This window comes from Arcicella gelida (genome assembly GCF_034931025.1).
Classification (GTDB): domain Bacteria; phylum Bacteroidota; class Bacteroidia; order Cytophagales; family Spirosomataceae; genus Arcicella; species Arcicella gelida.
In genome coordinates this window covers 1-57,671 of the sequence record NZ_JAYGIL010000023.1, presented here as the reverse complement: position 1 = coordinate 57,671, position 57,671 = coordinate 1, and the positions used below count along the sequence as shown (strand labels likewise).

33 protein-coding genes (1 of these 33 running past the window's edge) are annotated in these 57,671 nt (G+C 35.8%); 6 read left to right on the top strand and 27 right to left on the bottom strand.

Going from position 1 to position 57,671, the window contains the following annotated elements; translation table 11 throughout:
- Window positions 1-1,238: the 3' portion of a M61 family metallopeptidase gene (locus VB776_RS17105; RefSeq protein WP_323698090.1), read on the top strand. Its footprint begins 331 nt before the window's first position; 1,238 of the gene's 1,569 nt are visible here — the last part of the coding sequence; its start codon lies off the left edge, out of view; it ends in the stop codon at window positions 1,236-1,238.
- A gap of 40 nt (window positions 1,239-1,278) precedes the next feature.
- Here the strand turns inward: VB776_RS17105 and VB776_RS17100 are convergent, their stop codons facing one another.
- From VB776_RS17100 to VB776_RS17075, 6 genes are all read right to left on the bottom strand, one after another.
- Window positions 1,279-2,676 carry a hypothetical protein gene (locus tag VB776_RS17100; RefSeq protein WP_323698089.1) on the bottom strand — a complete coding sequence of 466 codons (1,398 nt, stop codon included), beginning with the start codon at window positions 2,674-2,676 and terminating at the stop codon, window positions 1,279-1,281.
- Between the two features lie 80 nt (window positions 2,677-2,756).
- On the bottom strand, window positions 2,757-3,185 hold the full coding sequence (locus VB776_RS17095; RefSeq protein ID WP_323698088.1) for a DsrE family protein: 429 nt from the start codon (window positions 3,183-3,185) through the stop codon (window positions 2,757-2,759).
- Complete coding sequence (locus tag VB776_RS17090; protein ID WP_323698087.1) at window positions 3,182-4,282, bottom strand: c-type cytochrome; 1,101 nt, start codon at window positions 4,280-4,282, stop codon at window positions 3,182-3,184. The genes VB776_RS17095 and VB776_RS17090 overlap by 4 nt, the downstream gene beginning before the upstream one ends.
- Window positions 4,283-4,290: 8 nt before the next feature.
- The gene (locus VB776_RS17085) at window positions 4,291-4,701 is read right to left on the bottom strand and encodes a rhodanese-like domain-containing protein (RefSeq protein ID WP_323698086.1); all 411 of its coding nucleotides are present in this window, start codon (window positions 4,699-4,701) and stop codon (window positions 4,291-4,293) included.
- A 139-nt stretch (window positions 4,702-4,840) separates the two neighbouring features.
- On the bottom strand, window positions 4,841-6,262 hold the full coding sequence (locus tag VB776_RS17080; RefSeq protein WP_323698112.1) for an MBL fold metallo-hydrolase: 1,422 nt from the start codon (window positions 6,260-6,262) through the stop codon (window positions 4,841-4,843).
- Window positions 6,263-6,358: 96 nt separating this feature from the next.
- A complete protein-coding gene (locus tag VB776_RS17075) occupies window positions 6,359-7,363 on the bottom strand; it encodes an App1 family protein (protein WP_323698085.1) in 1,005 nt (334 codons plus the stop codon).
- A gap of 46 nt (window positions 7,364-7,409) precedes the next feature.
- Between VB776_RS17075 and VB776_RS17070 the strand changes: the two genes are divergently transcribed.
- From VB776_RS17070 to VB776_RS17060, 3 genes are all read left to right on the top strand, one after another.
- Window positions 7,410-8,309 carry a diacylglycerol/lipid kinase family protein gene (locus VB776_RS17070; RefSeq protein ID WP_323698084.1) on the top strand — a complete coding sequence of 300 codons (900 nt, stop codon included), beginning with the start codon at window positions 7,410-7,412 and terminating at the stop codon, window positions 8,307-8,309.
- A 195-nt stretch (window positions 8,310-8,504) separates the two neighbouring features.
- Window positions 8,505-9,596, top strand: coding sequence for an AI-2E family transporter (locus tag VB776_RS17065; protein ID WP_323698083.1), 1,092 nt, complete (start codon window positions 8,505-8,507; stop codon window positions 9,594-9,596).
- A gap of 18 nt (window positions 9,597-9,614) precedes the next feature.
- Entirely contained in the window at window positions 9,615-12,125 is a 2,511-nt protein-coding gene (locus VB776_RS17060; RefSeq protein ID WP_323698082.1) for a cation-translocating P-type ATPase, read from the top strand.
- A 52-nt stretch (window positions 12,126-12,177) separates the two neighbouring features.
- On the opposite strand, the gene VB776_RS17055 is transcribed toward VB776_RS17060, so the two are convergent.
- Window positions 12,178-13,227, bottom strand: coding sequence for a sugar phosphate isomerase/epimerase family protein (locus VB776_RS17055; RefSeq protein ID WP_323698081.1), 1,050 nt, complete (start codon window positions 13,225-13,227; stop codon window positions 12,178-12,180).
- Between the two features lie 933 nt (window positions 13,228-14,160).
- Between VB776_RS17055 and VB776_RS17050 the strand changes: the two genes are divergently transcribed.
- On the top strand, window positions 14,161-14,808 hold the full coding sequence (locus VB776_RS17050) for a hypothetical protein (protein WP_323698080.1): 648 nt from the start codon (window positions 14,161-14,163) through the stop codon (window positions 14,806-14,808).
- Window positions 14,809-14,912: 104 nt separating this feature from the next.
- On the opposite strand, the gene VB776_RS17045 is transcribed toward VB776_RS17050, so the two are convergent.
- The 20 genes from VB776_RS17045 to VB776_RS16950 form a co-directional block, all read right to left on the bottom strand.
- Window positions 14,913-17,702 (bottom strand): DUF7133 domain-containing protein, encoded by a 2,790-nt coding sequence (locus tag VB776_RS17045; RefSeq protein ID WP_323698079.1) that lies wholly within the window; start codon window positions 17,700-17,702, stop codon window positions 14,913-14,915.
- Between the two features lie 226 nt (window positions 17,703-17,928).
- A complete protein-coding gene (locus VB776_RS17040; protein ID WP_323698078.1) occupies window positions 17,929-22,020 on the bottom strand; it encodes a hybrid sensor histidine kinase/response regulator transcription factor in 4,092 nt (1,363 codons plus the stop codon).
- A gap of 259 nt (window positions 22,021-22,279) precedes the next feature.
- On the bottom strand, window positions 22,280-23,962 hold the full coding sequence (locus VB776_RS17035) for an endo-1,4-beta-xylanase (protein ID WP_323698077.1): 1,683 nt from the start codon (window positions 23,960-23,962) through the stop codon (window positions 22,280-22,282).
- Window positions 23,963-23,990: 28 nt separating this feature from the next.
- Entirely contained in the window at window positions 23,991-24,950 is a 960-nt protein-coding gene (locus tag VB776_RS17030; protein ID WP_323698076.1) for a DUF5627 domain-containing protein, read from the bottom strand.
- 40 nt (window positions 24,951-24,990) lie between these two features.
- A complete protein-coding gene (locus VB776_RS17025) occupies window positions 24,991-26,781 on the bottom strand; it encodes a RagB/SusD family nutrient uptake outer membrane protein (RefSeq protein ID WP_323698075.1) in 1,791 nt (596 codons plus the stop codon).
- 44 nt (window positions 26,782-26,825) lie between these two features.
- A complete protein-coding gene (locus tag VB776_RS17020; protein ID WP_323698074.1) occupies window positions 26,826-29,789 on the bottom strand; it encodes a SusC/RagA family TonB-linked outer membrane protein in 2,964 nt (987 codons plus the stop codon).
- A gap of 112 nt (window positions 29,790-29,901) precedes the next feature.
- Window positions 29,902-31,791: a RagB/SusD family nutrient uptake outer membrane protein gene (locus VB776_RS17015; protein WP_323698073.1), complete on the bottom strand. Its 1,890-nt coding sequence runs from the start codon at window positions 31,789-31,791 to the stop codon at window positions 29,902-29,904.
- Window positions 31,792-31,802: 11 nt separating this feature from the next.
- Entirely contained in the window at window positions 31,803-34,931 is a 3,129-nt protein-coding gene (locus VB776_RS17010) for a SusC/RagA family TonB-linked outer membrane protein (protein WP_323698072.1), read from the bottom strand.
- A 668-nt stretch (window positions 34,932-35,599) separates the two neighbouring features.
- Window positions 35,600-36,433 (bottom strand): sialate O-acetylesterase, encoded by an 834-nt coding sequence (locus tag VB776_RS17005; RefSeq protein ID WP_407653843.1) that lies wholly within the window; start codon window positions 36,431-36,433, stop codon window positions 35,600-35,602.
- A 7-nt stretch (window positions 36,434-36,440) separates the two neighbouring features.
- Window positions 36,441-38,399 carry a family 43 glycosylhydrolase gene (locus VB776_RS17000; protein WP_323698070.1) on the bottom strand — a complete coding sequence of 653 codons (1,959 nt, stop codon included), beginning with the start codon at window positions 38,397-38,399 and terminating at the stop codon, window positions 36,441-36,443.
- A 123-nt stretch (window positions 38,400-38,522) separates the two neighbouring features.
- Window positions 38,523-39,542, bottom strand: coding sequence for a glycoside hydrolase family 43 protein (locus VB776_RS16995; RefSeq protein WP_323698069.1), 1,020 nt, complete (start codon window positions 39,540-39,542; stop codon window positions 38,523-38,525).
- A gap of 12 nt (window positions 39,543-39,554) precedes the next feature.
- A complete protein-coding gene (locus VB776_RS16990; RefSeq protein ID WP_323698068.1) occupies window positions 39,555-41,027 on the bottom strand; it encodes an MFS transporter in 1,473 nt (490 codons plus the stop codon).
- A gap of 10 nt (window positions 41,028-41,037) precedes the next feature.
- On the bottom strand, window positions 41,038-42,159 hold the full coding sequence (locus tag VB776_RS16985) for an endo-1,4-beta-xylanase (protein WP_323698067.1): 1,122 nt from the start codon (window positions 42,157-42,159) through the stop codon (window positions 41,038-41,040).
- A 616-nt stretch (window positions 42,160-42,775) separates the two neighbouring features.
- Entirely contained in the window at window positions 42,776-44,302 is a 1,527-nt protein-coding gene (locus tag VB776_RS16980; protein ID WP_323698066.1) for a hypothetical protein, read from the bottom strand.
- A gap of 57 nt (window positions 44,303-44,359) precedes the next feature.
- Window positions 44,360-45,226, bottom strand: coding sequence for a hydroxypyruvate isomerase family protein (locus VB776_RS16975; protein WP_323698065.1), 867 nt, complete (start codon window positions 45,224-45,226; stop codon window positions 44,360-44,362).
- Between the two features lie 63 nt (window positions 45,227-45,289).
- Window positions 45,290-48,181, bottom strand: coding sequence for a TonB-dependent receptor domain-containing protein (locus tag VB776_RS16970; RefSeq protein WP_323698064.1), 2,892 nt, complete (start codon window positions 48,179-48,181; stop codon window positions 45,290-45,292).
- 157 nt (window positions 48,182-48,338) lie between these two features.
- Window positions 48,339-51,131, bottom strand: coding sequence for a beta-galactosidase GalA (gene galA, locus VB776_RS16965; protein WP_323698063.1), 2,793 nt, complete (start codon window positions 51,129-51,131; stop codon window positions 48,339-48,341).
- A 13-nt stretch (window positions 51,132-51,144) separates the two neighbouring features.
- The gene (locus tag VB776_RS16960) at window positions 51,145-51,963 is read right to left on the bottom strand and encodes an SDR family NAD(P)-dependent oxidoreductase (protein ID WP_323698062.1); all 819 of its coding nucleotides are present in this window, start codon (window positions 51,961-51,963) and stop codon (window positions 51,145-51,147) included.
- A 135-nt stretch (window positions 51,964-52,098) separates the two neighbouring features.
- On the bottom strand, window positions 52,099-52,479 hold the full coding sequence (locus tag VB776_RS16955) for a hypothetical protein (protein ID WP_323698060.1): 381 nt from the start codon (window positions 52,477-52,479) through the stop codon (window positions 52,099-52,101).
- 35 nt (window positions 52,480-52,514) lie between these two features.
- A complete protein-coding gene (locus VB776_RS16950; protein ID WP_323698059.1) occupies window positions 52,515-55,913 on the bottom strand; it encodes a ThuA domain-containing protein in 3,399 nt (1,132 codons plus the stop codon).
- Between the two features lie 448 nt (window positions 55,914-56,361).
- Between VB776_RS16950 and VB776_RS16945 the strand changes: the two genes are divergently transcribed.
- Complete coding sequence (locus VB776_RS16945) at window positions 56,362-57,180, top strand: NUDIX hydrolase (protein ID WP_323698058.1); 819 nt, start codon at window positions 56,362-56,364, stop codon at window positions 57,178-57,180.
- Window positions 57,181-57,671: the final 491 nt, after the last annotated feature.

Here is a 57,671-nt window from a genome sequence, read left to right as displayed (position 1 = left end):
GTGCTAAAAACAAAAATTTTACGGTTAGCTATGACATCAAAACGAAAAGACAATTTGTGGCAAATAGTTATTTAGACAGCGAACATGCTTATGTAATTTGTGCAAATACCTTTTTGTATGTTGATGGATTTTTAAATACTCCCGTTAGTGTAAAGGTTTTAACGAATCAGTCAAAGCATGTGATTGCTACTGGTTTAGATAAAGTAGCAGGGAAAAGTAATGAATTTACAGCACCTGATTTCGATATTTTGTATGATTGTCCTTTACTAATTGGCGAATTAGAATCCTTACCTAGCTTTAAAGTAAAGGGCATAAATCATCAATTTATTGCCTATAAAATGGGTACTTTTAACCGTGATTTATTCAATGAAAATCTTGAAAAAATTGTCGGTTCAGCGGTAAAAATCATGGGAGATATTCCTTATAATGAATATACTTTTATTGGAATTGGTCCAGGAAGGGGAGGGATTGAACATTTGAATAATACTACGGTGAGTTTTGACGGAACAGGACTGACAACCACGGCTTCAATGGGACAAGTAATGAATTTTTTGGCACACGAGTACTTTCATCATTATAATGTAAAACGCATTCGTCCTTTTGAATTAGGCCCTTTTGATTATGACAAAGGAAGCAGAAGTAATTTACTTTGGATAAGTGAAGGATTGACCGTTTACTACGAATATTTAGTCGTAAAAAGAGCTGGCTTGATGGATGAAAAAACGCTTTTCAATAATTTAGAACATAATATCAATGCCGTAGAAAATAACAATGGACGTTTTTACCAATCGTTAAGTCAGGCGAGTTATAACACTTGGAAAGATGGACCTTTTGGTACACAAGGCGAAGAAGTTGGCAAAACAATTTCATATTACGACAAAGGTCCTTTGGTTGGTTTATTACTAGATTTCGCTATCAGAAATGCTAGTCAGAATACGAAATCATTGGATGATGTGATGCGTTTATTGTATTGGCAATATTATAAAAAACTGAATCGTGGCTTTACCGATGCCGAATTCCAAACCGCTTGCGAACAAGCTGCCGGTGCGTCTTTAGCAAATGTTTTTGAATACATTAATACAACCAAAGAGTTGGATTATCGTAAATATTTAGCCTTCGCTGGACTAGGAATCAAAGAAGAAATAGAATTGAATGGAAAAAGAAAATTAAGTATTGGAAGGCTAGAAAAATCAACGCCATTACAAGAACAAATTTTAAAATCTTGGTTAGGAGAATAGTGATTTAAGAGGCTGTTTTCAATGAAAACAGCCTCTTAAATTAAAACTGATAGTTGAAAATCACATTCCATTGCGACATATTAACTTTGTTAATTACATAACGTTTATTGTTGTACGTTTCTCCTCGATTATCTTTTCTAACAAATAATACTTGTGCCGAAAGTCCTTTAAAAAAACCTGAAAACTGATAATTGATATTGCCAACAAACTGTGTATAATCTGCAAAACCGTATTTGTTAAGACGAGTATTTTTCACATCTGGATAACGATAATATCCATAGCCCAATTCTACTTTCAACGTTTTCTTGAAATATGATTTCCCTAATTTTGCTGAATAAGCCCAAACATCGCCCGCACCTTCATTTCTTTCTCTGGCTAAAAAGGTATAAAATTGTTCAACGCCCCATTCTCTAGGCATTAGAAAACGTCCTTCGCCCGTAATTCTTCCAAAGTTTAATGAGCTTTCCCAAGTATCAAAAGTATATCCTAAACGATTATTGATAATCAATGAACGATTATTGACTGGAAAATACGCTTTGGCAATATCAGTATTTCCACCATTTCCTGTAGCATTTTGTCGAACTAATAAAGTACCGAAAAACCAACGATGATTTACTTTTTGCAAGCTGTATTCTGTTTTCAGATAAGCTGTATTGAAAACATTTTCAACCAACATGTCGCCTAAAATTATCGTAATTTGTGGTTTGGGTTGATAATAAATTTCTAAAATGCCAAGACCAGCACTTTGTGTTTGATTGGCATATTGAGATTTACTCCCATCTGGATTTACACCAGAGGGATAATAACCTAAGGATTTTTCAACTGAATACCAATGAGTTGTAGAACGTGGGGAAATCTGCCAAATCAAATCGGACTTGATTTTCCATTGTTTATTTACTTTCCAGTCTATTCCAACACCTTGCACATAAGTTGGCGACATCCTGCCATCTTGTTGGTTAATAAATAAATTCTTAGGCAAATAATTTCCTAAGATAATTGTCCCTTTTTTGAATTGATACTTTAAGTGAAAATCTTGTAAACGAAACAATAAATCTTTTCGATTAACATCCGCAACATCATACAAGCCTATTTCATAACGATTGACTGCTTTCGTTAAAGAATCTATTTTGGTAAAATTTGGAGAATTAATATTTTGGTTTACAAAAGCACTTATCCCAAACTGAAAACCTTTATATACCAAAGTACGATAAGCCAAGCCAAAACCAATGGCTGTGGCAGCATAATCAGAAAGATGTTCTTCGTTGTCGGTAGCCATTGTCATTAATCGGCTTTGTCCACTCCACTTCCCTTTTATAAAAAAATCTTTAATGTTGATGGAATCTTTAGGATTCACAGTGAAAGCTAAAGAATTTTGCCCAAAACCTTGAAGCAAAATCATCAAGATAATGGGCAAAAAGACTCTCAATCGTTTGGTCATTAATGGTTTTGAATTGTTATTAATTCAAAATTATAAAAAGCCCCAACCAAGTTTTGTGACAAATGTTACACTGACCAAAATTAATACCCTGCTTTAATGTAAGACCAACCTTCTTCTTGTTTTAACGCTAATTCTATCAAACCAACAGGTACGTAAATGGCTTGTGGTAAAATTTGGTCTTTTGATAATTTCTGAGCTTTCATGGTATTTTCGCAAACGGCAAAAATTACGCCTTTATCTTTCAATGCTTGAATTTCTGATTCTAAAACACTTTTATCTTTCCGCATAAAATCAATGCCTTTGTTATGAATCACTACTTCTAATTTAGCGTCCGTCCAAACTGCCAAAACATTATTTAATTGTTTCGTTAAAGAACGATAAGCAGAAGTATCTGCTGTTGATAAATGAAATACGATTTTGTGTTCTTTCATACTTGTCTGTTTTTGTGCCATCAATGAACTTGAAGCCATTAATAATAAGGCAAAAATGCCCATAAATACATTTTTCATAAGGATGCTATTGGGGTTTTACTAAGTTGATTTTTCTTTTTATCATGGCTTTTATGCCAATCTTTGATGGCTTTATAAGGACCAAACTTATGTTGTTCTTCCGAAAAAGGGTCGGAATAAGGTCCAAAAGGATGATCAAAGGGTTTGCTGGCAATATCTGGCCAATCATTACTTAAATCCTTTTCAGGTCTTGGCATCGAATTAATAAAAGCCGCCACATCCCAAGCTTCTTCGTTGCTTAATTGCGGACTATCATAATTTACGCCCAAAGGCATATTATATTTTACGTAACCCGCTAAATTACTGATTCGGTACAAACCTGCACCTGTGTTATAGCTATGTTTTCCCCATAAAGGTGGATAGGTATAAGCTTTTGCATTTTCGGCTAGTACTCCTGCTCCATTGGCTTGGTGACAGGTTTGGCATTTTGCTTCATAAACCAATTTGCCTTTGGCGGGGTCGCTGGCACGACTCAACATTGGAATTTTAAAAATACCTGCTCCACGAGGTATTTTCTTTTTAGGAACATCCGACCCCAACCATTTAATATAAGCTAAAACACTTTGCATTTCTCGGCTGTTTGAATCTAAAGCTTTTCCGTTCAAACTTCTTTCAAAGCAGTCATTCACTCTTTTAATTTGATTTTCAATCTTACCAGAACGAGCTCTAAATTTAGGATAAGTAGCTTCAACTGCTCCATAGTTATTTCCCCAAGCTTTTTTGCCCGCATCCAAATGACAATTCTGACAATTCATTCCATTAGATATTGTTCTTACACTTCCATTTGGTCCTAAATACTCTGCGGTATGGGCAATCAATTGTTCGCCATATTGTATTTTTTTCTTCGTTTCAGGGTCAACTTGCATCAATCGCCAGTCGGCTGGAGCTTGCCATAAATGCGTAAAATTTGAATCAGGTATTACAAGAGTTGGCTTATTTTCTGTACTGGTTACAGTTTGATTAGGCATAACTTCGCTCAAAGTCATTTGAAATATAAAAACAACAAAAAGTAATGCTAATGCGACAATCGTACCCGACAACCACCGAAAAGAGGAAGACAAAGAACTAAGTGTTTTTTGTATTTCTGAAGATTTCATCACGACAATCAATTATTATTTTTTACAACCGAAAAACCTTTTTCCTTCCACGCTTCAATACCACCTTCAAGATTATAAACATGCTTAAACCCATTTCCTGCTAAAACACTGGCAGCCGCAGCACTTCTTCCTCCTGTAGCACAATATACAAATACCGTTTTATTTTTATCTAATTGTGCTATTTTTTGCTCAAAATTATCGTCAGTATAATCTATCTGCATAGCATCTGGAATAACTCCTGATGCTACTTCCATATCTGTTCTTACATCCAAAACAAGCGGAGCATTGCTACTTTCGATTATTTTTTTGAATTCGTCACTATCAATATTTTTAACGGATTGAGGATTTGAGCAACTTGATAAAACGAAAAATATAGCCACAAGCCAATAAGCAAATTTTGAGAACAATCTTTTTTTCATGATGAATAATTTTAAAATATGAGAGTGTAAAATAGCAAAATCTTCCTCTAGCTTGTCAGTGATAAATGTTACAGAAATAAAAAAGGGTCTAATATCCAGAAGATATTAAACCCTTTTAAAAAGTATAATGATAGATTTATTACAAAAGCGAAGTTGGACAAACGTAATCCGTCACTGCTAATTTGCCTACTTTTTTGATGGCTGAAAAACCACCACTTATATCTACCAAATTATCAAAACCACGAGCTTTCAAGATTGAAATGGCAATCATCGAACGATAGCCTCCTGCACAATGAATATAGTTAAGCTCTTCTTTTTTGAGCTGTGCCATATTGGCATTGAGCGTTTCCAAAGGTAAATTCTCAATACCAACAACGTGTTCAGACAAATACTCATTCTTCCTACGAACATCGAAATATGCCAATGTTGGGTTTTCTTTGAATAATTGACTAAACTCTTCAGCAGATAAGCTTTGTACTTGGTCTATTGGCTTTCCTGCTTTTTCCCAAGCTTCAAAACCGCCTTCTAAAAAGCCAATACAATTATCATAACCTACACGAGCTAAACGAATAATGGCTTCTTCTTGCTTTCCCTTTTCAGTGATTAACAAAATTGGGTGTTTTAAATCTGGAATTAAAGTGCCAACCCAAGTAGCGAATTGTCCCTCTAAACCAATATTAATGGCTTTTGGGATAAAACCTTTGGCAAAAATAGACGCATCACGAACATCTAAAACAAGAGCATCAACTTCATTGGCTACGGTTTCAAAAGTTTCAGGAGATAAAGCTTTGGTACTTCGGTCTATCACCGTATCCAAACTTTCATAACCTTTAATGTTCATCAACACATTTTTAGGAAAATAGGCTGGAGGCGGAGTCAAACCAGTTAAAATTTCCTTTATAAATTGTTCTTTCATCAATGCGGGGTTCAAAGCATAATTTACTTTCTTTTGATTCCCCAATGTATCAGTGGTTTCTTTACTCATATTTTTCCCGCAGGCACTGCCTGCTCCGTGGTTTGGATAGACAATTAAATCATCCGATAAAGGCATGATTTTATTGTGCAAAGAATTATACAAATAGCTTGCCAATTTTTCTTCCGTTAAGTCAGCTATCACATGTTGTGCCAAATCTGGACGACCAACATCGCCAATAAATAGCGTATCGCCTGAAAAAATGGCAACTTCTTTCTCCCTTTCATCCATCAATAAATAACAAGACGATTCCATCGTATGCCCTGGCGTATGCAATACTTTGATACTGATTTTGCCAAGTTTGAATACTTGTCCATCTTCCGCAACGATGGCTTCATAAGCTGGTTTAGCAGTGGGACCAAAAACAATTTTTGCACCTGTTTTTGCCGCTAAATCTAAATGTCCCGAAACAAAATCAGCATGAAAATGGGTTTCGAAGACATATTTAATCTGTGCTTTGTCACGCTCTGCACGGTCGATATAAGGTTTTGTTTCACGTAATGGATCGATAATAGCTACTTCTCCTTCCGACTCAATGTAATAAGCTGCTTCAGCCAAACATCCAGTATAAATTTGTTCTACTTTCATCATGGTTGTGGTTTATTTGCAAAATACTGAGAACAAATGTAGGCTGAGTAGCCACCATTTACTGTAACATTCCTCACATAAGCATTATGATTATTGTCAGTTTTTATAAAAACTATCTACAATTAATCCTATTGATTTTGCATGAGAAATGGCTTGGTCTGTATGCTCAAACTGACAAGTATGAATAGCTTTATTTTTTATAGTATTCATCAAGGATGAAGTGATTTCTACTTTTTTAGGACTAACATTTCTAATATAAATTGCCATTACTCTATCAGGATATTTATTGGCAATTGCTGCATAAATAGTGGGGTCTTTTTGCGAATTATCCCCCAACAATACAAAGCGTTGCTTCGGAAAGGCTTCAAATATTCTTACTACTCTAATCAACTTTCCTTGGTGTTTTGTTTTTCCTGTTTTTAATAATTGATACCAACGTTTTATCTCGTTCAATAAAAAAACACCTTTGGGTAATTGATTATGCTTAAAAAAGACGTTCAAATCGTCATACAAATTCCATTCGCTACTAGATACATAAAAGAAAGGATTCAATAAACTGGGTTCGGTATGAGCCAATGAAAGTAATTTATAGAACTTCACGACATCGGCAAAGGTTTTTCGGCTTAATGGATTTTTAGTAAACATTACTCTTAACTTTTTACCCGTCGAAGCCGAATGCGAAACCAGTACGGTATCGTCGATGTCAGAAATAAATCCATATTGAGTAGCTTCTGGTATAAAAATTTTACCTTCGCCAGTAGTTAATATTTTATTTTCAGGGTTTACTAAATCCACCGATACATCATGCCAACCCGCAGTAATCTTTTGGGTGGATTTCCATTCAAACTTAAAAAAACCATCTTTGGCTGTGGTGCTATAAAAAGACTGATTCTCCCATCTTAAGCGTACTCTAACACCAGCAATAGGTTTTACAGAAAATACTTTTATTAAATGATTGATATTTGATAGAACGCCATTACTTGTGGAAACTCTTGGCGGTTTTCCTGCTAAAACATGACCATAAACAATAAGGTTATCTTGATGCCCATATCCATGATATACTTTTACGGTGGCAGGGGCTTGGTATGATTTTTTAGTCATAATAATATAAAATTGAAAGGTAATAAATAGATTGCTTATCGCAATTATGAACGAGTTATTTATGCTTGAAAAACACACCCTTAAAATACTCTTTGTCATCAATACTGGTGCTGGGAGTAGCTCCAGAGATTGGTCTTCATTAATCGCTGAATACTTTATCTTAAAAAAAACAATCATTGAGATATATGATTTACAAAAGAATTGTACCATCGAGGGCATTAAAGAAAAAATATCACAGTTTGCACCTAGCCAAGTTGTAGCTGTTGGCGGTGATGGAACGGTAAAATTGGTTGCAGAATCTTTAATTCATAGTCATATTCCATTAGGGATACTCCCAGCAGGTTCTGCAAATGGCTTGGCAAAAGAATTAGGCATTAGCAATAACCCAGAAAAAGCCTTGGAAACGCTACTGACTGGCATAACGAAGAAAGTCCATTTAATCAATATCAATGAACAATTATGTATTCATTTGAGCGATATTGGACTGAATGCTTATGCGATGAAAAAATTTAAACATCAAGGAATTAGAGGAATGTGGGGCTATTTAATAGCCTCTTTAAAAGTACTTTGGCAAAACCCTTTGATACAGATTGAAGTAGAAACTAACGGGGAAATCCATCAGCTAAGAGCAGAAATGATTGTGATTGCCAACGCTACACAATACGGAAGTGGTGCGGTAATTAACCCAATCGGTAAATTAGATGATGGTTTATTTGAAGTGGTAGTTTTGAAAAAAATATCTCCTTCTGAAATCTTTAAAATGACATTTCTGAAAGATGGATACGATGCTGAAAAAATTGAAATTTTTCAGACAAAATCACTTAAAATGCGTTCCGTTAGAAAAGTGCATTTCCAAATTGATGGCGAATACTTGGGGAAAGTAAAAGAAGTAAATGCCAACGTCATTCCTGATGCGCTTGAAATTATTGTTCCTGAAATGTCATAGACCGCCATTTCTTGCTTACAGGACTAAAGCTTAAGTAGTACTATCTTAATAAATTTTTCAAAAAAAATACCTAAAATGACTTACACGATATGATAAACCCTAAATATTTTGAAAATTGCAAAGCGATTATTTTTCAGAAATAATCTTGTGAAGTCCAAGTAATTTATTTGGACTTTTGCTAAACGAAAAATTAATATGACCATCACCAATACTTCTGTTATCAAAAAAATAGTCCTTATCTTTCTCGTTATTGCAGGTTTAATTTTTGCAAAAGCCTTTTTGATTCCTTTGTTTATTGGCAGTATTTTGGCTACACTTTTTATTCCATTCAGTAATCTTCTTGAAAAATATGGCATTCCTAAAATATTGGCAGCTTTTATTTGCTTGCTTACTTTGGTGTTTATTATGTCGGGATTAGTGGCTTTACTTGCTTGGAAAATTGCTGAATTGGTCAACGATGTTGAATTAATTAAACAAAAAGCGGTTGCTTCGGGTGTTGAAGCTCAAGAGTACATCTTCAATCATCTTGGTATTTCGGTTGAACAACAATCTAAAATATTAAAGCAAGAACAGCCTTCGCTCAGTAGTATTATGCAATTGACTTTTTCCTCTATTACTTCACTGATTACGAACCTTATCTTATTACTTGCCTACGTTTTTTTTCTTTTGTATTATCGTAAACATATCAAACATTTTTTCTTGAAATTGGCAAAACCCGCACAACAACAAGAAATGAGCGAAATTCTTGGTAAGGCAACAGCAGTTTCTCAGCAATACTTACTCGGACTTTCAAAAATGATTGTCTGCTTATGGATAATGTACGGCATAGGTTTTAGTATTTTGGGCGTAAAAAATGCCATCTTTTTTGCCATTCTTTGTGGTTTATTAGAAATTGTGCCTTTCGTCGGAAACATTACTGGTACAACGCTTACGGTTTTGGTAACGGCATTGCACGGTGCGCCTATTTCTGTGCTTGGCGGTATTGTAGCCGTTTATGCAACGGTTCAATTTATACAAGGTTGGGTATTAGAACCACTTATTTTAGGGCCACAAGTAAAAATCAATCCGCTCTTTACCATCATTGCTTTAGTAGTTGGTGAACTGATTTGGGGCATTCCGGGAATTATTTTAGCGATACCATTGACAGCCATTTTAAAAATTGTGTGCGACCATATCGAATCTTTGAAACCTTATGGTTTTTTAATCGGCGAAATTGAATATGAAAAGCAAGAGAATACTTTGCTAACAAAACTGAATAATCAAATATTAAAACTCCGTAAGAAATAATAAACCTGGCCTTCTAACATGATAATAGATGATTTTGAAATAAAGGGCTTGTCGGCTACAGAAGTAGCAAATGCCAGAAAAGAATTTGGTAAAAATCTATTAGACTATAAAAAAGAAAGTGGCTTTTTGTTTGCACTGAAAAGTTTAGTGCAAGAACCCATGATTATTTTATTGTTTGTAGCAGCCAGCATTTATTTTATTAGTGGAAGTATTGGTGATGGACTTTTCTTATCATTCGCCATTATTTTCGAAGCTGCTATTTCATTATATCAAGATTCAAGAAGTAGAAATGCCTTAGAAAAACTCAAGGAATTCAACGAACCCAATTGTAAAGTAATTCGGGATGGTGAACAAATAGAAATTAAAAGTGAAGATTTAGTTGTGGGCGATAGCCTGATTGTGGAAGAAGGTACTTCTATTCCTGCTGATGGTTTTATTGTTCATTCAAATGATTTTTCAGTGAACGAATCAATCTTGACTGGAGAATCTTTAGCCGTAATAAAAGATGCTCACTCAGAAAATAATGTCATTTACAAAGGCACAAATGTAGTGAGTGGTTTAGCAGTAGTAAGTGTTACGCAAGTAGGAAATGAAAGTAAACTAGGAAAAATCGGCAAAAGCCTTGAAAGTATTCAAGAAGAAAAAACACCTTTAGAATTACAAATTAACAATTTTGTCAAGAAAATGGTAACTATCGGTGCTATCGTTTTCTTGATTGTTTGGTTGATTAATTACTTGAATTCTAAAGATATTTTAGACAGTTTGCTCAAAGCCCTTACTTTGGCAATGAGTATTATGCCAGAAGAAATTCCTGTGGCATTTACAACTTTCATGGCTTTGGGTGCTTGGCGTTTGATGAAAATGGGTATCGTTGTAAAGCAAATGAAAACGGTAGAAACACTTGGTAGTGCAACGGTGATTTGCACCGATAAAACTGGGACGATTACTGAAAACAAAATGACGCTTGCAAAACTTTTTGTTTTATCTACACAAAAAATCGTCGATTTAAAAGTAGAAGTACTTTCGGATGAAGAAAAAGATTTGATACAACAAGCCATGTGGGCAAGCGAACCCATTCCATTCGACCCTATGGAAATTGCTTTGCATAAAGCCTATGAAAACTTTAGTACTCATGATGAAAGAGCTAATTTTAAATTGGTGCATGAGTATCCTTTGGCTGGAAAACCGCCGATGATGACACATGTTTTCGAAAACAAAGAAGGCAAACGAATCATCGCCACAAAAGGTGCAGCCGAAGCCATTATGCGAGCATCCAATGTAGAATCCGTTCAGAAAAATGTCATTGAAGCAGCCATCAAAACGATGACTCAAGATGGTTATAGAGTATTAGCAGTTGCCGTTGCCAATTTTGAAGGACAAGATTACCCACAAAATCAAGAAGATTTTGATTTTGAATTAAAAGGCATCGTAGCATTTTATGACCCGCCCAAAAAGAATATCCAACAAGTACTTCAGAAATTTTATGATGCAGGAATCGCCGTAAAAATTGTGACAGGCGATAATGCCGCTACCACTGCCGCTATTGCTAAGCAAATCGGGTTTAAAGGTTATGAAAAGAGCATCACCGGAGATGAATTAATACAGTTATCAGAAGAGGAATTGGCAAAGAGTGTCATAGAGAACCAAGTATTTAGTAGGATGTTTCCTGAAGCAAAACTGAAAATTATCAATGCTTTGAAGGCTCAAAATGAAATTGTGGCGATGACAGGCGATGGCGTAAACGATGGACCAGCCTTAAAAGCAGCACATATTGGTATTGCAATGGGTAAAAAAGGGACTGAAATTGCCAAAGAAGCCGCTTCGTTGATTCTATTAGAAGATGATTTATCAAAAATGGTAGATGCTGTAGCGATGGGCAGACGTATTTATACTAACCTCAAAAAAGCGATTCAGTATATTATCTCTATTCATATTCCAATTATCCTGACGGTTTTCATTCCCTTAGCTTTGGCTTGGGTTTATCCAAATATTTTTTCGCCTATACACATTATTTTCTTGGAGCTAATTATGGGACCTACTTGCTCAATTATTTATGAAAATGAGCCTTTAGAGAAAAATTTGATGAATCAAAAACCTCGTCCTATGACTACTTCTTTTTTTAGCTGGAAAGAACTTGCAACAAGTATCATTCAAGGGCTTTTTATTACGATTGGAACACTTTTTACTTATCAATATGCAATCCACTCAGGTTATGATGAAGCCATTACTCGTACCATGATTTTTACGGTTTTAATTACGGCTAACATTTTTTTAACCCTTATAAATCGTTCTTTTTATTATTCTATCATCACAACTTCAGGCTATAAAAACAATTTAGTACTCATTATTATCAGCATCACAATGGCAATAATGACCGCTTTACTTTTCATTCCATTTCTGACAAAATTCTTTGATTTTGAGCCACTTAGTTTCAACCAAATTACCATAAGTATTTTTATTGGTTTTACGAGTGTGATTTGGTTTGAAGGTGTAAAATGGTACAAACGCAATAAAACATTAGCAGTATAATATTATCAAAAATAGTTGTGAGTAGTTTGAAAACTTTCTCACAACTATTTTTTTAACTCAAAGCTTTTCTACAATACTCTACACATCTTTTTACTTCCGCTACAGACGTTGAACCTTCTGGAATTTTGTACTCCAATTCTACTGTGGCAGGGAAATTATACTTTTGGGTTTTCATCAAATTCAACACCTCTGTAATAGGCGTATCGCCTTGTCCCCACATCACATTGCCTTTGCCATGTTCGGGTGTTTGGCGGTCTTTGATGTGCATACTGACAATTTTATCATGCTTTTGTTTGATAAAATCTACAGGATTCTGATTGCCTGCTGCCACAAAATGTCCTAAATCTATGTTCAAAGCATTCGCTGGTGATTGTGCCAAAGCTGTATCCCAGAAAGTAGGCGTTTGTTGTTCGTGACCATGATAGCCCACTTTGATGCCGTACTTTTGAGCAATTGTTCCCAATTTCAAGGTATGAGCATCATTACTTGGGTGTTCGAGCGTCACTTGGCTTGCTCCCAAAGCTTTGGCGGCTTTCATTCCATATTCAATTTCAGCATCCGTATTTTGCATTCCGAAAGCATTCGGTTTAAAAGCATAAATTTTCACACCTGCATCATTATACATTTTACGCACCTGTTCAAACTTATCCATCGAAGCCGACAAACGCCATTTGCTCACTTCGGCATTATAGGCTTTCATTTGTGCTTCGGCTTCAGCCAAAGTTTTTTGCTCGTCTTCAGTAAGTTCTTTTTTCTCACTTCTTTTTCTCATCAATGGGAAAAACACACGCATATCCACTGGATTTTTGGGTTTTCCTGCAAAAGACTCTGCCGGGTCGCCCATCAATTCAATGGCACTTACGCCAGCATCCAGTACATACTTAAGCGTCGCTTCCGCACTTTGGTCGGGCATATCTCTGAAAGAATAAGTAATAACGCCAATTTGCACGCCATTAATGAGCGAGTTAGGTTGATTGAGATTACGAATAATGGCAGGAGCAGCCCAGATTTTGTTAGCTCCCAAAACTACCCCAGCAAGCAAAGCCGAAGTAGTGCCTAAAAACTGGCGGCGTGAAGAAGATGAGTGTTGTTCGTTTTTCATGTTGTTTAGTTTTAGTGTTTTGAAACGGTTGAAATATCTTTCAAAAGAAAGTACAAAAGCAAAATATTTTAATTATTCTTAGATATAATTGTATAATAAGTTGCATTTTCTCAAAAGTAATTCATTTATCACAAAAGAACAGCCGAAAAACGACAAGTGACTCAGAATAACAGATAATCAAGGCTTTTGCTTCGATTTATTTAGGATTTGAAAATGTTAAAGTATCTGAAACTTTCCTCAGTTTAGAAAGGCTGATATTCTTAGGTATTTGATAGATTTGTAAAGTAAGATTTTTAAGTGGTTGTAGGAACGCTTTGCTTATCCAACGACCTGCCCTAAAAAAATCAATCACTATAATATTGATGGTATTACCAAGGAGTCTGTAATTAAATACTTAAAAAACAAAATAGATTGCAATGGATTTTAATAGAATAATTAAACTTTTAGCCATTTTTAATGCAATGGCATTCTTATATATTTATATTAGTGTTGTCTATAATATGAGATTTTTACTTATTGAAGATTATACTGGAGTAATGTTTTCGGGATTAATATTTTTAAGTTCATTGTCAAATTTACTAATATTTTTATTCGCTGTCTTGTTTAAAAAGACCTTTAAATTGTCATTAAATATTGATAATGCATCCAAATATATTTTAATAAATATCATAGCATTTTTTGTCTATATGTATTGGGGACTTGGATATCAACCATAGCATACCCCTCCCTCGCTTGGCGTAGTCTTAGACTACGTCAGAGTGTCAAGCTTTCTTAGAAGGCTACATACAGTAAGTAACGATTAGTGGTATTGAAGTACACAACTTGAGAATAATTATAAAATGCCTTGCATTTTTGCAATGTAACATTGCAGTACACAATGACCTAGTGAAAAACACTACGCCAAGCGAGAGTAGATGCAATAATATAAGTAAAATGAAAAAGATATACACTATTTTGGCTACAGTAATTTTACTGTTTACAAATCACAATAAAATATTTTCAAACATTCCTATTGTCAATTTACGTCCTCATAAGAGAGAAGTTTCATTAAAAATAACTCAAGATTTTAATTGTTGTATAAAAAGGTTTACCGACCAGTATAATATTGTCTTTTTGAAATTAAAAAGGGCTAAAGTTAATTATGTCGAGTTTGATGAATTGAAAAAGAGAATCAAGGTAAAAGACTACAAAAGAGTTTACAAAGGAAAAGAAATAGATAAATTCTTCGATTTTATTCTTACAGATGAAAATATGAACATATACAGGGTAAATGATTCAGAAAATGACTTTTTAATTATCAAATCTAGAAAATCAGGAGCAACTCAAGCGAATACGCTTTTAAATACCTATCTGTTGATAAATCTAAAGAATGGTAATACCAAGATTTTTGACAGTTTAGGAAATCAAAATAATATTATTTATCATGACTTAAGTAACAACTCCATATCGTTTTTTGAATTTACTTTTTCTGAGAAGTTTTATAAAAAAGGTCTGATTTCAATACACATAAAAAAAGTAGATTTATTAAAGGAAACGTCAAGCATAATTGAAAACTTTTATGAATCTTGTGAATGTAAATAATCTCCGTATAGACATTGGTTAAGCGAAGCGTTAGGCTGGACCTTTCAGTCATCAACTGTCAGCAAACACTGACCGCTGATGACCGAAAGCTGAAAGCTATCACATTATTTCTGCCCATAAATTTTCAATTGCCTCATCGACCACGGAATGTCTTCACCGTCTTTTAGACCATTCCCTTCTAATTTTATTCTGACAAACTTGGCTTTTGTAGCATTAAAAGTAATGGTATTATCACCTTGAGTTCCTTTTTGAGCTTTCATATTCTCTTCCCAATTTGTCCCATCCAAAGACGTTTCAACCAAATATTCTCTCGGATATGTTTGTATAAATGGAATTGGAGTATTGGGCTTAAACTTGAAGTCTTTTGGAAAGTTTTGAGGAGCATTGAAATTAATTTCTGTTAAATCAAGGACAGTTGGTAATTCAATTTGATACCACATTCCTTTTTCCTGCTTGATACCTGTTGACCAACCTTCATAAGTAAAGGCACTCAAAGGAGAAACATTTCCACCGATACGAGTAGAAGCTGTATGACTGGCACTTACTTTCAAGCCATCTTGTGGCTGGATTTCTTTTGGTACTAATTTTAAAAGTTTATCGTGCTGATACATTGTTTTTTGTTCAACCGTTTTGGCACGAACTTTAGCGACTTGCTGAGGCGTAATCAATGAAGCATCGTTCGACAAACCGTTTCGGATATACGAAACAACATCCGCAACCCATTCGTCAGATTGGTCTTTCATACTTGCCATTACGCCTGCGGTGTAGGTTTTGCCATCAATTGCCCCTTCCATACCATGCAAGATGGCTCTTACTGCATATTCTGGATGCGACTGAATGCGAAGTGAACCAGCCAAAGCTGGAGCCATCAACTTTCCGCCACCCGCAGGAGTTCCCATTCCGTTATTTCCATGACATTGCGAACACAATTCATTATAAATTACAGAACCTCTGGCTATTACCTCTTTTTCCTCTTTACTTAGTTCTGGACCATTGTTTCTTGATTTTGCAGGAGCAATAATTTGCTCGCCCACTAATTTTACGCCAGCAGCGTTGTTTTTTCCCATTGCCGTTTTGATTTTATTATTCAAATCAGGCAATTCCAAAAATTTTGCGGTCATCATCGCTTGAATGACAACATCCGTATTGGGGTCATTTAAACTTGCCGTGTAATTTGCTTCTAAACTTTTGTCACCAGCTTTATATAAAGTTTCGCTGGCACGCAAAGCCTGAATGCGTAGGCGAGGGGAGGAGTCTTTCAATAATTTTTGAACAAGGCTTGTTTTTAAAGCTCCCAAACCTTCTAATGACCACAAGGCTTGTATTCTGGCTTGCGTATTTTTGCTGTTCAATACCATGGCATTTAAAGCAGGAACGGCAGTTAAATCTTTTCTTAAAACAATTAATTGTTGGGCAGCGTCTCTCCGCCAGCCGTTTGGATGTTCCAGATGTTTTACTAAAGCTGTTGTACTTTCATTCAACATTTTAGGCTGATTTTTATCACGTTCTTTTCCGTCATAAGTAATTCGCCAAATTCTGCCCAAACCCACTACTTTGTCTAATTGATATTGTTCAATTTTAGTCCGCAGATATGTTCCTTTTTGTGTCCATTGTCCTTCTTGAATAATGCCATGATACATATCCACAATGTACATTGTACCATCTGGAGCAGTTGCCATATCCACAGGTCTAAATAATGGGTCGGTTGAACGCAAAAATTCAGATTTTTGATCTTGATACACATTGTGCAATGTAGTGAGTCCCTCAGTAACTACAGGATTAATTTGTCTGACAATTCTAGCCACAGGTTCACCATAGAAGTATTGTCCTTTGATATTTTCTGGAAGACGGTCGCCTCGGAAAACGTCATTTCCTGCCGAACCCGTTACTCTATTCAAAGAACCGTCTGGCTGACGAACTTCGTCCATACCACCTTGCACATCAGCTAGTTTAATAGCCGCTCCATAAGGTATTTCAAAACCTTTCGCAAATTCGTTTGGAACATCAAAATTGCCATATTGAATCGGAAATTGGAAGTATGAAGGCACGCCACTTGCTCCGCCTTGAAACCAAAGTTTACCATCCTCATCTTGCGTAACTCCCCATTGAGCCCTGTTGAAACCTGTTTTTTCACGAATCACTCCGTTGGGCGTTTCTCTTACTCTAAAAGCATTTACAGTACTGTATAACCAGTTATCCATGCCATAATACATAAAAGCTTGTTGATGTTCAACATTGCCCGAACGACCGTATTTTGTAGTAAAAAGTTCTTTTTTATCCGCTTTCCCGTCGCCATTGGTGTCGGTATATTTATAAACGTTATCAGCGTCGGATTCCATCGTAAGAATACAATCTTTACCATAAGGCAACACAAAACGAGGGAAAATCAAATGGTCGATAAAAGTTGTTCCTGTTTCATATACGCCATCATTATTTTTATCTTCCCAGCGTGAAATTCTACTGGTTGGCTCTAATTCATTCTTTGAATCGGCATCCAACATATACGAACGAAGCTCCAACACATACATTCTACCGTTTCCATCAAAAGCAATTGCTCCCGGTTGTTGAATAGCAGGTTCTGTAAGAATTGGTTGGATATGATAACCTGGAGGTAAAAGAAAATGTTTGGCTTCCTCGGCTGGTGAAAGTGGTTGAACGGGTTGTTTCGGAGCTAAATCTATCCCTTTCCAGTTTTCATCATTGGGGTCAACACCTTCAGGAAGTTTTACTTTAGGAAGGCTATCCAATGATACAAATGGAAGTTTTTGGATAAAGTATTTTTTCTTTTGAGGATCAGAAACGATAAAAGAACATAATACTAATGCCAGTAAAGTAAACGTTAAACCAACTTTAATCTTTGATTTTGAAAGAGCAACCTGAAAATTATTTTTCATTTTTTTATGATATAATTGGATTAAAATGATGATTTTCAAAAGTAGCTATTTTAGATTAAAGTATTAGAAGAAAAAAGACTATTACCTTATAATACCAGACAACACCTTATTGACTTTTGTTTTATAATTATAGTTATGTTAAATAAAACCCTAGACCTTACTTTAAGGCCTAGTTTAGGTATTAAGGAAAATCTTATACCTAAACCATTTGTATCCTGCACTAAGCTCAGACAACTGTATTTTTATTGAGTGCCACGTATTCAGATGGAGATACATTGTACTTTGCTTTAAAGGCTCTGGCAAAGTAATTTGGATTGGAAAAACCTACAGAGTAAGCTATTTGCGAAATTTTCATATCGTTCTTTTGTAAAAGAGAAAGTGCCTTTTTTAATTTCAGCGACCTTACATATTCAACTGGCGTTTCACCAGTAAAGCTTAATACTTTTACATAAAGTGTTCCTCTACTCACAAACATCGCTTTGCTTAATTCCTCAATCGAAAGATTAGGATTTTCAATATGCTCTTCAACATAACGAGAAAACTTCAGTAAGAACTTTTCGTCTTCTGAAACTACTTCCGTTTCAGGTGTTTCAACCTGAATGTGCTTACTATATGTGTTTTTCAACAAGCTGTTCAAACTAAGCAAGTTTTCTATTTTGATACTTAATAAATGAAAACTGAATGGCTTAGTCAAATAATCACTAGCACCTGATTCTAAGCCTTTTAACTGGTCTGTTTCTTCAGATAAAACAGTCAGCATAATCACTGGAATATGTTTAGTTCGGTTATCGTTTTTGATTTTACGCACCATTTCTATCCCATCAATGCCAGGCATATTCACGTCGCTGATGATTACTTGAGGATGACATGCCAATGCTTTTTGCCAGCCTTGTCTGCCATCTGAAGCTTCTATAATTTTATATTTTGTCTTCAAACTTTCAACTAAATAAGCTCGTAAATCATCATCATCATCTACAATCAACACCACTGGCATCTCCATTTTAGGAGGCTCATTTTTAGCAAAACTTTCAATAGGATTCGATTCTTCTTTGATAATTATTTGAGGTGTCGTTTGTTGGAAAGTGATTGGAAGCAATGGCAATGAAATAATAAAAGCACTTCCTACTCCTTCTTCACTTTCTACTTTTATCGTTCCTCCATGCAGTTTTACAAATTCTTGAGCAATCGATAAACCGATTCCGCTTCCTTGATTTAATATGTCTGCATTGTTATTTACTTGAAAAAATCTTTCAAAAATCTTGTCCGTCATTTCTGTCGGTAGCCCAATACCCGTATCACGAAGAATTAACCTGACGCCTGTATCGCCATCCGCAGCAATCTGAAAGCTTACATTTCCGCCATCGTTGGTAAATTTTATGGCATTAGAAAGTAAATTAATCAGAATTCGCTCTAATTTATCTTTATCAAAAGTTGTTTGATAATAACTATAAGCACTTACAAAATGGAGGTTTATCCGTTTCCTTACGGCTATATATTTGAAAGAATCTACTATTTCTTGAGAAAACGAGACCAAATCACCTTCAGTTTTATGCAGGTTTAATTCATTGGCTTCAATTCTTCTAAAATCAAGTAATTGGTTTACTAGATTCAAAAGTCTTTTGGCATTTCTACTTATTAAATTAAGCATTTCAAGCTTTTCTGTACTATTTTCTTGAAACATCAGGTTTTCAATCGGATTCAATACCAGCGTCAATGGCGTTTTTAATTCATGACTCAGGTTCGTCAAGAATTTAATCTTGATTTTCTCCAATTCCATTTTTTGCTCGGCATCGTGTCGCTCTTTTTCAATTAAATGTTTCATTTCCAGCCGTTCTTGCGTTCTGGAAAATTCATTTTTCAATTTTTGAATAGAACTTCTTCTGATAGCCCAAACAGCGCCAACAATCAATAAAAAGTAAAAGAAATAAGCATAATAAGTACGCCAAAATGGGGGTTTTACAATAATATTAATCACCTTTTCAGGTGTTTGCCACGAACCGTCTTCGCTGTAAGCTTTCAATCTAAATGTATATTCTCCTGGATCTAAATTGGTATAAACGGCAGTGTTTGCCGTTCCTGCATGATTCCATTCTTTATCAAATCCTTCTAATTTATAAGAATATCTATTTTCATGGGGAACAGTATAATTCAAAGCCATGAAATCTAGCGAAAAATTCTGTTTATAGCTCAGAATCATTTCTTTAGCTATCGAAATATGCTCTGTTATTTCAGCATTTTCAGAAGCATTTACCTGCTTATTGTTGATTTTTAGACTCGTAATTACCAACGGTGGCACATTCTTTTTCTGAAAAATATTGGCTGATTTGAAATAGTTAAAACCATCTAATCCCCCAAAAAACAAGGTTCCGTCAGAGGTTCTCAGACCTGAACCAACATTAAAAGTACTTTGCTGAACGCCATTGTAATAGGTAAAATTTCTAAATACTTTTTTGTGAGGGTCAAAAGAACTAATTCCTTTATTGGTGCTAATCCATATTTTCCCGTTTTCATCCTCCAAAATTTTATAAATTACATTGTTTGATAATGAATAATTTTCATCAAAGCGTTCAAAGGAATTTGTACTGGTTTTGTACAAACACAGTCCACCGCCCAAAGAACCAATCCATATTCTACCAGCGTGGTCGCAAAAAATACTCTGTATTTTATCTATCGGAAGCCCACTATTACTATGATTAAATACCTGAAAACGTTTTTTAGCTGGATAATATACAGCTACACCAGTACCGTTTGAAGCAATCCATAAATTGCCCGATTTATCTTGTTCGATACTTGTAATGAAACCGTTCAGTGGAAACTTTTGTCCTGAAATCAATGGAAAAATCTTTTCTGCTGACTCTATCGCATTACTAACAGGGTCGTATCGATGAACACCACTTCCATTGGTTCCCATCCAAACTTTTCCATTAGAATCTGTTTTAAAACAATTTACGGGAGAATCAGAAGCGTCTGTCTTACTTTTAGGTATGTGAAAATACCTCGAAGCCCCAGTTGCCATGTTAATGCTATATAAACCAGCCTGATAAGTACCAACCCAGAGAGTTCCTCTGGAAGATTCTAAAGCAATTATTGATGAAGCATTTGCTTTTTGTTCTTTTAATCGATAAGGTTTTATTTGACCCGTTTTATGATTAAATAAATTTAGTCCTGTTCCTTCCGTTCCTATGAATACATCACCCGAAGGACTTTCACCAAATGCCATTACTGAACTGCCTGTCAATCCATTAGGATCGTATGAATTATATTTTTTATGGTTAAAAAAAGTCAGATTTGTGTCATATTTATTTACTCCTCCTTGATGTACAGCAAACCAATAAATACCTGCATCATCAATGTAAATATCTCTAACCGAACGTCCACTTGTACTTGGCACAAAACCGTTTTGTTCTAACAACGAAGCCTTTACTCTAGTTGCTTTTCCTGTTTGTGGGTTAAAAATATCAAGACTTCCTTCTGAACCAACCCAGAGTTGACCTGCTTTATCGAACACTATTTTGTAAATGTGATTATGCGATAAGGCATTTATATTATTTACATCAGATTTATAATTGACAAAACTAGCTTTTGCTACATCCATTACATAGAGTCCGCCTCTGTTGGTACCAATCCAAAGTTTACCTTTTTTGTCCTCAACAATGCTATTAATTTGATTATATGGAATAGCGTCAGGTCGATTTGGATCTTTCTCAAATCTTGTAAATTGACCTTTTTGACGATTGTAAAGATGTAATCCGTTGTCGGTTCCAACCCAAATATTATTATGGCTATCTTCGAAAATACTGAGTACTGTATTCGAGTTTAAACTGGATTTTTTGGCAGAATTTGCTTTAAAATCTTTGACATTTTGGGTTGCAGGGTCAAAAACAAATAAGCCTGAGTAAGTACCTACCCAAATTTTTCCAGAATGGTCGGCACATAAACTAATAATCCAGCCAAACTTAGTAAAGTCATAATTAATGAATGAATCCAGATTCAGATTATAAGCAGATAATGTAAAATTGGTTGCCAACCAGATATTCCCTACTTTATCTTGTGTTATTGCAGTTACTGGGCCTCTTCCAATACTGGTGCTGTCATTATCTTTATGATGATATGCTACAAAATTCTGTCCATCAAATCTATTGAGTCCATCTTCTGTACCAAACCACATAAAGCCATTTTTGTCTTTAATGATGGCATTGATAGAATTGGAAGTCAGCCCGTTTTTGCTACTGAAATTAATGAATTTATATTCCTTTTGTTGCCCAATAATACTATGAGCAACTAAAAAAGTAATGACTAAAAAGTAAAGCTTTTTCATTTTCCTAGACTTTAACCTAATAACTATTGGTTTGACGTACAAAATCATCGTCATCCCCTAAACACACTATATGCTTTAGCGTAAATTTATAATACTTTCAATTTATTTCTAAAAGCTAAAAATATCTTTATCTATCAATATTTTCACTAAAGTAACTTTTATTCTTAAATCTACCTCAACCCTTTTATTGAAGCAAATCCCCCATCATCGTTAGATGTGGGGGATTGCAAATTCATCAAAGTGATTTTCACCTAAACTGCTATTTCATATTTGCTTTAATAGATTCTGCTACATAAGAATATGCCATTTTTCTTACATATTGTTGCGTCCAGAGTCCAATTGGATCATCAGCTCTCCAACTTGAATTAGCTGGACTGTCTAACGGACTCCATAAAGTGATACCATATCTTTGGGCAGCAGGAATTAGCTCAAAATATTTATCAATAACGTATTTATACATCTCAGCTTGTTCTTTATACTGTTCCTGAGTAGCATTTGCTGTTTTTGCACCACCTAAACCAATATCCAATTCCGAAATTTTAATCAATTTGCCAGTAGCAGCTAATAACTTAAACATCTCTGCAATCTTAGCTTTATCCGACTTGATGTCAATGTGCATTTGTGTTCCGATACCATCAACCTTCGCTCCTTTACTTTCGATATAGTTTGCATAAGCAATAAGTCCACGACATTTATCCAGACTATATTCCAGGTTATAATCATTGATGAAAAGTATGTCTCCAGCATTACCATATTTTCGAGCTAATTTAAAAGCAGTTACGCCATAATCTTTACCCATATAGTCTTGCCAGTAAAATTCATCACCAGCTGTTGTTCTACCTACTCCTGTTTTTAATTCGTAAGGTTTGCCATCGTCCATTGGTTCATTTACAACATCCCATGCTTTTACATAAGGTTTACTTACCTCCAACATTCCAGACATCCATTTATCCAAAGCACTGGTAATGAGTGTGTTCTTTTGCTCTGCAGTTTTTTCTTTTGTTTGCACACTTCCTGTGGCATTGTACTTTGTTAAAGTGATATTATCAAAATAGAAATTAGTGGCAGTTTTTCCAAGATTAAACGCAATTGCACCACAAGTAGCCATATCGGCTGTAACTGTAATCTCTTTGGTATAAGTAGTCCAAGTTGAAGTCGCCGAAATAGCTCCAAAAAAGTCCCAGTGTTTGTAAGCACCTGGTGTTACATGTGCCTGAGTTGGATAAGATGCGGGAACATCTGCCCTTACATCCATTTTAAGTGTGTATTTTTCTCCTAAAACAGCCGCAGGAGCAAATTTTAAGAAGAATTGAGCTTCCCAATCATTGGCACGAACACTTGAATTTGTTATTTTCAAAGCTCTCCCAACTCCGTTAGCACCCCCGCCAGCCGCAGTGTAAGATATTACAGCATTAGCATTACTTTGAAAATTAGTGGTAGCATCACTTTCAAAATCAGCAGCTGTGATTAAATCCCAACCAGGACCAGTTGATGACAATATATCAGGTGCAATTATTTTTTTCAAATAAGTGGCATTCTGATTAGCATGCCAGCATAAAGTATGTCCATATACTGACATATTATTTTCTTTTGCTGCTGCTAATAATTTGCCAACGTTATCTAGTGCTAGGCTACCATCGGCTTGTACTACTGCACCATGCTTCATTTCATAACCTAATGCTATTTCATCGAAGTTTTTATTGGCAAGTCGGTACATTACGCCCTTATTGACATAATCATTAAGTGACAGAGCAACTCCAAATTTAAAATTAGGATGAGCACTGCGATTGATGTAAGATTTTAATGCAGGATAGGCATCAATATCTTCCTGAAGTGCAATGCTTTCAGGCTTTAGCACATCGAACTCCAGCGGTTCGTATGCAGTACACGAAGTCGCCAAAACGGTGGTCAGACCAAGTGCAATTTTATATAATTTATTCATGAGATAACTGTTCTAGTTAAACTAATCATTACTTTGCCACTGGCGTAAATGTTTCCATTGTTACGGTACGATCACGCATCACGAGGGTATCGGAAGTAGAAATTTTCATTCCTGCAAGGTTTACTTCATACTTCAAATACAGTGCATCTCTGTCTTTGTTTCCCCAGCTATTTTTCTCTCCCTTTTTCACAAAAGCACCACTCCCAGTTGCCGTATAGCCACTTGTTGCTGAAGCAATAGTACATTTTCCATCGCCTTCAAACTTTAGTGAAAGTGTAACAGATACGTTTTTGTTGTCTTTGTCTTTGAATACTACAGGGAATTCTAGCTCGCTTAATGACTTCGTAGTAAGTTTATTTACTTCATCACTTTCAACATATTTTGCATGACGAACCACCGTTTGATTGACAGTACCCGTTACAACATCCTTTCCACGTCTGAGGTAATTTCCATGCCAAGGATTCACATATTTGACAGCATACAAAACAAAGTGTTTGCCATAAAGGATTGAATCTGCATCTGTTACACTCGTCATCGTTAAAGGAATAACATAAGTATTCTTGATTGATTTTGGATCTGCAAAAAACGCATCAGTCAATTGTACGTCCACTCCACCTGCAAGCGTTCCTTTAGGAATGATAATCTTATCAGAACCTAAAGTATAGTAATTAGTGGGCATCGGGAGTACTTCGTCTTTCCCTGCTCCGAATAGTAAACCATTTTTTAGCAGTGAGTTATCCACCGCAACTTTGATAGATACATCTTTTCTGCTTTCGTAAACTCCCCCAGTTGTGGCATAAATCTGACATTTATACGCATTGTCCAAATCAGTATTCACATAAGTATCTTCGCCCAAAGTAATTGTTCGTACAGGATACTGATAAGCGAAATATACAGTTTGGTATTTGAAATCTGGGAACTCATTTTCCGTATTGCAGGAGGCTAGTCCAATCAGAATCAATAGCGACATTAAAACTAATTTCTTCATAAATATTAAATTTTGTCAATAATAAAATTATAGCTGATTATTAATTCCACCCTTCATTTTGTTCAAGTGCAGGGAACTTCAAGATTTCCGAATAAGGAATTGGCCCGTATTTCATATAGCTCTGGAATACTCTGTCTTGTACAGCAGGCAGTAAAGTATAAACTCCATTTTGGATGCTTACTCCTTTGGCTGGTTCAGTCAATTCAGCGTTCCAGCGACGTAAATCCCAGAATCTAAATCCTTCAAAACAAAGCTCTAAACGACGTTCGTTGCGAATCAATGTACGCATCATGTCTTTATTACCTTTTGCACTTTCCAGATAAGCATCGTTATTGCTTGTACCGATGCCTGCTCTTCTACGGATGGCTCTTATAATATCGTAAGCCGAATAAGCATTTGTACCCGTACCCGTTGGTCCCCAAGCCTCATTAGCAGCTTCTGCATAAGCCAAAGCAATTTCTGTATAACGAATATGCGGTTTGTAATGACGCTGATTGGTGGCAGATGTAGGATTTAGGTTTACATCTTGACGTAACAGTTTTCGCAAATAATAACCCGTTCTTGTAGATGTTGCCACTTTATTAAGTGCATCATTGGTTGTACCATTAGCAGTGGTATTAATAGCAGTATTATTTACACCAGCAGTTGCACCATTCACAAGTACAAACATTTTCAAGCGTGGGTCACGATTAGTATATGGGTCTGCTGGATTGTAGCCACTGTTTGAGTTATTAATCGGATACCCGTTCAGCATTGGGAACGCATCTACCAAATTCTGAGTAGGATTAATACGACCGTTACCAAATAATGTTGGTGGAAAATTAGCTTGTTCTAAATCTCTATTTTCTCCCCAGTTATTACGCCACAATATTTCTGGAGGATTAGCCCCGTCCTTAATATTTGCAATCTCGGCTGTATTGGCATACCAAGTAAGACCACTCGCTGCATTACTTGTTACAGCGTTCAGCCCTCCATTCAAATTCAATACATTGGCAGCATAATTGGCGGCATCTGTCCATTTAGTTGTATTTCCATTATTATAAGCTGGGCTGGCAGCCAGTAATGCAGCTTGTGCTCTCACTGCTTTAGCAATACGACCCGTAAATAAACCGCTGAAAGTAACCCCGAATGCACGGTTATATTGCTCAAGCGTTACTTGACCATACTTTGCTGGTATCAGAGATTCTTGCCCTAGTGAAAAATTCTGATAGTCTAAAGGAAGCTTGACATCAGCACTGTCTAAATCCTGATAAATTTGTTTCATACAATCATCAAAAGAAGCTCTTGGTAGATTGTAATTATCAGAAGTTGTCTGTGGTTTCAATAAAATAGGTACTCCAAGCATCGTTCCGCTTACTCCTTTACCTGCGTGTGTTAGCAAAAGATGGTACATCAATAAAGCACGAAGCCCATAGGCTTCTCCTTTAATTCTAGTCGTAAACAATCTATTAGCCACTGGGTCTGTTACCCATTGAACTTTGTTTACTTCTTCAAGCATGATGTTCAAGTATTGAATTCCTGCAAAACAATTTGTCCATTGATTGGCTGGATTATTGTTGGCTGTCCATTGTCCAGTTGCCATTTTTAGATAGCCATTGTCTTGGTCATTACTAACAGCATCGTCAGTTGCCACATCGTTAAAAGACCATGAATTTGTTGGCACTCTGTTATAGCCATTCAGTAAGATACCAAATGGGAATCTTGAATCACTTGGTAAATAAGCACTAGGATCTAACTGTCTGTTATTTTCAATAGCAGGTTCTATTAGGTCTTCACATCCGGTCAGCAATACAGCAGCGCAAACCAGTATTTTTAATATTCCTTTATTCATATAAAACATAGTATAATATTCAAAATATGATATTTTCAAAAAACTTAGAAAAGGGCTTTTACACCTAAATTGAACAAACGTGTTTGGGGTGCACTTCCCACATTCAATTCCATGATTTCACGATTATCTGAAACGGTTAGCAGGTTAAATCCGTTAACATAAACTCCAAGTTCACGTACAAAAGATTTCATCTTCAACACATCCGTCAAATCATAGCTTATTTGCACTTTCGCTAAGTCAAAACGATTCGTTTTATAAATCCAGAAATCCGATGGACGATAGTTGTTATCACTTGTTAAAGTAGTTAATCTTGGATATTTAGCCGTTTGTTTTGTTTCTTCCGTCCATCTATCTCTCACTACTTCAGAATACTTATCTTCACCATCTACCCAGAAGTACGAGCTATTACGCATTCCATTAGCACCGAAACGACCAACACCCATTGCAAAGAAAGTAAGCTTTCTCCACTGAGCAGTAAGATTTACTCCTAAAGTAAGCGGAGCTCCAAACCAACCACCTTTTCCTAAAAATACTTCGTCTTGACCATTGATAATACCATCGCCATTTTGGTCTTTGTATTTAATATCTCCAGGTTTTACTTGTCCGAATGTTTGCGATGGAGAATTTACAATATCTGCTTGGTCTTGGAATAATCCTAAACTTTGTAAGCCCCACATAGCATCAAGTGGTTTTCCTTGACGATTTTGATAATCATCTTCGTATAGTTCAGCTCTTTTAGTAGCAGTGGTTTGATAGTATGTACCATTCACGCCCAAAGTCCAATTTACTTCACCATATTTTTTATTCAATGTAGCACCGAAATCAAAACCAACACGCTTGTCTTCGTTATAATTTACATAAGGAATAAAAGAAGAAACAGGAAAACCAGTTGTAAAATAACTTGGGAATAAAACAGATGCCTGAATGATATTTCCAGAAATTTTATTCACAAAGAATGTTCCGTTTACTGTCAATAATCGTTTGAAAAACGAGCCTTCAAATCCTACATTAATTTCTTCTCTTTTAGGAAATGTCATGTTCGGATTGTCTCCTCTTCTTGATTCAGTTGCTTGAATACCCGTACCATCTTTCCAACCATACCATGAACCTGCACCAGTGTAAACACCTTGGTATAAATAGTAATTTGGAATATCTAAATCTGTATGTAAAATACTTGCAGAAGCTGTCAGTTTTAAATCATCGACTACGTTAGAATTTTTAAGAAAACCTTCTTGACTCAATCTCCAACCTAAAGAAATTGACGGAGAAAATGCTTGACGATTACTTGGTGGAAGCTTAGCCGAATGGATATAAGCAGTACTCAAATCCATGTAATACTTATGCTTATAATTGTAGCTAGCTAAAAATCCTAAATTGGCATTGCTGGTTTTGTGGTAAATTGCAGATTCTGATTGCTGAAAACCATTCGCTAATAAAATAGCGGATAAATGATGGCTTTCGTTGTAGGTTCTTTCATAATTTAACTGTCCTGAAAATGCAATCGTTTGGCGGTATCTATTTCCAGACACGTTCTGAGTTCCAGATTTTGCATCTTGATTATAAACAGTAAGACTACTAATTAAGTCCGTTCCGCTATAGTTATTCCAAGTTGGGGCATAAGTAGCATAAGAATAATTATACGCCAATGTGTATTCAGTAGCATAGTCAACTGCAAAATTAGATTTGAAACTCAAGCCTTTTAATACATTTTTGAGGTCGGCTTTAATCCCCGTATTAAATTGGAATTGACGATTAGCATACTGATTGTTCCCACCAGAGTAAATAGTAGCAATCGGGTTTGTTTGGTCTAACTGAGTACCTCCAAGTAAGTATTGCCCATCAATGATATTATTACTATTTTGAATTAAAAGCTGTGATGCAGCATCCTCTTTTTCAATCAGGCTAAGTGGAATTAATGGAGCAAAACGATTCGGACGAACAGTTGTTGCACTACTCCAAAAATTAGCATTTACGCCACGACCAGTATAAAAGATAGCCGTAGCATCAGCATTCAAGCTTATGAATTCGTTCAGGTTAACATCGATATTTCCACGAAAATTAAGACGGTCTGAGTTATTATTATTTTTAGCTTCTCCGAAGTTCAAAAGAGAACCAGATGTTGTAAAGCCTAAGTTGGTATAATACTTAACTCTTTCATTTCCACCTGAAATTTCGGCAGTTGCGTCATAAGTTCCAAAAGCACTTTTAAGATAGTCTTGTGAGTAAAAATCTATGTTTGGATAACGGTATTTGTTGATTCCTGAAGCATGATTATAAATATCTGATTCAGAATACAAGTTCGTCAATCCATCATTTCTACGTGCTTCATTATACAAAGTCATATACTCTGCTGAACCCAAATATTTAGGGTAAGCTCTAGGAACGTTCACACCACTGTTAACTCTAAGGTCAAATCGACTTTGACCTGCAACACCTCTTTTTGTAATTACATTTACTACGCCTTTGGCAGCACGGCTACCGTACAATGCCACAGCGTTAGCTCCTTTCAGAAACACAATTTGATCAATCTCTGTGGGCATTACATTTCCTGTTTCACGAGGTACACCATCTATCATAAACATATAGCTTCCCATTCCCCAGTTACTATTTCCATTAAATCCGGGAATGAAAGACTCCATACCGTCTAGTGTGTACGTAAAGTAATTCTTTTTCAAAAGCTCCTTCACATTTACAGAAGATATTCCCCCAAGTAAATCTTGTTTATCGACATTGCGAAAAGCAAGACTTACTTGTTCTTGGTTTTCTTCGGGTGCAATGATGATTTCACCAATTTGTTGGTTCGCAGTAATATATTTAGTTTTAAAACCTTTCGCAGCAATTGATAACACCTCATTTTTAGGGATTTCAATACTGAAAGTACCCAAAGCATCTGTGGTAACAGCTTTTCCGATTTCGTCAGAGCTACTTACGATAGCCCCAACAACGGGTTGTTTGTTAGAGCCAACCACGGTGGCTTTCATGTTAATCGTCGAGGTATTCTGTGCCATTATCGTAGCTTTTGAAAAAGCCAGCAATGCACATAAAACCATAATTATTTTTATAAACTTCATTTCTTGTTCGTTTATCTATTGATTATCTCATTATATGATTTGCCTCCCATTACCAACCAGGGTTCTGAGCAAACTCCAGATACAAATTCACGTCATTAACCTTTAGTGGCAACCAGTTATGTTTTGCGGTAAATTTGCGTTCTAAAATAACAGACTCTCTGATGTTCAAAACTCTGTTTTCTTTAGGGTCTTTTGCAGGATCAAGTGCAGCAGCTCTATCAAATTCAATTGATTTCTTAAGTGTATAAGGGTTTTTAGAAATCATCAACCAACGACGAAGGTCATTGAAGCGATGTCCCTCAAATGAAAGTTCAACAGCACGTTCACGTCTTAATTCTTCCATATAAACATCCAAAGAACCCAAGAACTTAGCATCTACGTGTCCTACTCCTGCTCTATCTCTAATCACGTTGATGGCATCTACTGAAGTTTTAGAATAAGTTCCAGATTTGCCCATCGCCGAACCATAGCCTTGTGCAGCAGCTTCAGCATACATCAAATAAATATCTGCTAAACGCATATATGGCAAGTGAATGTTAAGACTTTTATCATAACCATATCCTTGGTCATACTTGTTTGCAGTTCTTGGAACAAACTTGAATAATAAATATCCTGTACGGCTACCTGTAGCAATATCACGATAAGAACCTCCAGTATGTAAATTGGCATAACGGTTGTTCACTTCAGCGGCATTTGGAATACTTCCTGCTACCATTCTCACACCATCAAAAACAATGTCATTGTAAAAACGTGGGTCTCTGCCTTTCCAAGGATATTCTGGATTATAGCCAGATTCTGAGTCAGCTTTGGTAATATCTTTAATAGGTAATCCGTTTGCCATTCCATAATTGTCAACATAATTGGCTGTTGGCAAGAATTTCACATCGCCTTCACTGATAACGAGCGGGCTATATTGTTTACTTGTTCCCCAGTTTGAGCTATTCGCACCATAATAAGGACCACGGAAAATAGCTTCTGTTCCACCCGGAATTTGCCAGTTCTGCCCAGTCGTATAAAAGTTTGTATAATATTGTGCAAAAGGTACCAAGCGGTAAGGTGCTTCGCCACTTTCACATAAATTGAGTAATTCAGCAAAGGCATCTGCTGCTTTTTTGCAATATTCTGCATTGTAAGCAGTACTTCCACCTGAGACAGAATTCATCAATGGACTACCTGCCCAAAGATAATTTTTACCCAAATAGCCAAGTGCCATAATCTTGTTAATACGCAAGGTGTTTTTACCCAATGTTCTTTTACCTGCCGTTGTATTGTCCCAGTTAGTTGGTAATAAATTAGCAGCTTCTCTAAAATCCGCTGCGGCTTTATCAGCACACTCGCTGTATTTAAGACGTGGTAAAGTCAACTTTTGGTCACCCGGTAATACTTTATCAATATAAGGAAGTCCTCCAAAATACTGCATAAACATAAAGTGATACCATCCTCTGAAAAACAAGAGTTGACCTTTGATTAAGTCTTTTTCTTCTTGAGTAGCATCAGTCAGTTTATCAATATTTTCTAAACCCAAATTTGCCTTACGGATACCATACCAGCCTAAACCCCAAAGTGATTTTGCAAAGCGGTCATCGTTGGTTATATTAGTGTTACGATCCATCCAACCTGCTTGCCAGCCGTCAAAATTGCGTTGCCAGCCCCAAAAATCACCATTATCAATTTTTACACCAAAGTGAAAATTTTGAGCTGTCGATTGAATTTCATCCTCACCCCAGTTCCAAGAGTTAGTCCAATAACCATTAGAAAAATCTGGAATAGTATGGTAGAGTTCTTCCGTAAAGCCCTGAAAATTTACAAAGTTTTTAAAGGCGTCTTTTTCAGATACCAGAGATTGAGGATCACGATCCAAAAAATCTGAGCATGAAGTAACGCCAAAAGTCATAGAACAAACTACAGCTACACACAAAAGTTTTATGCTCTTTTTCATGATTTTGTTAATTAGAAAGTAATGTTTAAACCCAAGTTATATCTCTTTACTGTAGGATAAGCTCCTTGTGAAGCCCAACCAGTACCAGCAAAATTCGACTCTCTATCGTCTGGCATTTTGCTCCAAGCAATAAGGTTGTTACCATTCAGATAGATTCTCAGACTACTAAGTCCTAATTTTCTACTAAGTTCTGGAGTTAATGTGTATGCTATTTCAGCATTTTTTAATCTAACATAAGAGCCATCGTACATATACTGATTACCTCTATAGTCTCCAAAAGGAGTTGATAACCAACGTGGAATAGGTGTTCCACTAGGATTTGATGGCGACCAGTATGCTCCTTCTTGATAAACCGTATGGCTCTGTGAACTTAAACTTGTGAAAACTACTTGACGAGTAGCATTATTGACAGCATAAAACTGTACAAAAGCTGATAATCCCTTCCAGTCTAAACCTAAAGTAGCATTGTAGGTATTCTGCGGCCAACCTGTATGTCCGTAAGGAATTCTATCTTGCGTATCAATCACTCCGTCTCCATTGTAATCAACCAAATAATAATTGCCTAATAGCTTTTGATTATCATTTACGTTGTGCATCGCACTTCCATATAACTGATCCCAACTATTATACAGCCCTTTACTTACATAAGAATAAGTTTGGTCAATTTGCATTCCTTCTGGCTTCTGATAATCTGGAAGCAATTCTGGCGTGGCACGTTCTAAAATTTTGTTTTGAGTATGGGTCATGTTAAGGTCTGCCCACAAACGAAACTTCCCTACATTTTTATTCAAATGAAGTTCAAATTCATAACCACTTGCTTTAACAGCACCTAAATTGGCTACTGGCGGTGATGCCCCAAAATAACTTGGTACATCTTGTCTTCCTGTCAACAAAATTTTACTTCTGTTATCTTGAAAAAAGTCAGCTTTACCTTTTACAAAACCTCTGAAAAGTTCAAAATCTAAACCCAAATTGAATTTCTCTGATTCTTCCCATTGTACAGTTGGGTTACCTACTGTAGCTTGCGAATACCAAGTATAAGGGCTTTGTTCCGCACCTTCACCCGTAACGCCTAATCTTGACCTTCCGCCATAAGCCCATTGTTCTAAGTATGGCCATCTTACTCCTAGATTATCAAAACCTGTTTGTCCGTAAGACATACGAAGTTTCATCGAGTTGACAAATTTCACCGAATTCATGAATTTTTCATTCGATATAACCCAGTTAGCTCCTCCAGAAGAGAAAAAGGCAAAACGGTAGTCTTTTGCAAATTGTTCTGAACCATTATAAGCTCCGTTGTACTCAACAGTGTACTTATTATTGAATGTATAAGTAGTTCTAAATACCCAGTCTTCTCTGTAAGAAGGAATGGTACTACCATTCGCAAACACGTTTCTGTTCGTTAAACCCATTAAGGTTATATTGTGCAAACCTGCAATGGTTTTGTTGTAATTAAGCTGTAATTGATAAAACAAGCGTCGTTGACTTGCACCAATACTTCCCGCTGATGGCGACCATTTGATACCTTCTTGAAAATCAAAACCTGTAATACCATCAACAGCTTGTTGGAAGGTTTCAACTCCTGTTTCAGGATTTACCCACTTACGTTGAGTACCGTTGTAAAGGTCGTTTACTCCACGGTCTGATTCTACAAAAGTATTATCCAAAGAAACTGTCCCTGATGCTCTCAAACCTTTCACAAGCATATCCAAATCTTGATCTAAAGTAAAATCTGTCGTTATGCGGGCAGTAGTTTGATACTGCAAACCGCCAATAGCAAGGCTCAATGCCGAGTTTTCAGCTCTTGCTTGGTTAGGAGCATAAAAACCCCATGAGCCATCTGTGTATTTCGGCAAAAACAAATCAGGTGCTGCATTGTAGGCATCAATCCAAGGGCCATATTGACTTCCAGAGAATCCCCATGGACTTTTTCGTACTCCATAAGAACCCGAAAGGTTAGTTTTGAAGAGCGTACTTGGCGTTAATTGAAAGTCCAAATTACTACGAACATTCAAACGGTTGAAACCAAAGCCTTGCTGATATCCCCTTTTGTTGTCATAGACTTTAAACAAATCGGCTTCTTGTAAGAAATCTGCACTGGTGAAGTATTTCACTAGATTAGTTCCACCGCTAATGTTCAAATTGGCATTGTTAGAAATAGCATAATCATTAAATAATGCTTTTTCCCAGTCAACATTTGGATAACGTTCTGCTTCTGCTAAATCAGCTGGATTACGATATTTGTTAAGAATATCCTGAGGCAAGTAATCTCTCCATCCTTCAGGTCTTGTCACAAGTTCGTATTCGATTGCCTCATTTCTAATTCTTAACGCATCATAAGAATCATACTTTTGGGGTAATTTAGAGGGCGCTTTTACGATAGTATTTATGGTAGCTCTGATAGAAGCTTTACCCGTTTTACCACGTTTGGTTGTAATCAAAATTACACCATTTGCACCTCTCGAACCGAAAACCGCTGTTGCCGAAGCATCTTTCAAAACAGTAACTGTTTCTACAGAACTAATATCCACACTAGTCATTGGACGCTCTACACCATCCACTAAAATGAGTGGTTCTGAGTTGTTCCAAGAACTACGACCACGAATAAGAATCTGTGGATCTTCTGCCCCTGGAAGACCAGTACTCGCATTGGTAATTAAGCCCGGCACATTCCCCGTCAACGCTGCACCAATACTTGAAACCCCTCCTGCTCGTTCAAGTTCTTTGCCAGTAGTTTGGGTAACAGAAGCAACAACACCTTCTTTCTTTTGCTTCCCGTAACCTACCACTACCACTTCATCTAAAGCAGATTGGAATTCCTCCAACACGACATCAATACTTGTTTTGTTACCAACCAAAATCTCTTGTGTTTTATAGCCAACTGAGCTAAAAATCAAAATTGATTTTGAAGAACAAGCAATTGAAAATACGCCATCTTTACTCGCACTAACTCCACGGTTAGTCCCCTTGACACTAACGGTTGCTCCGGGAATTCCTTCTCCAGAAGCAGACTTAACAGTCCCTTTCACTGTTTGAGCTTTTAACGAAAAGCCCGAAAATCCAATCAAAAGCGACACGCACCATACAACTAAGTACAGTTTTTTTCGAGTGATTGAAATAGTTAGGTTGAATTGTTTCATAGGTAAATAAATATGATTCATTTAATAAATAATATGAAATTACTTTTGCAAAGTAAGTTGATGACTAAAAAATAGAGTAGCACTAATCACTAAATATCTATTACAAATGTTCAGTAATCTTGGAAAGTGTCTATTTAACACCATTATTGTTAAATAAAACAGCCTCTATAGAACACTTTTGCTAAAATTACCCGTGATTCGTTCAAAAAAGGGGAAAAACCATATACGTAATACATCATAACATTTACTTCATTTAGAATTAATTTGGGCTATTCAGTAATTAAAGAAATCGTTGTTCAGACTGTGTTTTTTAGTCTTATTTTCTAAGCAATCAAAGCGAAGAATTCGACTTAAAAAGTTGGACAATTAGGAGTCTTTTTTTGAATTATCAGAAGTAAGGTACCTGAAAACGGAACTCATTTAATTGTATTTGGGGTCTATAAAGTCGATATTATTGGTTTATCAATAGAAAGGATAGCAAGTAGAAACCTCAAAAGAAATTTAACATAGTGAAACCTTGAACATTAAAAAAGGCTATATCAAGGCTTACAATAGCAATAGATTTTCAACTAACTAAATAAAAAAATCCAACCAGATACTGGATGGATTTTGTTGGTTATATATCAAAAACACATTATCAAACATTGTTTGATAATAGGCTTCACCGATTAAAATCCCATCAGTGAAAGCATCTTTTCAGCATAACGTTTGCCTAATTCACGATAACCCGCTGCATCAAAATGGAGGTTGTCTGCTGCATCTGTACAACCACTTGATGAAATAACATATGCATTTTTAATGGTTTCTGGTAAGGTCGCAATGATTTTATTCATACTAGCACAAATACCTCCTTGGTCAGCATTTACGGTTTCTCCTGCTAACAAAGGTACTTTTTTAGGCTTCAGATGAAGGTCTTTCATTAAATTATCGTACACTAACTTCACCTTTTTTGTCCATAGCGAATCGTTGGTATTAGATTCTCCTTGGTGCAACAAAATGCCTTTAATCACGCCATCTTTTTGTGCTATTTTTGCCATTTCTACCAATCTACCATAAGGATTTCCATCGTACTCTTTCACCATATTTTTCAACCAATTTGGAGACTTCTCTACATACGATTCATAGTTATCCTTATCAAAAAGTTCTATTTTACAGCCTCCAATCGAAACATTGATAACGCCTATTCTGGCATTTTCAGGAAGGTTAGCAAGCATGGCTCTTCCAAAATAGTCAACAGGCGTAAGTCCTGTACGACAACGACATAAAGGCGGTACAGCAGTGTACCAATTGCCTTTACTTCTACCTAAATTGGGACAATCTACTGCTTCTAGCACTTGAAAACGGCTATCGACATTTACAGTATCCTGAGCTTCAAATTTGGCATTCCCTTCCATATTGGATTGCCCAAAACTAAGGAAAATATAAAAGTTTTTGTCTTGTGAAAAAGCATTGAAACTCGAAACAAATAGACCGATTATTATTAAAAAATATACTCTTTTCATTTCCATTTTATTTAAACTGGATACTTTTGATATTTAATAATTTGCTTTGCTCTTTCGGAAATTTGATAAAAACATCATGATGTCCTGAAATACCTTTTACTTTTTGTGTAAGTGTTTTCCAAGAATCATTCGTTTCAGTAAAGGGAATAGTAGCAATTTGTTTCCCTGTTCTTAAATCATCAAGCCAAATCTCTATTTTCCCAGTACTTTTTGCAGTCATTTGAACTTGAATTTCCGAGGCAGATTTACTTTTATTACCTAATTCAACTCCAGAAATCATCAACCAACCTCCTAAATTTGAATTATTAGTAATGGCTTCTTCTTTGCCAATTTTTACTTTTTCTACACCATAATAATTACTATACCCAATAACTGGAATCTCTGAAAAACCATCTTTACAAACAAAAAAGTCAAAATCGGCAGATTTTCCTTCGGCAAATAAACCGATACTTGTACCAACCCAAGAATTGTAATTAGGTTGCGTTTTGTCAAGATTAACAAGGCTAATGCTTTCTCCGATTTTAACCCAATTCTTACCGTTGGCACTTGCGAAAGCTGTTAAATCATGTTGATTTCTGGTTACTTTTAACCAAACTATATTTCCAAAGGTGTTTGGAATTGAATAAGAAGTTTTATCGAATTGAAAGATAATTTTTTGACCATTATCAAAGCCACTATAAAGACGTGCAAATACAGTTTGGGCGCCATTACTCATATAAATTCCAGCCTTTTGATTTGACAATGAAGCATTTATATCAACTTTTGTCACAGCAGAATAATAGTGGTCGGTTTCTTTTTGTACGATACTTGTTCTAGCACTATCTGGACTTAGGCGTAACCAGCCTTTTCTTGTTTCCAAAGAATATCTATTCGTATTGGCATCTTTTTTACTGAGAAAATGCCAGCTTAGTGCCAAAGAAGTTTGGTCAAATTCATCAGAATCTACACTTCTCCACAAAGTTTCGGATGTAGGAAGAGCTGGTTTAACAATTGGTAATGTTGTTGGTGCCATTCCCCAAGGTCTGTCGCCTTCCCAAATAACTGGATATAAGGACGTTTGGCGACCCAAGCCCGACCAATCGTCTCCGTCGTATTTTTCATAACTCTGTCCAATTGTCCACCAAGTACCATCTGCCAACTGAATTGGTGCAGAAATATGATTAGGACGACGGAAGCCAGTTTTAGCATCTGTTATAGGTTTGAAAAATTCGCCAAGGCGTTCCCATTTGGTAGAATCACTGGTAAGAGCAGTAGCTCTAAGTACGTATTGTCCTCCTGAAACATCCCCAGCTGGGAAGTAATAATAATAACCATTTCGCTTACACATTACTGGACCTTCTGCCCAACTGTATTGTAGTTTAGCGTTTATCCAATCAAGGTCAATTACAGAAGACGTAAGTTGTCCATCTTTTCCTAATTCTTGCAAACGATTTGTTTTTTGTCCATTTTTAATGACCATATAAGGCTTTCCGTCATCATCCACAAAGATTGAATTATCATAACCCAAAGGTCCAGTTTTAGGATTAGATTTTACTTGAACGGGTTCAGTCCAAGGGCCTAATGGAGAATCTGCTTTTGAAAACCATTGTCCATTTGCTGAAAAATAAATCCAATAAGAACCATAAAAATAAGTAATTGCTCCTTGCCAAGTACCAGCCGAAGGTCGGTCGGTTACCCAAGTAGCTTTTTGTGGCGGTAATACACGGCTGATTACTTTCCAATGAACAAGGTCTTTAGAATGATAAATCGGCATGTAAGGAGTAAAATGAAAACTTGAGCCACAATGATAAAAATCGTCTCCGACTTTTATCATTGTTGGGTCAGGATGGTCACCGGGTAAAACTGGATTGACAAAAGTTTTTACTTCATCGTAAAATGAAGCATTACTTTGGGCATAAATCTCAGTTGAAATGAGGGAAAATATAATACTTAAAAAAGGTAAGTATTTAAAAATAGTATTTTTCATGTAGGTAAATTTTAACTTATATATTTAAATAAAATTGGGTTTCTCTTTCGGATAAAAAGCCTATAGATTCATTTATAAATAATAGTATTGGAAACAAAAATCTCTTTATCATTTATACTCAACTTAATGAATGTAAGGCTCAATTGTCTGAATTTTTCCTTCAACATCATAAGTAATTTCTGTAACTTTTACACTGCGTAGATGTGTTACTCCTTCTGAAAGACTTGAATCATGATAAAATAAATACCATTTTCCATCTACTTCACAAATAGAATGATGCGTCGTCCAACCAACCACAGGATTCAAAATTCGACCTTGATAGGTAAATGGACCATAAGGATTATCGCCCGTAGCATAACAAAGCAAATGTGTATCACCCGTAGAGTACGAGAAATAATACTTTCCTTGATAAAAGTGCATCCAAGATGCCTCAAAAAAACGTCTTTCTGTATCGCCAGCCAATAATGGATTACCATTTTCATCCAAAATCAATACTTCTTTTGGAGCTTCCGCAAAGCCAAGCATATCATCGCTAAGTTTGGCTACCAATGGATTAAGGGCAACTTCATCAGCTTTAGGCTCTTGATTTTCGGCGGAGTATTGATTGTTACGATAGCTTTGAAGTTGTCCGCCCCAAAGTCCACCAAAATACATATAAAAAGAACCATCTTTGTCTTCAAAAACGGCAGGGTCAATTGAATAACTTCCTTCAATAGGCAATGGTTCTGCCACAAATGGCCCTACGGGAGAATCAGCCACCGCTACGCCAATCTGAAAAATATCATCTGCTTTTTTGGCTGGAAAATACAGGTAATATTTCCCATCTTTATGAGCTGCATCAGGAGCCCACATTTGTCGTTCTGCCCACGGAACATCTTTTACCTGAAGAGCAACACCATTATCAACAGCTTCGCTTGAGATAGAATCCATCGAAATTACATGATAATCTTCCATCGCAAAATGGCTTCCTAAATCATCAAAAGGAATTCCAGCTTCAATATCGTGTGAAGGATAAATATAAATTTTACCATTAAAAACATGCGCCGATGGGTCGGCAGTATAAATATGTTTTACAAGGGGTTGAGAAATTGCTTTACGATTCAATTCCTCAAAATCAATATGTTCTATGCTTACTTCTGGCATTTTTCTACAATTTTATGCGTTTCTTCTCTCTTTTAGTTCTTTTTCAAGTTTCAATTCCATGGCTTTGTCAATTTCATACCAAATGACCAAAATGGCTCCTAAAATGAAAATGATTCCCGGATAAATACTTACTGACATTATAATACCGGATACTGCTTCAGCTGTTTGTTCAGTTTTTTCAGCAATATATCCCGACCTCGACAACAAGGTAGCTCCGATAGCACCGCCAATACTTAAACCTGCTTTTAAACCAAAAATCATTGCCGAAAATATAATTGCCGTAGCTCTACGGTTATTTTTCCATTCGCTATAATCTGCCACATCGGCAATCATTGCCCAAAGTAATGGAATCGTTACACCATAAGTAAAGCCATGAAGTAATTGCGTAACAAACACACTTCCGATGGAATCTCTTGAATAAAAATTAAATAGAATTAAGCATAAAGCTGAAAGTGTAAGGAATATGCCAAAAACGTTACGCTTTCCAAATTTATCAGCCAAAGGTTTTGAGAACATAATTCCCACAATCATCATGATAATTCCACCAGCATTAAATAAACTATTGGCTGAGGTTGGAGCATCTTCTGGCCATTCAAATTTTCCTAATCCTAAACCAGTAATAAATTGATTTAAGCCTTCGATAAAATGATTAAAACCTATTTCTTGCAAGAAAGTAGCCTGTGCTACAGGATTCAAATAATATTTGAAATAGTAAATATACATTCCGCCTTTTAGCGATAAAGTAATGAAAATCAGCACTGTTAAGGCAAGCATAATTACCCAAGGACGATTTTTCACCAAGTCGGAAAGGTCTTGTGTTACGCTACTTTTCTCTTGTTTGGCAGGAATTACTCTTTCTCTGGTAGTAAGAAATGTAATTAAAAAACAGGCGACGCCAACTGTAGCAAAGAAAAACATTACTTTTTCAAAACCAACAGCCTTGTCGCCGTGTCCAAGTGAAATAGCAAGAGGTAATAATAAAGATTGAATGATAAATTGAGCGACCATCACAGCTACAAATCTATACGAAGATAAACTGTTGCGGTCGGCCATATCGCCTGTCATTACGCCGCTTAAAGCAGAGTAAGGTAAATTATTCGCAGAATAAACAAGTACTAGTGATAAATAGGTAATTAATGCGTAAATCACTTTACCATCTTCACTAAAATTGGGCGTAGAAAATGCTAAAAGAGCTATTACGCCAAAAGGAATGGAAGTCCAAAGTATCCAAGGGCGAAATTTTCCCCAACGAGTATTGGTCCTATCGGCAATTAAACCCATTGCTACATTAAAAAATGCACCAATGATTCCCCCTGTAAAAATGACTAAACTGGCTTTCCCTGCGGGTATTTTATAGACATCAGTATAAAAATATGCCAAAAAAGTCATCAATGTTTGAAATATCAGATTGGCGGCTAAATCTCCAAGACTGTAGCCAATTTTCTCCAAAACTGATAGTTTTTGTACCTCTTTATTTGTGTTCATCGTTCTTAAATTATTTTGCAGTTTTTAGATTCAATACAGCCTGATATGCTTTTTTAGGCTCTAAAGCTCTATCGAACAACAAAGGATAATTGGTACGATTGCGGATTGGGAAACCATTTAACCATGAGTGACTATCGTCAACTCCCCAAAAAGTTACTCTACTAATTTTGTCTCTGTGTTTCAAGAAAAGCTTGAAAATATCGGTATAACGATTGGCAAGAGCTGTCTGAACAGAATCGGGTAAAGCATCTTTATAAGGATTCATCTCAGGGCTTTCTGCAAATCGTTGATTAACATCAGCCCCTCGTAAATCCCAAGGGTTAGGTAATACAGTAAGGTCTAGTTCGGTGAAAGCCACCTTGATGCCCAATTTTGAAAATTCAATAATTGAGTCTTCTATGTCCTTCAGATTAAGCGTTTTGATACTCCAATGTCCTTGAATACCAACTCCGTCTATTTTCGTACCACTTGCTTGCAATTTTTTGATAAGTTCAATCGCTCCTTTTCGTTTGGCTGGTTGCTCAATATTATAATCGTTGTAGTACAGAGACGCATTTGGGTCAGCTTTGGCAGCCAATTCAAAAGCTTCTTTGATATAGCCTTCGCCCAGTTTATTCAAAAAAACAGATTTGCGTAATGTTCCGTCCTCATTCAAAGCCTCATTCACAACATCCCAACTATTAATCTTGCCCGCATACCTTCCTGCAACTGTATTAATATGTTCGGTCATAAATATACGTACTGAGTCAGCATTTTTAATTTTAGCGACAAAAGCTGGTAATTGTGAATGCCAAACCAAAGTATGCCCCACTACATACATCTCATTTTTCTGACCATACTCAACATATTTATCCGCTAAATCAAAATTATAACGATCGGGTGTAGGATGAATCAGTTGAGATTTCATGATGTTCTCAGGAGTAATTGCATTAAATTCTCGCTTAATCAACACATTTGCTTTTTCATTTCTTTCCAGAATATGTTCAGTTCCTAAGGCTGTGCCTATCAGAAAATCTTCTTGATAAGCCGATTTTAGCGATTGAGTTTTATTCTGACCAAAAGACAGATGAGTAGATAAAGCACAAAATAATAATGTGCTACAAATAGGTTTTGTTATTTTGCAATAATCCATAATTTTTTGTTATAAATATGTTAATTGATGATTCGTTTTAATTTACATTATGTTAAATCTCTTTCCTTTACTTCGACCTTCCTCTTTTGGAAATAATTTTAGAGAAAACTGCTCCAAATAAGAAATCAGGAGCAGTCCAAGAATCTAATAATCAGTCTTTACAAAAAAGTTCTGAGAGAATTTAGAGCAGTCATTTTTACAATTAAAAGGAGGAATAAGATGATTGATTTTTTTCATGAGATTGTTAAATATGATTGTTTTTATCTGAGTACTTTTTTGTGGTTGTAAAGTAAGTAAATCGATAAAAAATTAAGTAGCACATATCATCATATCTCCACTCCAAATGTTCAGTGAACGTAAAATTGTGAAAGAAACACCCTAAATATTAATAAAATCAGGAGAAAATATAGGAAATGTGTGTGAAAGCAGGAAGAAAGTATAGCAGAGCATTAATACTAAAGCTGTAGAATTGGGAAAATGTTTATTAGCTAATAACGCTATTTTGTATAAAATTTTATAGATTAAAACAACAAGATCAACTTTTGATAGCAAATGAATAAGTACATTCAATATTCATTTGCTATCTGTGAAATTTAAAATTTCCTTAAATAAGCTATTAAATCTTTGAAAAAGCCAGAAAAGCAATACTATGAGCTGGTAGTTGTACATTCCCCTTTTTTACTGTTTCTCCTTTAATAGTTGGAATAGTGTCATCTTTTGTAAGTAATAATTCCTTTCCATTGAGTTTTACTTTTTTAGTAAGGAGTTCTTCAGCAGTGAGCAAATATATTTTTCCGCCAGAAGGTACTTCAATGGAAGCATTTTTATCATTTGTATTTACTACTAAAACGGCTCTTCCGTTTGATTTTCCTTTTAAATTATGAACAAAAATATCTACACCATCTGTTGATGTTCCTGCTTCAAATACCTGAGTCCCCATCAATTTATTCCATAATAATGCCGCCCAATAGTTGGGTCTTGGTGTATGCGTATCGTGGTCGAGTAAAGCGTATTCACTTCGAGCTAAAGTATTGTGCATCACTACTTGTACACCTTTTTTGGCAAGTCGTCCCAATTGTTCTAAATAGCGAAAAGTATCAATATAAGTAGCCGCCATCGGATTACCCCCACAAGCCGTTTCGGCTGTTTCGGTCAACCAAATAGGCGTGTTTGACATATATTTATCTCTTACATTTTGATAAAACTCAAGCCCTTTTTCTGTTTTACTCAACCATTCGTTCGTCAATGCCATAGCAGGCTTTTGCCCGCCCATGCAGCGTTGCGACACTGTGCCATAGTAATGATAAGTAAATACCTCAAACGTAGGTTTTGGCGAAGCTCCCAATATTTTATCAATAGGAATATCTAAACCAGAAGGCAAAATACCGCCTTCACCCGTAGAGCCTGGCCCTAAAATTTTCATGTTGGGAAACTCTTTTTTAGAGAATTCTTCAAATACAGAAAAATCTTTTGCGTAGGTTTCTCCATTATAGCCTTTTGGGGCATCGCCATGATTGGCGTGTGAAGGTTCGTTGAACATTTCTGCCGCTACGATTTCGCCACCGATTGACTTTGTGTAATCCATGATAGATTTTACATATTTCGGCGACCAATTGCCATCTTTATCTCTTACGCCTTCACTTATGGGAAACGAACTCACCAATTTGCCATCAATTGCCTTACAGAAATCTACAACTCCTTTCCACTGGCTGCGAGTAAGGATATTTTTAAAACCTGCTGGCGGATTTGCCAAAGGTGCTTCGTCGTTGTCTTGAAAATAAATCGCATTTGCCCAAGTTCCACTTACTCTTACATAAGTTGGTCCTAAAGCAGATGCTAAGTTTCTGAGCTTTTTCTCATATAAATTGATTGGCTCAATTTTCCATTTCAAAGCGGCAAAACCCGTTTTTTTAGAAGTTTTTCTGACAGAGTCTATCAAATTATAAGGAATCCAGAAATCGCCTCCAATTACTTCACACATTTCTACATTAAAAGACTGATAGCGTTCGTCCACTTGCCCAATCAACTTCATTTGTTTTAAGTTGATGGATTTTGCCTGTGAGCTTTGTGTATTTTGAGCAAAAGAAGATATGGCAAATCCAGATAGGATACTTATGCCCAAGAAAAACTGTTTAATTTTCATGATTTTGAGATTTATGATTTTGGAAATATCCTTATTTAGTATCCTATCATATTGAGTTTAAACGTCACAAAGCATAACACCTTGCTTTAATGAGGCGATTTTATCCTCTCTTTTAGGAATAAACTCTTGTGCTACGAAGCCTTGATAGCCTGTTTCTACGATGGCTTCCATAATAGCAGGATAATTCAATTCTTGTGAAGCATCTATTTCATGCCTGCCTGGTACTCCGCCAGTATGGTAATGTCCAAAATATGGATGATACTTTTTAATGGTGGCAATTATATCTCCATCCATGATTTGAGCATGGTAGATGTCATACACAATTTTGAAATTGGGTGAATCGACTTTCTTACAAAGTTCAACTGCCCATTCGGTATGGTCGCACATATAATTGGGGTGATCAACTTTACTGTTGAGTAATTCAATCATAATATTTATACCATTTTTCTCCGCATAAGGCATCAATTTTTTCAGTCCGATTGCACAGTTTTCCAAACCTTGCTGGTCATTGATACTTGCATCTCTATTTCCTGAAAAACAAATGATATTTTTGAAACCAGCCTTGGCTGTTTCATCAATGAGGTAATGATAGAATTTTGTTAATCCTTCATGGTTTTCAATTTTATTCCAAGCTTTTTCGATGCCCCAACCTTGCCCAATACCCGATACCATGCCGCAAACAAGATTATGTTTTTGTAGCGTAGGAAAAGTATCTACAGCAAGGATTTCGACAGACTGAATACCCATTTCTTTGGAAGCGATACAGAGTTCATCCAAAGACATGGGGTTAAAAACCCAGTGACAGACCGAATGATTAATGCGACCTTTGAGCTTATTACTTTGCTCGGTTTCGGTTGCATAAATTTGATTTTTGATAGAACCAACTGTTGTTCCCAAAGCTGTTACTCCGATATTTTTTTTCATGATTTTCTACGAGAATTATTCATGATAAAGATAATTAGGGAGAGTAATTACTCTCCCTAAACATTAAAATTTATAACTCAAAGTCAAAAAGTAAGCCCTTGGCGGTAAGGACGTAGTGTTAAATATTGCATTAGGATTGGCTTCGATTGAAGCTTTTGTAACACCTTGAGTATTCAAAGCAGCAGGAAAACCGCCAGTACCAGCCCAACCCATTACGCCATAATTATTAAAAACGTTGTTGATATTAGCTTGAACCGATAAATGCTGATTTACATTATAGCCCAAGTTGATGTTGGTTTGTGTAAAGGCTGGTAGGTAAAATGCGTTGGCAATATTGGCTTGTCTTTTACCCATATAGGTCATATCCACTGATGCAAAAAACGTAGTTGAGTTCCAGTAAGGTGATATTCTTGCTAAAGCTTGTGGTACATTTTCGTTTTCATTTCCTGAATAACTCACTATTTTATCATCAGCTTTTCCATTGCCATTTAATGCCCAAACGTTGTAGTCAACAGCAGTTGATTTTTGGAAAGTAACATTTCCTCTAATTCCGACATTTTTGGTAATTGTATAATTTCCTTCTAATTCCACACCAACTGTTTCGGCTTTGTTATAAAGTACTGTTGTTGAATAAGCAGATGAGGCATCTGCCGTTTCTTGTCCATACGCTTGCTGAGGCACATTACCCAAAATACTATAAAAAGGTGTGATGAATAAACTTAGTTTATCTCTTCTAAGCTTAGCACCAATTTCATACATCTGAGTAGATTGAGCAATTGGGTTTAAGAAATTTGAATTTGAAGCTGTATTGATAGAAAGATAAATACTGACATCTGGAGCTTTTTTTCCTAAAGAATAACGACCATACAAAGCAAAATCGTCGTTTACTTTATAGTTCAACCCTGTTGAAAATGAAGTTGTATTTACCGTTTTATCGTAATCGTATTTTGACGTAATCTTGCCAGCAGTATTATCATAAAGCGTTAATGGGTCGCCATCTGTTCCACCGTTTGGTAAGTTATATGAAGTACCTATTTGGTTTGTTCCTTTCACTCGAATACTTTCATAACGAATACCCCAATCAAAATTTAATTTCGGTGATATTTCCCAATTATGTCCTAAAAATACAGCAGCTTGATTGAAAGTTACATCAAACAAACTGGCAGGGTTACTTTTGTTGCTTCCACCAACAATTCCATCAGCATTAGTCAATTTTTGAATTTGTCCAGTTGCAGGATCAGTAAATGTAATTACAGTAGCTTTGGGATAATTTGAGAGCATTTGAGTGAAAGCTGTACCTGCTCCTGTCGTTGTTCTGCTGATGTCCGAAGCTACATAATACAAACCACCAGAGAAACTCATTTTGTCAATTTTCTTCGTAACTGTTAATTGTTCAACTAATTCCTTTACTTTATTATCACTTACAACTAATGGATTAAAAATCAGAGAATTTGCTTGTATTTCTGCTCCAGGCAATGTACCTGTAGGTGTGAATTTTAAGCCAGTAGCTCCAAATCCTTGATTAACTGTCAATAATGTTTGTCCCGTAGCTGCATCTGAAAAAGTGTAAAGACCAAATTTAGGAACCCAACCATTAAGTCCATAAAAAGTAACACCATCCACAGCAAATGGAAAAGGTACTTGTGTACTATTCCAGTATGAACTTTTATCAGAAACTCTAATTTTGTTATCAATATTCCAGCCTTTTCCCAAATCAAAATCAGCGTTCAGCCCAATAGAAAATTCTTTATTATGAATTTTATCAGCAGAATTAAATGTTTGCTGCGTTTTTGAATCATTTAAAAAATACGTTGCCTTAATTGGAGGTAATAAAAATGAAGTATTTTCAGTTACACCAGGAGCCAATCTTGGATTATTAAAATCAACGGTTGGCAAAAAATCGTTAAATGAGTTTTTATCATCAAGGTATTTCACATATAATTTTAAAGAACCATTGCCCAGATGTTTTATCAAATTTGCCTTGAATTGACCACCATTATTAAGCGGATAACCCGAATATCTTGGACCATCATTTTGTCTATAAAAACCTCCCATATTAAAGTAAAGACTATTTGATATACCAATTGGTCCGCCAATATTGGCATCCATTCTGTAATATGGATTGGCGGCTTTATTCCCTTCAAGTCCATATTTTGCTCTCACTTCAGCCTTTAATTCAGAAGTACCCGTTTTAGAAACATAGTTAAAAATCCCTCCTGGAGCGTTATTCCCTAAAATAGAGGCAGTTCCACCACGCACAGCCTCTACTTTACCCAAAGTAAGGTCTGATCTAAGAAAAAAATCTGGTGCATAATTGGTGTATTGAGCTCCCGTAACAGGAAGTCCATCTTCTTGCATTGAAACATAATAATATCCATTTACGCCACCAAAACCACGAGACGAAACTTCGTTTTTGATTTCCCCAGCCGCAGAGTTTACAAAAATTCCGGGAATATTTTTTAAAATTTCAGCAGCACTTGTAGGTGCTTGTAATTCAATTTGTTTTGAATTCAAGACTGAAATTGCCACCGATGATTCCATTCTGGTACGTTTATCGAATACACCTGTAACGATTACTTGGTCTAATGAAGCAATGTCTTCTTTTAAAACGATATTAATGGTTTTTTGATTTCCCACGACAATATCTTGTGAGCTATAGCCAATCATTGTTACCATTAAAACGCTATTTGCATCAGGTACATCAAGCGTAAATTTGCCATTGTTGTCTGTAATTGTTCCCAAACGAGTTCCCTTTACAAGGATTGAAGCACCAATTAAGGGTTCATTTTTTTCATCTTTAATAGTACCTGTTATCGTCTCCTTCACAATACTTACTGAGGAGATAGAAACATTCAATTCGTTTTTTGCCAAAGCCAAAGCGGGCATTAAAGTAGTGCCAATAAGCACTATTCCTTGAAATACCATTGATTTCAAAGGTTGTAAAGATTTTTTCATACTTTTGTATGTTTTGTTTTTGGGTTAAAAAATAAAACAAGCATTATACTCTTATTTTGGTGGCCAGACCAAAACAGCGTATTGAAAGCCAGTGATTATGCCAGTAATCATTGGCTTTTTTGGTACTCAAATTAAATGTAATGAAGAAGAATGACTACTACTCAATGGTAACAAGTCCGCCTAAACCTGCTCGTTGATTTTTTTCTGTTTCTATCAATACCACCAACTTATAATTTTTATTCTGTCCGTTAAATGGTATGCTTATCGTTGTACTTTCATGAGTATCTTTTTTGAAAATTAATTGATTATCCAGCCAAAATTCAGCTTTCCCAATAAGATTTTTAAAAACCAATTTTCTATTTTTTAGATTATCGTTTAAACTAAAACTCGTTCGTAATAGTGCATATTTTCCTTCGGTAAATGCCTGTAATTGAGAAGATTTAGTCGGTAGCCAAGAATTCATATCATTCTCAGCTATTTCCTGTGTTGGATTAGGTTTATTATCTGAAAATGCACTGATATGCCACTCATTTAATTCAATAACTGGATTTATTACTTTTACATAAGGCATAATAGTCGCTTTTCTCAATGGGATTCTCAAACTAAATGGTTTTAAGCCTTCTGTACTTGCTACTAATTCAATTGTGTTGGTATCCTCATCAGCTTGTATAATTACTTGGGCTAATCCATTAAAAAGGCTTCGCTGGTTTACTTTTTCTAATTCGTGCGAATTGGGATTTCCATTACCAACACCAATAATTTTTCCACTTCCTTTTATCTTAAATTGAATAAGGTTTTGAGCCGTAGGAACTTCTCTCCCCTTTTTATCAATGACCTTTACTGTAATCGGCATGGCATCTTGTCCATCAGCATTTAAAAATAAGCGGTCTGGTATAAGCTGCACGGCAAAAGGTTCATCACTTGTTTCTACTTTTGTTCTACTTACTTCTTTCCCATTTTTATAACCGACTGCTTCTAATTTTCCTTTTTGGAAAGGCACAGAAAAAGTATTCATGTCGTATTTATCAACCTTTTGTCCAGCAATCATTTTTCCATTCAAGAGTAATTTCAAACTATCTGCATTACTCATCACCATTACTTTAATGGATTTTCCAAGGCTATCAACCCAATTCCAATGAGGTGCAATATTGATAATGGGTTTGTCTTTTATCCATTGAGCCTGATGAATGTAAAAAGCTGTTTTAGGAAATCCGCATAAATCCATCGCTCCAAAAAACGAACTTGCCGAAGGCCAAGTAAAAGGAGTCGGTTCTCCTCTATAATCAAAACCTGTCCAAACAAAAGCTCCTGCTAAAAATGGTCGTTCGGCAATGGCTTTCCAAGCGTTGCGATGCGTAGCTCCCCAAATAGCTCTTTCTGAATCATAAGCATCCATGATGTTTTTAGCTTTGTCGGTTTTGTATTCTCCTCTCACTTGAAAAGCAGAAACATCTTCTGAACTTGTTAGCTTCATGGTGGGATTTTCTTTATGAAAACGGTCATACGACTGCATTTGGTAATTAAATCCCACAACATCAACGGCTTGTGATACATTCTTGGAAGCAAACAAACCTCCATTCATGGCTGCGGTAACAGGACGAGTATTATCTAAACTTTTTACTTCTGCATTCATTCTACGTACCATTTCGTAGCCTTGTTCAGAGCCTTGCATGGGTTCTTCATTAAATACCGACCAAAGAATAATACTTGGATGATTTCGGTCACGACGTACCATCCAACGTAACTGATTCATGTATTCAGACGAAATATTGAAATTTCTATTTTCATCCATTACCATGATTCCCATTTTATCACACAAATCCAAAAACTCAACTGAAGGTGGATGATGTGAACAACGATAGGCATTTACTCCCATTTCTTTTAGTTTTCGTAACCTAAACTCAATAATAGATTCGGGTACAGCAACTCCTACGCCTGCATGGTCTTGATGATTACAAACCCCTTGAATTTTAATATTTTTTTCATTTAAGAAAAAACCTGAATCGGCATCAAAACGAATGGTTCTAAAACCACAATTAGTTACAACAGAGTCAACAATAACATTGGCTTGTTTTACAATGGTTTTTACTTGGTAGAGATACGGATTTTCGAGTGTCCATAAAGTTGGGTTATCTACTGAAAGATTTAGATTGACCACTCCTTTTTTCAATATTCCTACTTCATTTTGAGTACTTTGACTGGCTAATCTTTTCCCTTGAGTATCCAAAACACTTACTTCAATATTGGCATTAGTAGTACTTGCACCGCTATTTTCAAGGGTAATTTCTACTGGTAATTTCCAAGTATTCTCATATTTGACAGGTTGTGCATACACGCCATCAGTAGCAACGTGTAGGGGCGAACGTTTCAAGAGCCAAGTATGGCGGTAAATTCCAGCTCCTTCATACCACCAGCCCTCTTGCGTATCAGCATCTACTCTTACTGCCAATGTATTCACTTCGTCCCCGTACTTTGCTAAAGCAGTTATATCCAAATACATAGATGTATAACCGCAAAAATTTCGATGAATTAATATACCATTCAACCAAATGGTAGCATGCGTAGCAATACCGTCAAATTGAATTTCAATATATTTCCCTTTGTCCGTGGCATCTAATTTGAATTGACGACGATACCAACCAATACCACGTTTACGATAGCCTTGTGAGACATTTTCATTTTTATCAAATTCTCCTTCAACAGCCCAATCATGAGGTAGCGTAATACTTTGCCAAGTTTTGTCATTAAAATTGGCAGAAGCTGCCCCTAAAGCATTGGCTGCTTTGGCATTATTATAACTTTCACGATGTCCTTTCACAGTTGGGAAAGGAATATCACCTTTAAAAAACCTCCAGCCTTTATCAAGTGATAGTTTTTCATAAGGAGCTTGTCCATTTCCTTTCCACGAAAGTATAGACAAGAACAGCCATAATAAAAGATTTTTTTTCATAGCATATTACGATTTACATTTCTACCTTTTTCATCATTTTACCGATGAGATTTGTCGCAAATCTTGGGCTAAGACGATAAAGAAAATCTAACATCGTAGCATCTTTACCAACAGTTACTCGAAACTTATTTTTCTCCATTGCCTGAATAATTATTTCAGCAGCTTTGGCTGGCGAAAGTGCCATTTTCCCAGCAGCAGCAGCATTTTTCGGGTCGGATAAGTCCACTTTTGGTTTTCCTAATCCTGAGTTTTCAGTGATATTGGTGGCTATTGCTCCTGGATGAACTACTGTGACGTTTACTTTCGTATCTTTTAATTCGGCATAAAGCCCTTCTGTAAAGATTTTTACAGCTGCTTTTGCTGCTCCATAAATCGTCTGTTTCGGAAATGGAATAAAGCCTCCCATACTCGAAATATTCACAATATGTGCTTCTGGACGTTCTAAAAATAAAGGAAGAAAAGCCTTCGTAAGATATACCGTTCCATAAAAATTGACATTCATTACTCGATTAATGTCTTCGATGCTAATTTCATTTACGGTAATAAATTTCTGGATAATTCCTGCATTATTAATGATACCGTCCACCGTTTTGAAATGATTTAAAACTTCATCAGGCATAGCTTCAACTTTAGCTCTATCTGTAATATCCAATGCAAAACCCTTAAAACGTTCGTCGCCTACATTAGCTATTTTTTGAGTTTCATTGAGTGCATTGATGTTAATATCAACGCCTACCACATTGGCGTTTTTTCGGAGTAAAAGTAATGTCAATTCACGTCCTATACCATTTCCTGCCCCTGTAACGATAATGGTTTTATTGGATACTTGCATAACTTTGGCTTTTTTTAGACGAGAATTATTCGTCAAATTGAATTAAAATCTTAAAGAAAAGGCGATTTTATCGCAATCGCCTTTATCTGCATCACTTATACAGTTTTAAACATGGGTATGTTTAAATAAATACTCTTACTCTTTAATTCTTAGACCTTTAGCATCAAACATACTCATCATGCTACCTTTCAGAGTATTATCATCTACTTTATTGAACTCAAGATTTACATCATATCCTTGTGCTGAAAAATAGATTACAATTTTCTCTGCTGATTCTTCAATTTTAGTGATAGCAATTTTTTCAGAAGCAGGCATAGCTGGAGAAGTTAAATCTCCTGTTAAAGCTCCATCTTTACGAATAAGATTTGTTAGAAATTTAGCATCTCCTTGAGGTGTTCCTAACACTGTAAATTCCCATTTTCCTGCCCAAAAATCTGTTGGTTTTGTGCTTTGAGAGAAACCTTTCACGACAATTCCGAAAAGGAATATAAACAGTATTAAACTTACTTTTTTCATTTGATTATTTGTTTTACGTTTAAATTTTATCTTGCTTATTCTTTCAACTTAAATTCAATCCCAAAAATCAACATCAACGAACGTTGTTCTGGACTTGGGTTGACAAATACCAAATACACATTATGAGACTTGTTATCATGGTTATTTGGCAGATTTAATGGAATTATCAATTGTTTTCGTCCACTACCAGCTTCCATTATTTCTGACTTGCCAAGTAATATGCCTTGTGGACTATCCAGTCTGATTTCTACAGTTCCACCTTTCATAATTACTCCTTGTTTCGGTGCCATTGCCGTAACTGAAACTTCATTTATTTGGGCTAAATCAATTTCTTTAAGCCCTAAAAAAGCACCATTTTGCGATGGTATCAGTAAATTATTTCCGCCAGAAGCTACTTTTCTAACGTCATTATAAGTATCAAAGCCTGCTAAATCTATTTTTGAATTTCTCAACACTAACGTTTTTTCATCTTTCAAGGCTGGTAAACCTGGAACACCTTTATCTTGATAGGCAGCTCTTACGATATAAATGCCTTTCCCTTTGTCTCCCTCTGGTATTTTGGCTACATAATTTCCCTTGGTTGGTAGTACTTCTTTTACTTTTTCGTCTGCTAAACTAAGGATATACTTTACCATTTCGCTGGCATCAGTAGATGATAATTGTGGGTGTCCCGACATCATTACTTCTCCCCAAACACCACTTCCACCACTGATTACTTTTTTTGATAATTTATCCAAAGCAGTATTATCTCCTTTATATTTTTGGGCGATAGAGCGATAAGTAGGACCAACTGATTTTTTTTCTTTACTATGGCAAGCCATGCAATCATTCGCTTCAAGCAAACTTTTTCCTTTGGCTACCAACACATTAGCATCTGCACTACGATGTCCCTGAGCAACAGTTACTTTATCGAACCCTTCTGCTAAATAGTCAATATTTACAGCGACTCTTTCGGGTATAATTCCTTTACCTAAAATACCATCTTCCTTATCTTTTACCTTTACCTCATAATTAAATGCTTTGTTGACAACATAGAATGACTTATTACTTTCAGGCATTTCTAAACTCACTTGAGGTGCTTCGTTTCCTGCGGTAATTTCTATTGATTTTGAGCTAATGCCACCTTTACCATCGTCGGCTGTAAGCGTAGCTGTATAAACGCCTTTTTTAAGTAGATTAACAGTAATATCTTGGCTTTTAAAGGTTTGAATGAATCCTTTTTTTGTTGTTATTTTCCAAGTATATTTTAGCATATCGCCATCTGCATCTTTGGTATTTTTAGCAGATAACTTTACAGTTAAAGGTAACGAACCTCCCGATTTATCAGCCGATAATTCAATTTGTGGCTTACGATTACCAGCATTGTATTCAATTCTTATGAGTCGGGCATCGTCATTTTGCGAAAACCAACCTGCACCATACTCCAACATATACAAATCGCCATTGGGAGCAAACTCCATGTCCATCGGATTACTAAATTTTTGACTTGGTATAAAACGTTCCATTGAAACATAATTTCCATCCTTGTCCATCGTGACAACCATAATCGTTCCACGCATCCATTCATAGATAAACAACTTTCCGTCATAATATTTAGAAAAGGCACGGGGTGAATTTTTAAAATTTTCAGTATAAAAAACTGGGCCAGCCATAGCATTACGTCCACCACTTCCCAATAATGGAAATTCTTTCGACTCACCATAAGGATACCAAATAAATGCCTTTTCGGCTGGAGGTAATACTTTTAGTCCAGTATTATTTGGCGAATTATTGGTAGGAGCGTTTACATCCCATTTTTGACCTGAAGTTTTTGTAGCAAAATCGTAATAGGTATAAGCTTTGTTATCACCTACAAAATAAGGCCACCCAAAGTTACCTGCTTTGCGGGCTTGCCCTACTTCATCATAACCTTCTGGCCCTCGTTTGGGGTCTGCTTGAGTAGCATCTGGCCCTACCTCTCCCCAATATACGTATCCAGTTTTAGCGTCAACAGAAATACGATAGGGGTTGCGATGACCCATTGAAAAAATCTCTGGACGAGTTTGCGGCGTACCTACTGGAAATAAATTTCCTTCTGGAATGGTATAGCTACCATCAGCTTGTGGCTTGATTCTAATAATTTTTCCTCGTAAGTCATTGGTATTAGATGCCGATTTTTGAGCATCCCAAGGACCACGTCCTGCTCTCTCATCAATCGGATTGTACCCATCAATTCCTTGGGGATTGGTATTATCACCCGTTGATAAATAAAGATTTCCGTCTTTGTCCCAAGCGATAGAGCCACCTGTGTGAATACACTCTTCACGTTGGACTGGTATTTCTAATAATACCTTTTTAGACTCAGTAATTAATTTATCTTCTCTAAGTTCATAGCGAGCCAATATGTTTTTGGGTTCATCTGGCAAAGAATAATATAAATACACCCAATGATTTTGTACAAAATTAGGGTCTTTGCTTAAACCCAATAAGCCATCTTCAGCTACTCCACCTTTGCAAGCTAAACAGACAGGAATATTCCCAATCGTCTTGAGTTCCTTTGTTTTGTTATTGTATAAACGTACTTCTCCTTTTCTTTGGATAAAAAGAATACGTTCATTATCCAAGACAGTGATTTCAGTAGGTTCATCTAATTTTTCTTTTAAAACTACTTTAGTAAAACGATTTTCTTCTGGTCTGGCAAGACTAAAATCAATTGGTTTTGGGTTTTCTTCACCAGCACTATACAAAATACCAGCCCATAGATGATTCAAAAATAAAGGGTCAGTAAATGTTTCATCAGTATGCCCCATTGCAGTATAAAAAGAACGACCTCCATCAAATTCTTGGTACCAGCTCATCGGGTGATTTTCGCCATTTTTACCGCCTTTGTAACTTTTTTCATCAATAGATAATACTACATTGATTTTGGGAGAAATATCTCTGAAATTATAAAACTCATCTGTTTTCTCAAATTCGTCAGGTATTCCTTGAGTTGCCCAGTAGTTTTTAAGGTTTACTATCATTTTCCCTTTCTGTATATTATTTGGGCTTGGATGATCTAAAAAGTAAGCTCCAACTAATTTTCCATACCAAGCCCAACCATATTCGCAATCAGTGGCTGCATGCACACCCACATATCCGCCTCCAGCTTGAATGTATCGTTCAAAAACATCTTGTTGTACATTATCCAAAATATCACCTGTGGTATTAAGAAAAAGTACTACGTTATATTTTTTAAGATTTTTTTCTTTAAAAGTTTCAGCATCTTCTGTAAAGGTTACATTGAAGCCTTTTTCTTTCGCCATTAACTCCAAAGCTTTTTTACCAGCAGGAATAGACTCATGTCTAAACTCTACGGTTTTGCTAAAAACAAGCATATTTAATTTAGCCTGAGAGAATACTCCGAATGGAAGAAGAATACATCCAATTAGCTTTAAGATTCTTGACAATTTCATCCTTATTTACCCTTTGATTTAATTATTTCAAGACAAAGTTATAAATAAAAACCATATTGTATATTTTTTATACAATAATTTTCAAAAGAATAATTAGACTATTAAAATACAGAATAAAACAAAAACATTTTATTGTATAATTTTAAATACAATAAATAATAGTGTTACTTTTGTAACTCTTAATATTTATGAAGATTTTTTGCTATAAGCATACTTATTAATATGGCGTCTGACTTCTAAATTTATCAAGTTGAGAATAATCTTAAAACAGGAATATTTCTGACTAAACTTCTGATAACACCATTTAACTTTGTAAATACTCAAGAGTATATTTAAACAAAAATATTTTATCATATTTCAGTACAGCAAACATTATAAAATAAGACATGGTTTTACGTTCACGATGAATAAAATCGGTGAAATCTCAATCTAATTATTAAAAGACAAAATGGGAAAAGAAATAGCTTTGAAAGAATTAGAATCTACAAGATGGATTAATTTAAGTCAACAAAATTATATCAATCAAGTATCTATTGATTGTGTAATTTTTGGTTATCAAGACAGACAATTAAAAGTATTAATTCCTAAACTTTCGTACAAAGGAGATTTTTGGGTATTGCCCAGTGGTTTTGTTCTCCAAGATGAAGATATTGACCAAGCTGCCGAGCGTATTCTCCGTGAAAGAACAAGTATCAAGGGAATCTATTTAGAGCAATTTCAAGTATTTGGAAAGGCAAATAGAAATAGTAAAGAGTTTATAAAACTTCTGAAAGAGCTAAATGCTGAGTTAATAGAGAATACAAAATTAAATACTGATGTACATCCTGACTATGAATGGTTTACCAAACGATTTATTTCTATCGGCTATTATGCTTTAGTAGATATAAACAAAGTAGTTCCTCAAAAAAGCCTTATTGATGAGTCGATAGAATGGTACAATATCCATGAAATTCCACCAATGGTGATGGATAATAATGAAATTTTGGAAAATGCACTGAAAGCTTTACGAAATGATATTGACGAAAAGTTAAATGTATTCAACTTGTTACCCGAAAAGTTTACCATAGCCGATGTACAAGAAATATATGAAACAATTTTTGAAAGGACTTATATTAGAACCAACTTTCAAAAGAAGATTTTGGAATTTAATGTATTGGAGCGTTTAGAGAAAAAATTTACAGGTGCTGCAAACAAAGCTCCTTATTTGTATAGATTTAAGGATAATGCTTTGTTGAAGTATAGTCAGTCAAATCTGCCCCAAATTTAATAGACAGTCCCAATAGCACTTTCTCTGTTGTTCTCTGTGTAACCCTAGTACTTTCAAATCTATTTCAAAACGGCTTCTCACAGACAACAATGGCACTCATACTGCCATAATTCTGAGATTTTTTTATTCTTTTTCTTTACCAAGTTCAAGCAAGTCAGAATTCAAGCAATTTTGTTTTTTACTTTTGGATGAACTCCATTGTTTAATTCTATACCTAATGTGACGAATCTTGTTAATCATAAAAAACTTGCAAACATGAAGTTTTACGTCCTATCAAGGTCAAAGTAAAAGCTTTTACGAATTGGTTTTGTGCTATCTCCGTGAACGCATCGACAATAATACTACGAAATGAAATACCTCATTGCTACTAATTGAGGTGGTTCAAAAAAACGGCACACTTTTTTGCATAAAAAATGCGGAAAATGGAATTAAAGAAACCCAAGAAATCACACGCACATTACGAGCCTGATTTTAAAGAGGAAATACTGAGA

What these genes read in the sequence shown, in the direction of transcription:
- galA (WP_323698063.1), bottom strand. Translation starts at nt 51,131, where the DNA reads ATGAAAAAAAATCTTTTATTATGGCTGTTCTTGTCTATACTTTCGTGG.
- VB776_RS17065 (WP_323698083.1), top strand. Translation starts at nt 8,505, where the DNA reads ATGACCATCACCAATACTTCTGTTATCAAAAAAATAGTCCTTATCTTT.
- VB776_RS16950 (WP_323698059.1), bottom strand. Translation starts at nt 55,913, where the DNA reads ATGAAATTGTCAAGAATCTTAAAGCTAATTGGATGTATTCTTCTTCCA.
- VB776_RS17050 (WP_323698080.1), top strand. Translation starts at nt 14,161, where the DNA reads ATGAAAAAGATATACACTATTTTGGCTACAGTAATTTTACTGTTTACA.
- VB776_RS17100 (WP_323698089.1), bottom strand. Translation starts at nt 2,676, where the DNA reads ATGACCAAACGATTGAGAGTCTTTTTGCCCATTATCTTGATGATTTTG.
- VB776_RS17015 (WP_323698073.1), bottom strand. Translation starts at nt 31,791, where the DNA reads ATGAAAAAGAGCATAAAACTTTTGTGTGTAGCTGTAGTTTGTTCTATG.
- VB776_RS17070 (WP_323698084.1), top strand. Translation starts at nt 7,410, where the DNA reads ATGAACGAGTTATTTATGCTTGAAAAACACACCCTTAAAATACTCTTT.
- VB776_RS16990 (WP_323698068.1), bottom strand. Translation starts at nt 41,027, where the DNA reads ATGAACACAAATAAAGAGGTACAAAAACTATCAGTTTTGGAGAAAATT.
- VB776_RS17095 (WP_323698088.1), bottom strand. Translation starts at nt 3,185, where the DNA reads ATGAAAAATGTATTTATGGGCATTTTTGCCTTATTATTAATGGCTTCA.
- VB776_RS17045 (WP_323698079.1), bottom strand. Translation starts at nt 17,702, where the DNA reads ATGAAAAATAATTTTCAGGTTGCTCTTTCAAAATCAAAGATTAAAGTT.
- VB776_RS17090 (WP_323698087.1), bottom strand. Translation starts at nt 4,282, where the DNA reads ATGAAATCTTCAGAAATACAAAAAACACTTAGTTCTTTGTCTTCCTCT.
- VB776_RS17055 (WP_323698081.1), bottom strand. Translation starts at nt 13,227, where the DNA reads ATGAAAAACGAACAACACTCATCTTCTTCACGCCGCCAGTTTTTAGGC.
- VB776_RS17060 (WP_323698082.1), top strand. Translation starts at nt 9,615, where the DNA reads ATGATAATAGATGATTTTGAAATAAAGGGCTTGTCGGCTACAGAAGTA.
- VB776_RS16955 (WP_323698060.1), bottom strand. Translation starts at nt 52,479, where the DNA reads ATGAAAAAAGTAAGTTTAATACTGTTTATATTCCTTTTCGGAATTGTC.
- VB776_RS17025 (WP_323698075.1), bottom strand. Translation starts at nt 26,781, where the DNA reads ATGAATAAAGGAATATTAAAAATACTGGTTTGCGCTGCTGTATTGCTG.
- VB776_RS17020 (WP_323698074.1), bottom strand. Translation starts at nt 29,789, where the DNA reads ATGGCACAGAATACCTCGACGATTAACATGAAAGCCACCGTGGTTGGC.
- VB776_RS17075 (WP_323698085.1), bottom strand. Translation starts at nt 7,363, where the DNA reads ATGACTAAAAAATCATACCAAGCCCCTGCCACCGTAAAAGTATATCAT.
- VB776_RS16980 (WP_323698066.1), bottom strand. Translation starts at nt 44,302, where the DNA reads ATGAAAATTAAACAGTTTTTCTTGGGCATAAGTATCCTATCTGGATTT.
- VB776_RS16945 (WP_323698058.1), top strand. Translation starts at nt 56,362, where the DNA reads ATGGGAAAAGAAATAGCTTTGAAAGAATTAGAATCTACAAGATGGATT.
- VB776_RS16970 (WP_323698064.1), bottom strand. Translation starts at nt 48,181, where the DNA reads ATGAAAAAATCTTTACAACCTTTGAAATCAATGGTATTTCAAGGAATA.
- VB776_RS16995 (WP_323698069.1), bottom strand. Translation starts at nt 39,542, where the DNA reads ATGCCAGAAGTAAGCATAGAACATATTGATTTTGAGGAATTGAATCGT.
- VB776_RS16960 (WP_323698062.1), bottom strand. Translation starts at nt 51,963, where the DNA reads ATGCAAGTATCCAATAAAACCATTATCGTTACAGGGGCAGGAAATGGT.
- VB776_RS16975 (WP_323698065.1), bottom strand. Translation starts at nt 45,226, where the DNA reads ATGAAAAAAAATATCGGAGTAACAGCTTTGGGAACAACAGTTGGTTCT.
- VB776_RS17030 (WP_323698076.1), bottom strand. Translation starts at nt 24,950, where the DNA reads ATGAAGAAATTAGTTTTAATGTCGCTATTGATTCTGATTGGACTAGCC.
- VB776_RS17005 (WP_407653843.1), bottom strand. Translation starts at nt 36,433, where the DNA reads ATGAAAAGAGTATATTTTTTAATAATAATCGGTCTATTTGTTTCGAGT.
- VB776_RS17080 (WP_323698112.1), bottom strand. Translation starts at nt 6,262, where the DNA reads ATGAAAGTAGAACAAATTTATACTGGATGTTTGGCTGAAGCAGCTTAT.
- VB776_RS17010 (WP_323698072.1), bottom strand. Translation starts at nt 34,931, where the DNA reads ATGAAACAATTCAACCTAACTATTTCAATCACTCGAAAAAAACTGTAC.
- VB776_RS16985 (WP_323698067.1), bottom strand. Translation starts at nt 42,159, where the DNA reads ATGGATTATTGCAAAATAACAAAACCTATTTGTAGCACATTATTATTT.
- VB776_RS17085 (WP_323698086.1), bottom strand. Translation starts at nt 4,701, where the DNA reads ATGAAAAAAAGATTGTTCTCAAAATTTGCTTATTGGCTTGTGGCTATA.
- VB776_RS17035 (WP_323698077.1), bottom strand. Translation starts at nt 23,962, where the DNA reads ATGAATAAATTATATAAAATTGCACTTGGTCTGACCACCGTTTTGGCG.
- VB776_RS17040 (WP_323698078.1), bottom strand. Translation starts at nt 22,020, where the DNA reads ATGAAAAAGCTTTACTTTTTAGTCATTACTTTTTTAGTTGCTCATAGT.
- VB776_RS17000 (WP_323698070.1), bottom strand. Translation starts at nt 38,399, where the DNA reads ATGAAAAATACTATTTTTAAATACTTACCTTTTTTAAGTATTATATTT.